The following is a 56,998-nucleotide window of genomic DNA, read 5'->3' as shown; positions in this document are numbered from 1 at the left end:
CCCGGCTCCTTCGCCGGCTCAACATCACCAACGCCGACGACGCCGTCGACCTCGCCTATAGGAAATACGGCGACCACTCCATCCCCCTCGCCGCAGGCCGGGCCAACTACCTCATCGTCGTCGACGACGCCCTCGACGCAGCCGCAGCCCTCAAACACGACGAATAATTTCCCAGACCAGCCCTCCAGAAAGTGCCTCAACCCGGCCCGCGTTTGGATAACCATCACAGACATCGAGAGGAGCAGTCGCCCGAGCCCGCTTAGCGGGCGGAAACCCTTTCTGCCAAGAAGACACCCGTGACGCAAGCCGTAAAGAGGGGCTGTACTGAGACCATCTCGGCCAGCATGATCTTCCCGCCTCCCGGATTATGTGCTTGTTGACCAGCACACAACATGTCTGCGAATACAGGCTGGCGAGTTCCGATCCCGGACAACCGTCGCCCATCCGCAAGTTCCACGAGTTGTTGCATCCTGCATTCACGAATCATGACCGGCCGGTTTCGTCCGGAGACGCTTATCGGGCACCCCTGTGGAGGGAGCTCCATCTCCGGCAGGCGTTCAATGCCTGCGACGTAGCACCGCTCACCTCAGCCGACACGAAGGGTAACCTCCTGCCATTGTCAGAAGAACCCGCAGGTTCCGGCGCATATTCTGAGATCAGCCGTATCCGCTCCTGAAGGAAGCCATGCCCGACACCTCACGTCCCTTACGCAAACTTGGATTCCTCACTATCGGCCTGTTCGATCCAGCGGATCCCGCCTCGGGCCACGAATCCACTTTGCAGATCATCGAACTTGGCGAAGGCCTCGGATTCGACAGCGCGTGGCTGCGGCACCGTCATCTGCAGTTCGGAATCTCCTCCCCCATCGCGATGATGGCCGCCGCCAGCCAGCGCACCTCACGGATCGAGCTTGGAACCGCTGTAACCCCGCTGGGCTGGGAAAACCCCTTGCGCCTTGCCGAAGACCTGGCCACCGTGGATCTGCTCGCCGGGGGACGCATCAATCCGGGGCTGAGCGTGGGTGAACCGATGCACTACGACACACTGAAGCACGAGCTGTACCCGGATTCCTCCGAGTTAGAGGATTTCAGCTACGGGCGTCTGAACCGATTTGCCCGGCTGATCGCGGGGGAAAAGGTTCGGGACTTTTCCGGCAGGCAGGGTGTAGTCGAGGAATTCTCCAACCGCGTCGAGCCGCACTCTGCCGGGCTCCGGGATCGCCTTTGGTATGGGGCGGCCAGCAGGAAATCGGCCGTCTGGGCCGGGGCAAACGGCTTCAATCTGCTCTCCAGCAGCGTCATCTTTCCGGAAGCGGATCAGGAACCGGACTTTGCCCGAATCCAGCAGTCGCAGATTCGCGCCTTCCGTGAAGCCGCTGAAACGTCAGCCCAGGCGCACGGACAGGCCCGTGTGTCGCAGGGCCTGGTGGTCATCCCAACTGATTCGGCATCGCCGGGTCAGCGGGAGAAATACCAGCGGTATGTTGACGAACGAACTCCCCGCACACGGGCGCCGCAGGGGGCAAGGGGCATGCTGTTCGCCGCGGATCTGATCGGTACCAGCGACGAGATCGCCGAGCAGCTATACGCACACGCAGGATTCCAGGAAGTCGACGAGGTGGCGTTTGCGCTGCCCTTCAGCTTCGACCACGAGGATTACATCCAGATCCTCACCGACATCGCCAGCAAACTCGGTCCAGCCCTGGGATGGACTCCCGCTGAAGTCCGGCGCGACCCGCAGTAGGCGTCACGGCCTTCGATCGACCACACGTTGGGCAATCCTGGGCGGCTGTGCGCTGCCGAGTCGCGGTGCTCCCAGTCGTCAGAGCAGTCCCACGAGCTCGCGGCCTGACTCCCGCTCATACTGTTCTCGGGGTTGTGGATTCCTTGGCTGACAAGCGACAGTTCCAGAAAGGATGCAAGCGAAAATGACCGCCGTTGCAGTCCCTCCGCGCAAGAAATCGCCATCTCCCACTGCCCAAGGACGAAGACGACGCACAGGGGCGCACCGCAGGGTGGATATGAAACCACCCCTGCCCGACACCTGATCCCAAACACCGGCACCCCGCGCCGGATTTTATGCACTACGGACCCGAGGCAAGGCCTTGGACTCCGTATTGCATAGAGCACGCATCCGGTCAAAGAGGGCTGAAGGCCGTTAGCAGGCAGCCGTCGCCTGGACCAGTTCACCGCTTCCGCAGCCTCGACAGATGACATCTCCTCGGCCATCATCTGCCGGCACTGCCGCACCTTCGTCCCGCCCAGACCAAGCTTTTGATCCATTGATTGCGAAGACGAAGCAGGGCAGGCCAGGCCGGATCAACGCATGGTGCCTGCCCGGGCTCGCTCAGGAGGTACCGGCCCGGCGCTTTGCATCACCGAGCACGGCCAGGCTTCGTCCGTGTGGTGATGCGGCCTGCTAGCCTCACTCCATGCGCAGAACATCGGCACGAGGCTCAGGCACTGCCAGAGGAGAGCGCGTACTGATCCTGTCCGCAGGGGTTGGATCAGGGCACAACAGCGCGGCGGCGGCGGTACACCAGGCATGTGCCGCGCGCACTGACATCGCCGAGGTGCAGGTGCTGGACGTGCTGCAGGTAAGTAGCGTGCTCTACCGCGCGCTGCTGGGGAAGGGATACTTCGTCCTGGTCGAGGGCTTGCCCTGGCTGGTCGAGTGGGGTTACGACATCAGCAACCCGCCCTTCCGGCGCCGCGGCCCAATCGACCCCTGGACACGAGTGAACGCCAGTCCGGTCATCAGTGCGATCAAGAGGTTCCGACCGACCGCGATCGTGTGCACGCACTTCCTGCCCGCCCAGCTGTTGGCGTCGTTACTCCTCCGGGGCGTGGTTGACGCAAAAACCGCTGTCGTGACGACGGACTATGACTTCCAGGGCCTGTGGCTCTCGGGCGCGTTCCACATGATCTTTGTGGCCAGGGAGGAAGGCAGGGTGGAGCTGACGGCGCTCGGCCTTCCTCCCGACCGAGTCGCGGCCGCGGGCATCCCGATCACCAAGCCGGTCGGTCCCGCGCCCGTGCGCGATCGCAACAAGCCACCGATGCTGCTGATCTCGGCGGGTGCGACCGGCGGGGACTATGCGTTCTCCGTGGTGCGTCAGACGATGCATATGCGCTCGGAATTCACGGCCACGGTCGTGTGCGGAAACAACGACGTGCTGCGGCAGCGCATCGAGAAGCTGGTGGCGACCGCCGGTGACCGCTACCGCGTGCTCGGCTTCACCACGGAGATGCCGCAGCTGCTGGGCCGCGCGGACCTGTTTGTCGGCAAGCCGGGCGGGCTCTCAGCGTCGGAGTGCATGGCTGCGGGGCTGCCCATGGTGCTTGTAAACCCCATCCCGGGGCAGGAGGTTCGCAACGGCGACTACCTGATGGAGCAAGGGGCGGCCGTCCGCTGCAACAGCCCCGCAACGATCGGCTGGAAGATCGACGAGGTGCTGCGCGAACCCGGCCGGCTGCAGCGGATGCAGGCCGCCGCGCGGAGAACCGGCCGCCCCGACGCCGCGGCGGACGTCCTGAGCGGCCTGCTGGGCGGGCCGTCACGTCCGCTGGTCGTGACCCGCGCTGCGCAAAGGACAGTTCTCGCCGCTAGCGAGCAGCGTTTCGTTGCCACCGATCTCACAGGGCCCTCGTCGCTGGTCCGCCTGGTTGACCGGGCGACGGACAGCACCGTAGCACTGCTGCAAGCCGAGGAACTTTCCGACCTGCAGAAACGGTACGCGACTCCGGACAGTGGGCTGGTGCTGCGGCGCGGCCAAGCGCCTCTTTTGCTCGGCTGGGAGGAACGGCGATTGCTTCGCGCCCTGCTGCGGGGCGACAACGCGCTGCCCGTCCGCGCCGTGGGGCCATCGGCGCCCTTTCGCCTCCCTCCCGGGTGACCGGTGGGACGCGCCCCATATCGACCTCAGATCGGCTGGCGGTCCGAGACGCCTTCCTGGTCAATCAGTGGCTCCGGGCGCCACAACGGTCCCGCGTCCGCCCAGCCGACCGGGCTATGTTGGCCGGCGACCAGGCCCCAGTCCCCCGCCCGCGGCGACCAGCGCCGCGTGGACGGATCGCGCTGCAGGACCGGCCCCGCATCCAGGACAACCCGCACCGTCCTCTCCGCGCCGGGCTGCAGCGTCACCTTTTGGAAGCCCAGGAGCTGAGCGACCGGTCTGCGGATGGACACATCGGCAGCGTAGACCTGAACGACGGTCGAGCCCTCACGGTCGCCCGTATTGGTTACAAGCACATCCGCATAGCCGCCTGTGTCGTCGAACCTGTGGTCTAGAAGCCGATGCTCGATCCTCGTGTAGCCCAGGCCGAATCCGAACGGGAAAGCGGGCGCTCGTCCCTCGCCGTCGAGCCGACGTTGACCCCACTTGTCGTCATAGACGACGGACTTCGCCGCGGGGTCGAACGATGGCAGATGCGCGGCGTCCGTGGGCAGCACAAACGGCAGCCGCCCGCCGGGTTCCTCACTGCCGGTCAGCACGCTCGCAAGGGCGCGGCCGCCTTCCATACCGCCATACCAGGCAAGAAGGAGCGCCGGCACCCGGCCTCGCCACGACTCCGTGAGGATCGCACTGCCGCTGATCAGCACGACGACGGTCCGGGGGTTTGCGGCCACGACCGCCTGGATGAGGCGCTCATCGCCGGGGCGCAGCTCAAGGGAGCTGCGGTCGCCGCCCCGGACGAAGCGCGACGCGAGGTGCGCGAGGCCGATGAGCACCCGACGGAGAGGGCCTGAGGCAAAGGCCCGACCGAGGACGCCCACGTCCACGCCGCCAGTAACGACGGACTCACCTTCATCGTGCTGGTCCAGGCCGACGACGACGATCGCCGTCTCCGCGGCGGCTGCCAACGCGGCCGCGGCGCGCTCGTTCCGACCGGAGCTGGTCGTGATCCGCACCCCGGGAAGCGCCTCACGCAGCCCCTGCAACGGCGAGACCGTAGAGGGAGGCCGAACGCGTGACGAGCCATGATCGCCGAGGTTCGCTCGTGCCGCGAGTCGTCCGATCACCGCAAGATGTCCGGTGGTGGGAGCCAAGGGCAGTAGCGGCGCCGCGCCCACGGTTTCGTTCTTCAGCAGCACGATCGACTCCGCGGCGACCCGGTGGGCGAGAGCCCGGTGCGCCGGGGAGGCGATGACGGCGCGGGTAGGGGCCTCCATCTCCCGGGCCGCGGCATGCTGCACGCACGTGCGCAGGATCCGGCGTGCAGACTGCAGCACTGTCGCCCGGGCCAGGTCACCGTTGCGCAGGGCGGCCGGCAGTTCACGGGCGCGCAGCAGTCGCAGCGGCATCTCTACGTCCATTCCTGCCTGGAGGCTGACGACCGCGTGATGGGTGCCGAACACCCAATCGCTCGTCACGAACCCGGAGAAGCCCCACTCCTGTCTCAACACATCCGTGAGCAGGGCGCGATTGACGTCCATGTACTCGCCTCGCACCCGGTTGTAGGAACTCATTACCGAGTCCGCGCCGGCTTCCACGACTGCCTTGAAGTGGGGCAAGTACACCTCGTGCAGGGCGTGTTCGTCGACCGACACGTCGACCTCGAAGCGCTCGTTCTCCATCGAGTTGAGCGCGAAGTGCTTTACGCACGCCATCGCGTTCACGCGCACGCCCCGGGTGATGGCAGCTCCCATCCGGGCGGTCAGCACCGGATCCTCCCCGTAGCACTCCTGAGCCCGGCCCCACGCGGGGTGGCGAAGCAGGTTTACGCACACGGACGCGGAGTAGTTTGCTCCCCGAGCCCTGGTCTCTAGACCGATCGCAAGCCCGACCCGTTCCTCCAGCGACGGATCCCAGGTCGCGGCCCGCGCAATTGTCACCGGGAAGGCGGTGGAGGCGCCGATCACGACGCCGCGGCCACCGTCGCTGAAACGGATGCCCGGTATGCCCAACCGCGAGACCGCCCCGGCCACGAACGGCACCCTATTGAGCAGTATCGGGATGAGCGGGAGCAGCAGCCCGGGAGAGTCGCCGTCGAGCAGGCCGAGGATCTCCCCATCCGTCATCAGATCGATCAGTAGCTCCGCTGCCTCATCCGCGTCCAGCTCGCCCGCCCGGACTGCCCTGACCGCCTCGCCGTAGGCGCTGCTCTCCGCCGACATCGTGTCCGTCAAAGCCAGCCCTTGTGTTCGCGCTGCCCGTCGTCCCGCAGCAATCTTCATACACTAAAGCCCGCAGTAATCTTCATGCCTAAAGTCTGCACCCCGTGAGTCCGCGTTTGCGAAGCCGCCGGGAATCCCCTCGCTGGAGTCGCTTCCGACTCGCGCGGGGTTCCTCATCGCACCCCCATTAGCGGCGGCCAGTCGGTCAGCCTTTCCGACACTCCCCCTGTTACCTGTCTTTCAGCGTTCGCCGGGCGTACGCTGAACACGTCCCCGGTACCGGACCGGCCCGGGTCCTTTGCCTCCGGATTCAACCAGTAAGGGATCACCATGGAGATAAACCTCAGGGACCACTGGGACAGCCTCAGCCCCGAAACCCGGCAATGGCTCACCGAGAACCCCGGGTGCGTGGTTCTACCGCGCACGATCACGGAGACGATCCATCAGGAAACCGGAATCACCGCGGACTCGGACCAGCACGACCAGGCGCCGCTCTCCCCCGAAGACCTCGACTTCCTCCGGGCCCGGGCCGAAGCAACGCCCGCCCCGCCGGAGCACCGGTTCTTCGACACAATACAGCCCGGAGAAGGCTGAAGCTGAGCGTCAAAGGACAAAGGGATCCCCCATGAATGCAGAACCACCGCCGGCACCGGAGCCTTCCCATCCGCCCGCACCGGGCGCGGCCCCGCCGGCAGGACGCCGGCCGATGGTCACACGCGCCGGAATGGCCTGGACCGCCACCATCGCCGCCCTCGTGCTCCTGATCCTGCTCATCGCGTTCATCGTGCAGAACCAGGACGCCGCCAGGGTCAGGTTCTTCGGCCTGGACGGGACGATCTCCCTGGGCATTGCCCTGCTCATCGCCGCGGTCGGAGGCGGGGCCCTGGTTGCCGTAGCCGGTGCAGTGCGCATCATCCAACTCAGATCACGCAGCCGCCGCACACCGACGACGCCAGGGCCCTGACTAACACCCCGGCCCTACCTCATCCAGGGAGCCTACATTCGGGAACCCCTTGCAGCCTGGCAGGTGTGCTCCAGAGGGGGCAAAGGTCGTGCTCAAGGCGCCGGCATCGTCGTCCATGCTCGGCCCAATCGGCCCAAACGGCCTGCGGCGCCACCTTCGGGCGCAGCTTTGGAACGTTCACATTCGGGGCTTGGCCGGGAATTGGCAGGGGTGACGGACGGAACAAGGCACCCCGCCGACTGCCCATCGGGAATTCCGAACATCAACCTGGGACATCTTCCATCGGACCTCTCGTCGAAGCAGATGTTTCTCGATAAGGATGGCGCTGCACTGCAAATCGGTGTCGCCGGTGGCCAGTCGCACGACAATGTCGAAGACATCGTCGTGCTGAAGCCGTGCCGGTAACCGTTGATCCGCAGCAGCAAGACCCTCAGAATCCACGCGATGCATTTGGTGCCGTCGATGATTAGGGGAAACCCGGTCAGGGACTCGAGCAGCGCCGCCTTCAGGGCCAGCTGGGAATAAGCTTCGGCGCCCATGACCGCCGTGGCGGGACGCACCAAGGCCAAGGCGAGCAGGTTGATGTCGCGCATCTGGAACCCATACTTCCTGTTTACCGTGCCGGACCTACTAAGACGGTGCATGAATGGCATCAGCACATCCGCGCCATCGATTCAAGGTAAGAGCGAGAACGATTTCATCCTGTTCGGTCGTGCCGCCCGATATCCCAAGCCCAACAAATTGCCCCCGGGCAGTTCAATCGGTCCGCCCTTCCCCGAACGACACAAGGTGGCCTCCCGAGCACGCTGTGAGGGTGTACAAGGCTTGTCCCGGTCGCATTCTCAGGGGAATATTATCTGAGCATACTCAGTTATGAGTGTAATCACTACCCCGTAGCCGCATCGGCAGGTCTTAGCGTCCACGGCGGCCGAACATCGGCTGGATGACGGTGATTGCTCTGAAACATCGAACGCAAAAGGACTAACCAATGACCCTTTCTTCACTGTGGCAACCGGGATCTACACCGCCGAGCATGTCGAGGGCTGGCGAAGCGTCACCGAAGCAGTTCACGCCCGGGGCGGGGCGGTGTTCATCCAGCTCATGCATGCGGGCCGCATGTCCCACCCGGACAACACTCCTCACCACCGTCAGCCCATGGCGCCCTCGGCGATCTCCGCAGATCAGAATATTTTCACGCCGACCGGACCCCAGAAGACGCCGTCACCGCGAGAGCTGAGCGCGGAGGATATCCAGGCCACCGTGGCTGACTTCCGCCTCGCGGCAGCTTCGGCCATCGCGGCCGGCGCCGACGGAGTTGAAATCCACGGCGCTAACGGGTATATGGCCGACGGCGGTGCTCGCGGTCCGCTACGGACGCAACCGTGAGCAGATAGCCGACGACGTCGCGGCCGGCCTTGCGGACGTTGCCCCACTGGGCCGTTTCGCACTGGCCAATCCCGACATCGTTGAGCGTCTGCGCTCAAACGCCCCCCTGAACGAGGTGGATCCCAGCACTCTCTACGGCGGCGGGGCAGACGGATACACCGACTACCCGGCCCTCGCCCACGCCTAATCCCGCACCATCCACGCCGACCGGCGCGGACGGAAAATCAACACAAGAAAGTTCGTGAAATGCACTCACTTAATGGAGCAGTCGTCCTCGTCACCGGCGCAAACGGCGGCATCGGAACCCACTTCGTCCACGGCGCCCTCGCACGCGGCGCCAGCAAGGTTTACGCCACCGCCCGCACCCCGCGCACCTGGGAGGACGAGCGCATCGTCCCCCTTACCCTCGACGTCACAGACCCGGACTCAATACGGGCCGCAGTCGAGGCTGCGGGCGATGTCACAGTGCTGATCAACAACGCCGGGGCCGGCGTTGCAACCCCGGGCATCCTTACCCACACCGACGCGGAAATCCGGACCAACGTCGAGACGAACTTCCTTGGCCCGCTATTCCTCGCCCGCGCCTTCGCACCGATCCTGTCAGCGAAGGCCGAATCCGCAATCATCGACATCCACTCCGCCATGAGCTGGTACGCCGTCGGCGGCATCTACAGTGCCACCAAGGCCGCCCTCTGGTCGGCCACCAACTCACTGCGCCTGGAGCTCGCCCCCGAAGGGGTACACGTGGTGGGCGTCCACGTCGGCTACGTAGACACGGCAATGGCTGCGCATGCCACCGACCCGAAAATGGACCCGGCCGATCTGGTCACCACGGTATTGGATGCCCTCGAAGCCGGCGAGTACGAGGTCCTCGCCGACGAGACGTCCATCCAGCTCAAGGCCGGACTCAGCGCCCCCATCGAGGCGCTCTACCCCCAACTTGCGCCCAGCAAGTCCTAGAAACAGCAGCAGCGCCGTGGTGACGAATCCAACTCATCACCACGGCGCTTTCCATTACCGCTTGACAATTAACTGAGTGCAGTCATAATTGATTGTAGTCACTTTAACCGGACGTCGCCCCACGGCGAAGGTACTGTCGCCACCGGCGCCGACTACAAGAACATCCACCCAGAAGGAGCATCGCGGCATGCGGGCATTCGTGATCAACAAGTACAAGGAACCGCTGCGCGAAGCCGAGGTTGCTGAACCCGCCGTCGGCGAACGGGACGTGCTCGTGCAGGTGCAGGCTGCCGGCCTGAACCAGCTGGACGAGAAGATCCGCCTGGGTGAGTTCAAACAGATCCTTCCCTACAAGCTCCAGCTGATCCTCGGCAACGACCTCGCCGGCACCGTCCTCCAGGTCGGGACAAAGGTGCGCGGGTTCAAGCCCGGCGATGAGGTCTACGCCCGCCCCAACCAGGACCGTATCGGCACATTTGCCGAACGTATTGCCGTCGCGGAGGAAGACCTTGCACTCAAGCCCGTCTCGGCCACCATGGAGGAGGCCGGATCACTGCCGCTGGTAGCCCTTACGGCGTGGCAGGCCCTCGTCGAGCAGGGCCAGGTGCAGCCAGGTCAGAAAGTCCTCATTCATGCCGGCGCCGGCGGAGTCGGTTCCATCGCTATCCAGCTCGCCAAACATCTCGGCGCGACCGTCGCAACCACCGCCAGCAGCTCCAACGCCGGGTTCCTGCGGGACCTCGGCGCCGACATCGTCATCGACTACCGCACCCAGGACTTCGAGCAGCTCCTGAGCGGATACGATCTGGTGCTGGACAGCCTCGGAGGCGAGAACCTGCAGAAATCACTGCGCATCCTCAAGCCCGGTGGGAAGGCGATTGGGATCGCCGGCCCGCCCGATCCGGCCTTCGCCCGTAAAGCAGGCCTGAACCCCATACTGCGCCTGGCGATCACCGGGCTCAGCAGCAAGATCCGGAGGCAAGCCAGGAAGCTCGGCGTCAGCTATGAGTTTCTCTTCATGCGTGCCAGCGGCGACCAACTACGTCAGATCAGCGCCCTGGTTGACGCCGGCGTGCTGCGCCCGATCGTAGGGAAGGTCTTCACCTTCGGCCAGGCTCCAGAGGCACTGCAATCCCTGGCCGCAGGGGCCTTCCGGGGCAAAGCAGTGCTCACCCTCACCAAGTGACCCGGAAGCCCCCAGCCACTCTTCACGCAGAGAATCCAGGAGAACAACCGTCATGGACAACACCGACGCCCCCAACGACCCAGTCATCACCTCGTACGCGAAGGCACCTGCCCGAACTGTCACCGCCGGAGGCGTCAGCTACGCCTACCGCGAGCTGGGGCCCAAGGGCGGCATCCCCGTCGTGTTCTTCGTGCACCTGGCAGCCACCCTTGATAACTGGGACCCCCGTATCATCGACCCCATTGCCAAGAACCGCCACGTCATCACCTTCGACCAGCCCGGCGTCGGCGCCTCCACCGGACGGGTTCCGGACAACATCGAGGCAATGGCCGACGACGCCTACACCTTCATCAAGGCCCTTGGGTTCGACAAGATAGACGTCTTCTCCTTCTCACTGGGCGGCATGATCGCCCAGGACCTTGCCCTCAAACATCCCGACCGTGTCCGCAAACTCGTCCTGACCGGAACCGGTCCGCGCGGGGGCAAAGACATCGACAAGGTCGTCGGCACCACCTACCGGGACATCCTCCGGGCAACCCTGACCCGGTCCGACCCCAAGGAATTCCTGTTCTTCAACCGCAACGCCACCGGCAAACCCGCTGCGAAAGCCTTCATCAAACGCCTGCAGGAGCGAACCATCGACCGCGACAAGCCGATCAGCCCCCGCGCATTCCGAATGCAGCTGAAGGCAATCCAGGCGTTCGGCCGCTCCGCCCCGTCGGACCTGTCCACCCTCACGCACCCCACTCTTATCGCCAATGGCGACAACGACCGCATGGTGCCCTCCGTCCTCTCCGAAGAACTGCACCGGCGCATCAAGGGATCCGAACTGATCATCTACCCCGACTCCGGCCACGGCGGCATCTTCCAGCACCACACTCGGTTCGCACCCGCCGTCGTCGAATTCCTCGCCCCCTGACCACCACCGCCCGCGACCAGAAGTCCTCAATGGGCACCTCACCACCAACCACCGGACCACACCTGGAAAAGCACTTCACTTCTTCAGCCATCAGCTGAAGCCGGGGGCCTATGCCATCCATGCCTATGACGTTGAAGCAGCACTGACGCATGTCAAGCGTGGCGGGATCCTCCCCCACTACGAAGAGCAGGGGCGCCGACCGGAGGGCCGGTTTACGCAGCGCCGGTATACTCATTATTGAGTCGAGTCAGTTTATCTCCGGAGGAACCCATGCCTGTCACGTCCCAGCCGCTCGGACGGCGCGAGCGGAACAAGCAAGAGAAGCTGGACCGCATTACCGCCGCAGCCAGTGAGCTGTTCGCCGAATACGGGGTCGAGGACGTCACCACCCAGCAGATCGCCGACAAGGCCGACATCGGCACCGGAACCCTATTCCTCTACGCCAAAACCAAGGGAGAACTCCTCCTCCTCGTTCAGAACGCCCACTACGCAGAAGCGCTCCAGCGGGGCCGGGCGGATGCTGAAACCACCCCGGATGCCCTGGGTGCGGTGATGGCCATCGTGCGGCCGATCGTGGAGTGCAACCGAACCCAGATCGACAACGGACGCTTCTACCTGCGGGAAATGGTCTTCGGCGACCCCACGGAGCCACAGCACAGCGCTGCTCTATCCATCGTTGCGCAAACCGAGGAAGCCATTGCCGCCATACTCGACAGGGAAAAGCCGGCCGGCGCGGGTGACGCCGCGACGGCGGCGCGCATTGTCTCGGCGATCATGTTTGTCAGCATGGCCGCAAGCGTAAACGCCGGATTGGAAACTGAAGCACTGGAGCGGGACATCAGGACACAAATCAGCCTGCTCATACCCCGCTGACGCGGCCGGCAAACTCGATCAGGACGGCAGCCACTCGTTACGTTTGCGGTCGGCGAGGCAAACCTCTGGCCTCTGGCCATAGCACCTTGGCACACGAATCGCCCTAAATCAGCAGCACTGGTCGGCGAAGCCCCTGCAGGAATATCGGCACCTTTGGGCGATGTCCACCTGCTCGGTGGTTAAGTTTCCGGCGGCAATGGCCGCCTGGACTTGCAAGGCCAGTGTGTCCGTGTACCAGCCTCGACTGGATGACGTTCAGTAGTCGCTGGTTCGTGCTTCAACGTGATCGTCGCTGAGTCCGGTGACCTGATTGATCCACGCTCCGAAGTCACGGCTCGGCGCGTAGCCTGTCTCGGTCCAGCCGAGTTTGCTTGGCTTTACGGGGGGTGCTGAGATGTCCAGGCCAAAGCGCTGGACTACGGTCCGGGCCCCGGGAAAAGGCGGTCTGCGGTGCCGATTGGGTCAAGTTTCCACTCGGCCAGGTCTGCGGCCGGGACTGCGTCCGGATGAAGGGCATCCAACACCAGCCCGCCGTCGTTTGCTGCCACATAGTCCGTCGACAACACGATTGCGTCGAGCACGTCATTGCGATCTACGCGCTCGTAGAGCAGGCCGCGACCATAGTCACGGGCCCAGTCCGTCCAGGGCACCAGCGAAGCAGGGCGGACCGCAACATATGATATGCCGTGACGCCTCCGGTGATAGTCCAAAAGCTGCTCGCCGATGACTTTCGTGAATCCGTAGACGTCGCTCGAGTCATGCCAAGCCTGCGAGGAAAGCCAGACCACTTTCCCCACGCCGGCGGCGACGGCCGCCTGCAGGGTGCGGAATGTGCCATTTACATTGAGGTCCCAGAATTCCGTTTCAGTGTGATCGGCGACGTGGATGCCGTGCAGGGCCGGCAGGTGCACGAGAATGTCGGCGTCGACCATCGCGGCCTGGAGGCCCTCTCCGGTCCGGACGTCCGCCGCGTCGAAGCGTGCTTCCGTAGCCAGGCCGTCGACGGGTTTAAGGTCGGACAGGGTCAACTGGTATCCAGCGGCTAGGAGTCGTGGGGCGAGGCCACGGCCGATGTTCCCGCCGGCACCGGTCATGACGACGCGCGTACCCCTTGGCGCGGTGGCGGCATGGTTTCCGTAATTCATTACGCTCCTTTCCGGAAGTCGGGACATGCTGGAGGGTTTCTCCAGCATGCCCTGATCCGGGTCTTCGGTAGGTTCGTTGCCCCGAGCACGCCTGGCTTGCCTCACGGGCGGCTAGATCGGGCCAGCACCGGCGTGTCTGGCGAGACCTCGGCCGGATGATCGACGAGGTGACATTTCTGCCTTGACGGCGGCGGCCGGCAGGGCAGATCAATGCGTGGGAGCGCGCCGCGAGGACGGAGACCCGGCTTCGGGACACGCTCCTGGCGCGTTGGTCTGTCAGGGGGTCGGCCGGATAGCAGTGTCTGAACTGTAGGAGGTGATCTGGGAGGCTGTCCCGCTGTCGAGCACTTTCGAGTGGGTAGTTGAGGCGTCGAGAACGACGTGCTGGGAAGCGACGTCGCTGACCACGTGGTTGAGCGCGACGACGTTGGCGTCCCCTCCGGCGATCAGGATCTGCGTCGGTTGGGCGCCGGCGGGGGCGATGTTGGCGGGCGGGACGTTGTAGGCGAAGAGGTTGTCCGAGATGAGGTTGTTGTCTCCCGCGATGTGGACTACGCCGTAGAGGTCGTCGAGGCCGTTGCCGCGGCCGATGAACGGCGGGTACCCCTCGTTGGTCCGGCGGATGTGGTTGGCCGTGATGAGGTTTTCCTTGCAGCCGTTCAGCAGGCGGAGCATGCCCGGGTAGAAGCCTTGGAGCCTGTTCGAAGTGACCGAGCACCGGTTGCAGCCCGTGAATTCGATGAGGCTGCGGCCTCGGGGGAAGAGGTTGTTGCCCGTGACGAGGAGGCCTTCGTGGTTCTCGGCCAGGAGCGTGACCCCGTCGGGACCGGCGCCCATGTGATTGCCGCTGACAATTGTCGCCTGCCCGGCCCCGGTGAGCTCGACGCAGTTGCCACATTCGGCGATCATGTTGTCGTTGACGCGGAGTGCGTCCGCGCCGCGCACGATCAGGGCGTGTTCGAGGTAGACGAATCCCATGCCGGTGATGTGGAAGGAGTCGTTATCGGAGGCGACTTCGATTCCGGTCTTGCCGTTGTGGTAGCTGTTCTTGCCGGGGGTGAAACCGACTCCGTCGAGGCAGAAGTCCCGGAACACGATTCCTGAAAGACGCGGATCCCCCGCCCGCTTGACGAGGAATGCCTGGGGCGCGCTCGGAGAGGTCAGGACGCGGATGTGGCTGGCTCCGGGCTGGAGGTTCTGCCATCCGGTCGGGTTCGAGTTGTCGAGGATGCTTCGGGAGAAGAAGCCATGCCCGAAGCCGGCGATGGTCAGGTAGCTCACATCGACGACGACCTGGGTGTGCAGGTCGTAGTCGCCCGGAGGGATGATGATCGCGGCTCCGGGACGCGCGTCCGGGGACGTCTGCCGCTGCTTGATGTCGGCGATGATGTCGTTGATGACCGCCCCGATGTCGGATTGCGCGGTGACCTCCGGGTGGGCCTTGATCCTCCAGGTGGTGACGTCGTACGTGTTGGGCGAATTGAGGGGTGCGCCTTGCTGGCCGTCGGCCGCATTAGCATTCTGTGTTGTTCCGAAAGTCAATGCGGCCGCAAGCGTTCCGGCTGCTCCGGCACCGATCAGCCGGCGGCGGCTTGGATTCGCATTTTCTAGATTCTTTCCAGTTACCACGGGTTTCTCCTCTGTATGAGATAAGACTGCTGCTCAGAATCGGGCGTTGCCGGGCCGGCCGCCGAAGGCTTGACTGTCCTTGTCATCCGCCTCGGCGGCATCACGCTCTTGTTCCCGGGAAACGGCTAATGTCCCACGTGGACTAATGTCACAACTCATGTGCCAAACCGTTTGGGCTAACCAGAGATGACACTAGGAGCCCGGCATGACGGCTGTCAACGCCAAAATTCGGACGGAAGTTTTTGGCACATCCGACGGCGTCTACCAATGATTTGTGACCCTTGACACCCGCCGCGCCCTGCGCGTAATCTGTTGCCAAGTCGTTTTGGCAAAACGGTTTTTCATCTTATCCCGTCTTCGTATTCCGTTCCCGAGAAAGGGAGTCGACAGCGATGTCCTCTCGAAAAACAATCTCCAGGCTTGCCGCCCTCGGCAGCCTTTCAGCCGCGGTAATCCTGGCCGCAACCGCATGCGGCGCAGGGGGCCCGGCGACGTCCGGGGGCGCCGCCGGAAGTTCCATCAACGTCCTCGTGGAGGCAGGCGGCCATGCAGAACTGCAGCCCATCGCCGACCAGTGCAAGAAGGACACCGGGGTCAACGTCAACTTCGTCGAACTCCCCTACGATGGCCTCTTCAACCGTCTCTCCAGCGAATTCTCCTCCGGCACTGTCTCCTTCGATGTTGCGGCTCTTGACTCCGTGTGGCTGCCCAGTTTCAAGGACGCCCTGCAGCCCATCGATGAGCTCTTCACTGACGAGGCAAAGAAGGACATCTTCCCTTCACTGGTCAAGGAAGCCAACGTCGATGGCCATTTCATTGGAATGCCGGCGTGGACCAACGCCGAGATAGTCCTCTACCGCAAGGACCTCTTTGAGGACGCCAAGAACAAGGCCGACTTCAAGGCCAAGTACGGCTACGATCTCGCCGCGCCGAAGACCTGGCAGCAGTACCAGGACATCTCCGCCTTCTTCACCAAGGACGGCATGTATGGCACGGACGTCAAGGGCGGCGTTGAAACCGAGTACCTCACCCACGTGCTGCAGGCCGGATCGCCCATGGTCCTGGACAGCAACAACAACGTCGTGATTGACAACGCGGCCCACAAACAAGCGCTGGATTTCTACACCAGCCTCGTCAAGGACGCCCCGGCCGGCGCGGCCCAGGTCGACTGGGCCGCCGCCCAGAACCTCTTCAACCAGGGCAAGACAGCCATGACCCAGTTCTGGGCCCACGCGTACCGGCAGATCCCCAAGGACTCTCCCGTCTACGGCAAGGTCGGAACAGCCCCGATGATCGGCGGGTCCGCCGGTGTTGCCGGTGTTCCGGGCCCCTGGTACCTCTCGGTACCCAAGGCCACCAAGAACACGGACGCCGCGAAGAAGTTCGTCAAGTGCGCCTTCGACCACAATGACCTGGCCATCCAGTCAAGCCTTGGCCTGGCAGCACGGGTCTCCGCCTTCCAGAAGTACCAGGACCAGCCCGGCTACGAGAGCTTCAAACCGCTGATCGAAACACTCAACGCTCCCGCGACGGCAACCCGTCCGGCAACAGCAAAGTGGCAGCAGATCGTCGACACCGTACTGGTTCCGATGCTCCAGAAGGCCGTCGCCGGCGGAGACAGCACGACCTTGCTCGCGGACGCCAAGTCCAAGATCCAGGCCCTCCTTAAATAAGACTCCGCGGCCGGCAGCAGCCCATGGCGTTGCCGGCCGCGGCCCCAACCAGCGGAAGAGAATCCCGTGCGCATCCCTGATCGCCGCTTCGCCCTCTACCTGATGACCCCGGCGGCGTTGTTCCTCGCAGTCTTTGTTGCCTACCCGTTGTTCCGGTTGGTCACGGACAGCTTCTTCAAAATCTCCCCGATCGTCGGGGGCCCCCGTGACTTCGTGGGCCTGGACAACTACGTCCGGGCCTTCACCTCAGAGGCCTTCATCGGTGCAGGATGGCGGACCCTCGCCTACACCCTGATGGTGGTGACCCTCGAGTTCACCCTGGGTCTGGGCATGGCCCTCCTGTTCACGACCCTGGGCCGGAAATCCCAGGTCTGGCGGACCATGTTCCTGTATCCGCTCATGATTGCCCCGATCGTGGCCGGCCTGCTGTGGAAGTTCCTCATGATCGACAACTTCGGCTTGCTCGGCACCCTGCTCAGCCAGGCCGGCATCCTGCAGAACCCAAACCAGATCGGCTGGCTGTCGAACCCGGACATCGTCCTGTTCTCCGTCGCCGTCCCGGACATCTGGCTCACGACATCGTTCATGTGCCTGGTGCTGTTCGCGGGCCTGCAGAACATCCCGGGAGACCTCATCGAGGCGGCCAGGCTCGACGGCGCCCGCGCACCGTCGCTGCTGTTCCGGATCATCCTTCCGCTGCTCCGGCCTGTCATCGCCGTGGCGCTGGTGGTCCGCGGCATCGACGCAGCCCGGGCCTTTGACACCATCCTCATCCAGACCAACGGCGGACCACAATCCGCCTCCGAAACCATGAGCCTGCTCATCTACCGCACGATGATCCGCTTCGGCGACCCAGGCCTCGCAAGCGCCATGGGCACCATCTACCTGCTGGCGATGCTCGCCATCGCCTTCGTAGCCGTAACCACCATCTGGCGGCCAGGAAAGGACACCTGATGAGCTCGGCCCAGACCCCCGACGACGGCGCCATGCTGGCCGCCGCCGTTCCCGAACGGCCACGCCACGCCGGCACCGCATACCGCAATGCGCCGGCACCGCACCAAACGGAGAGCATTATGCCAAGCCGAACAGCGACTGCGCCTCAGACCACCACGGAACCGGCGTCGGCCAGCGGAGGCCGCAAGCGCCGCGGCGTCAATCGCGAAGGACTCGAAGCCGGCAAGCGCAGCACCAGGACCATCCTGTGGATCCTCCTCGCCGCGGCGCTCGTCCTCTACGGCTTCCCGTTCCTGTACCTGCTGTTCACGTCCTTCAAGACGCCGATCGACACCATTGCCGTGCCGCCGACGATCCTCCCCAAGGAATGGACGCTCGATAACTACGTCAACGCCCTGGGCCGCAATGGAGTGCCGGCGTCGTTCATCAACAGCATCCAGACCGCCGTCATCAGCACCCTGCTCTCGCTCATCCTGGCCGTCCCGGCGGCCTACGGCATCACACGCTACAAAACAGCCAGTGGCAGGGTGTTCATCATGGCTGCGCTCGTCACCCGCATGGTCCCCCCGGTCGCCATCGGCATCCCGCTGGCGTCCATGATGGCCTCGGTCGGCCTGGCCGACACCCCGATCGCACTGTCCATCGCGCACACAACCATCTCGCTGCCGCTCTCCATCTGGCTCATGTCCAGCTTCTTCGAGGCCGTCCCACAGGACCTGGAAGAAGCAGCTACCGTGGATGGCTGCAGCCGGCTCGGAGCCCTGTGGCGGGTGGTCATCCCGGTGGTCTCCGGAGGCATCGCCGTGACAGCGATCTTCGCCTTCCTCGCCTCCTGGAACGAGTTCCTGTTCGCGCTACTCATGACCGCCGTCCGGTCCCAGACCACACCCGTGGTCATCGCAAACTTCCAGACCCAGTTCGGACTGGACTGGGGATCCATGACAGCCCTCGCCGCCGTCTACTCGATCCCCGTCATCCTCCTCACCCTTCTCCTGCAGCGCAAGATCGTCGCAGGCATGACCCTCGGCGCCGTCAAGGGCTGAGAAGCCACAGCAGAAAGGGAAGAACCAATGTCAAGCAACAACCACTACGACGTGACGACGTGGCCCGTCGGCAATCCGTCCGAGGACGTCGGTGAAGTAATCAACAGCATCATCGCCGATATCAAGGACCGGCAGACCGCCACCGATGCGAACAATGGAGGAAAGCCAGGCGCGGTGATCTACATTCCGCCCGGAGACTACCGCCTGCGTACGCAGGTGCTGATCGACGTCAGCTTCCTCAGGATCCACGGCTCCGGACACGGCTTTACGTCATCGAGCATCCGGTTCAACGTCCCCGAAGACGAATGGCCCGACCTGCATGAGCTATGGCCCGGGGGGAGCCGCATTCTCGTCGACCTTCCCTCCGGCGGAGACGGAGAGGAATCCAAGGGAGCCGCCTTCTACGTTGAACGAAGCGGAAGCCCACGGATCAGCTCGGTCGAGTTCTCCAACTTCTGCATCGACGGGTTGCACTTCGCCCCGGACGGCTCGGGAATGCACCCCGAGAACACCTACGTCAACGGCAAGACCGGCATCTACGTCGCAAACGCCAATGACTCATTCCGCGTAAACGGCATGGGGTTCGTCTACCTAGAGAACGCCCTCACCATCTACAACGCGGACGCGCTTTCCGTTCACGACAACTTCATCGCCGAATGCGGCAGCTGCATCGAGCTGCGCGGGTGGGGACAGGCATCGAAGATCACCGACAACCTGGTCGGAGCAGGGCCCAAAGGTCACTCGATCTACGCCGAGAACCATGGCGGGCTCCTGATAACCGCGAACAACGTCTTCCCCCGCGGTGCGAGCAGTGTCCATCTGGACGGGGTCACGCGTTCAAGCGTCACCAACAACCGTTTGCATTCGTTCTACCCTGGCATGGTGGTTCTCGCAGCGAACAGTTCGGAAAACCTCGTGGCCACGAATCACTTCCTGCGTGACCACGAGCCCTGGACACCCTTCCTGGGAGTCGACAACGGATTGGACGACCTCAACGGGCTTCTCTGTGTCAGCGGCAGCAACAACTCTGTCATCGGGAACCACTTCTCCGAGATCATCGACTCACAGAGCATCCGGCCCGCAGGTGCGACGCCCGTCATCATCCGGCTGATGGCGGGGGTTGGCAACTTCGTTTCCAACAACCACGTGGTGGCGATGGACGTTCACGCCACGTCCAGCGGATCGGCTTTCGAAGCTCAGGTGGACGCGCTGTTGACGACCCAGGCTTCGGACGCCCTTGCCGTGACGGCCGTCATGGTCGATCCCGCATCAGCCCGGAATACGATCCTTGATTCCGGAAGTGACGCCCAAGTTATCGCGGACAGGACTGTTAACGCCTTCAGGGCCACACCCGCGGTCGGTTTCCAGGCGGCACACGAACCACTTGTGGTTCAGTAGCCCGCTCAGGCCTGGCGAGTCCCTCGGGGATCGCCATCGGGCCTCTGGGACGAATAGAACGTACCCAGCAAGTACCCGGACATAGAATCAGCATCAACATAAGGACGTGGGAGAGCAATGAACAAGTCAGTTGGAATCAAGGACGTGGCAGCCGCAGCCGGCGTCTCGGTCACAACGGTCTCCCACGTCCTCAATGACGTTGCCTACGCCCGGGTGGGGGCGGAGACGAGGGAACGGGTCCACGAAGCGGCGCGGAGTCTCGGATACGGCCCGAACCGGCTGGCGCAGGCCCTGCGCACCCAACGTTCGGGCATGATCGGGTTCATCAGCGAGGAAATCGCCACCACCCCGCACGCCGGCCGGATCATTTTGGGGGCCGAGGAGACGGCACGTGCTCGCGGATACCGCATCATGATCATCAACTCCACCAGCACCAGCTCCCAGGATTCCAGGGAAAGTGATGTGGCGGATCTGCTGGACCGGCAGGTAGACGGCATCCTCTACGCCACCATGTATCACCGCAAACTGGCCGTCCCCAAGAACCTCATCGGACTCCCCGCTGTCCTGGTGGACTCCGAAGACATCAGCCACACCGTTTCCTCCGTCATCCCCGACGAAATCGCCGGTGCGAGGTCGGCCGTACAAACCCTGATCGACGCCGGACACACCCGCATCGGCATGCTCAACAACACCGACGACGTCCCGGCCACCCACTCCCGGCTCAAGGCCTTCAAAGACACACTCGCAGATGCCGGGCTGCCCTATCACGAAGAACTGGTCCAGTCCGAGCCTTCGGAGGTGCCCGGCGGCCACCAGGCGGCCCTGCGCCTGCTGAAAACCCCAAACCGGCCCACGGCCGTGTTCTGCTACAACGACCGCATGGCCATGGGCGCGTACCGGGCCGCCGGGGAACTTGGCCTCAGGATTCCGGACGACATTTCCATCGTCGGTTTCGACAACCAACAATTGATTGCCGAAAACATCTACCCCGCACTGACAACCGTCGCCCTTCCGCACTACGAAATGGGCGCCTGGGCCACCGAAAACCTGATCGACGCCATCGAGGGGAAAACCGACCTGCAGCTGTTCGCCGCTCACCCGACCCTTCTCCCCTGTCCCCTGGTCCTTCGCGATTCCGTCGCCTCCCCAAGACATCAGGACGCTTCGAGCAGAGCAGCACCGGATTCACCTACACGCCCCAACACCTGACCTCGAGCGCGTCCAGAAACAGACGCGCCCAAACCTCCAAGGACCTTGAATGCACAGCACCCCAGTTCCCCCATGCCCTGAAACGGATGTCGTCGTCGTCGGCGAGGCCATAATCGACATCATTGACACCGCTGCAGGGGCCGTCGAGTTCCCCGGTGGATCAGGGATGAACGTCGCGTTCGGACTCGGCCGGCTAGGCGTCAGCACCGCATTTCTCACCGCACTGGGCAGGGATGAACGCAGCAGGAGCATCCAACAACACCTGGACACCGCAGGAGTACGCCTGTTCCCGGGAGCCGAACACCTCAACCGCACGTCCACAGCCAGGGCGCTTCTGGACAGCAGCGGTTCCGCAGAGTACGAATTCGACTTCGAATGGAACCTCCCCCACATCAGCCCCACTTTCCTCCCGAAGGTGCTGCATACGGGGTCGCTGGCCTCCTTCACGGAGCCCGGAGCAACCCAAGTCCGGTCCTTGCTCGATCAGTTCTCCCGCCGCTGCTTGATCACGTACGACCCCAACATCCGCCCGACACTGCTCCACAGCCACACTGAAGCGCTCAGGACTTTCGAACACACAGTTGCCCTGGCTACCGTTGTGAAGCTCAGTTCGGACGATGCCCGGTGGCTTTACCCGCGCACGTCTCCTGACGACGTCGCGCGACGGCTGCTTGATCTCGGGACGGAACTTGCAATCATCACCGATGGCGCATCCGGATCCTATCTGCGCTCGAATGCTGCCGAGATCGAAGTGCCGGCACCACCAGTGCTCGTCAAAGATACTGTCGGCGCAGGCGACTCCTACATGTCATCGCTTATCGCCGGCCTCATCGAGGACCCCGAGGACGATTTCGGCTACGGCAAACTCACCCGGCTGGGAACCGCCGCCTCGCTCGCTGCGGCCATAACGGTCGGACGGCACGGAGCGAACCCGCCAACGCGGGCGGAACTGATCCGATCCCTGGAAATGGCCCAGACGTCCCGAAAGAACTCCGATGACTGAAACCACAGCGCACCTTGCCGGGGGCCGCGCCGAAGAAACCGCCCCCACCATGCGGCCAATACTTCACTACACAGCCAAGAACACGTGGCTGAACGACCCCAACGGACTCGTGTGGCACCAGGGCGTCTACCACCTCTTCTACCAAAACAACCCCTTCGACAACGTCTGGGGCAACATGTCCTGGGGACACGCCACCTCAACCGACCTTCTGCACTGGACCGAACACCCGGTTGCCATCGCCTGCAACGAGGAAGAAGACGTCTTTTCCGGCAGCATCGTGGTGGACCACGGCAATACGTCGGGATTCGGCACAGCAGAAGATCCGGCCTTGGTGGCCATCTACACGAGCGCCTTCAAGGAAGGCTCGGTGCACCAAGGGACACAAGCCCAGTCTCTCGCGTTCTCAACGGACGCCGGCATGACCTGGAGCAAATACGCAGGCAACCCCGTGCTTGGCCGCGGCTCGGCCCATTTCCGGGACCCCAAGGTGTTCCGCTACGAGGGACCGGCCGGTTCCCGCTGGATCATGGTGGCGGTGGAGGCCCAGCACCAGCAGGTTGTGCTTTACCGCTCGGCCGACCTCAAGGACTGGGAATACCTGAGCACCTTCGGCCCAGCCAACGCCAGCGACGGCGAATGGGAATGCCCCGACCTCTTCCCGCTCCCCGTCGACGGAGACCCGGACAACGTCAAATGGGTCCTGGTGGTCAATATCAACCCGGGCGCCGTGGCCGGCGGCTCCGGAGGGCAATACTTCGTCGGCGACTTCGACGGCGTGCAGTTCACCGCCGACCCTGATTCGCTCGTTCCAACCGATGCCGACGGGAACGTAGATCTCAGACACTGTCTGTGGCTCGACTGGGGACGTGACTACTACGCCGCCGTCTCCTTCAGCAACGCCCCGGAGAACCGCCGCATCATGATCGGCTGGATGAACAACTGGGACTACGCCAACTCCTTGCCCACGTCACCGTGGCGCTCCAGTATGTCGCTTGCCCGCGAGATCGAGCTCGCGACGGTGGACGGTTTCCCGCGCCTGGTGCAGCGCCCCGTGCTGCCATTGGACTCCGGGGAGCCTGCCCGCACCATCCAGAACATGGAACTTCACAACTCCCTGCTGCAACTGCCCGACGCGACGCCCGGATCAGCCCAGCTGATCGAGGCCGAGATCCTGCCCGGCACGGCACGGCACATTGCGTTCAGGCTTCTCGGCGCACCGGACGGGAGCGCCGCAACGGTCCTTAGCTTCGATGCCCTGACGAGCCGGCTCACACTGGACCGCCGCAACTCCGGAAACACCGCCTTCCACGATAAGTTCTCGTCGGCTGAGTCCGCACCAGTGAAGCTCGACGGCGGCGCGCTTCGGCTAAAAGTAATCATCGACCAGTGCTCGGTGGAGGTCTTCGCCCAAGACGGCAGGGTTGTGCTGAGCGATCTGGTGTTCCCCCGGTCCGGGAACCTGGGCACCGACGTGTACGTCGAAGGCGGCACAGCCACGGTGCGGAAACTGGGCGTCACGTCCTTGTCCTAATGGCGGCACCGTGCTGCAGTGCCCACCGGGTCCTGCGGGAAAGAGTGCCCCAAAGGCCATAAGAGGCCGAACGCTGCGAAGGAAGCCGTCAACAATTCAGCCGTACGCTGTCACTCCATTCGAGCGCGAATCGTCGGGATCCCCAGACCGGCAGGTCCCCACTGGACGGATTCTTGCACGACGTCCCGTTTTTCTCGATGAAATTGGAGGGTGAGATCAAGGCCTTCGAGCTCGCCTCACCAGCCGCTTGTTTCGGCGCTCACAAGCCGTGAATTCCGGCTGCGTGGCGTGGTGTGTTCGGCGGCGATCGGGCGGGCACCCCGCGTCCGATCGCTGGCCGGCTAGCAGGCCTCCTCCGGGTGGCGGACAGAGAGCTCTCCTGACTTGACAGGCCTTCCGCAAGCTTCGCAGCGCACCTCAGCCACAAACATTTCGCCGCACGCATCATGCACAAACTCGACTACCGGAACGTCCGCGTCCCGGTATGCGTCACCCCAGCGCTTCAGAACCAAGATGATCTGGCCCAAATCCCTTCCTTTTTGGGTGAGTTCATACCCGGAGCCCCCGCTGCTTTCCGACAACCGCTGTTGGACAATCCCGGACTCCGTGAGCTTTTTCAAACGCGATGCAAGGATGTCCCTTGGGGCTCCCACGGCACGCAATATTTCGGTGTACCGCGACGCGCCGAACGCCAGCGCGCGAACGATGTGGAGCGACCACCGGTCATCGATCGCGCCAAGAGCAACGGCGAGTGAGTCTTTCGATGGTTTGTTTTTCAAACCGCCTCCTGTACGATTGCCTCGGTTTGATATTCAAACCATTCTAGTCGAGGAAGCCCTGAAGATGTCATTTCCCCATCCAGCCCGGGCCGGGAATGCCGCTCCCGGAACTCAGCACAGCGCGTGGATAGCCCTGGTTCTTACCGGGCTCATCATTGGTACGGCCTTCATCGCCATCTACGTCGGCATTCAGCGCAGCCCCGCACCGTTGCACTTGCCGCTGGCTGTAGTGGGCGAACCGCTCGCCACGGCAACTCAAAAGGGACTGGGCGACGCCGTCACGGTGACCGAGGTCACCTCGCTCAGCGAAGGCACCCAGATGGTTCAAAATGGCGCCGCGGTTGCGGCGGTGGCCCTGACCGCGCCAACCACGTTGCAGTTCGACTACGCCGGCGCAAAGGGCCTCAGCGAGAGCGGAGCGGCCCGCGCTCTGGTCCATGGCGTAGCGGACCATGCCGGGCTTACCCTGCAGGAGAAAGACCTCGTGCCGCTGGCGCAGTACGACAGCCGAGGGCTATCTGCCTTCTACGTCGTATTCGGCGTCACACTCTCGTCATTTGTTCTGGCGCAAGGTCTCACCGGGGCCGCTGACAAGATCAGGCTGCGCCACCGCCTGTATGCCATGGGCGGATTCGCCGTACTGATCGGCGTCGTCGGGGCAACAATCGCCGGCCCCATCCTCGGAGCCCTGACGGCCCCGTGGCCGCTGCTCGCGGCAACTCTCGCGCTGCTCTCCGCGTCGGTCGCGTTCACGACCAAGGCGCTCGGCGCCTGGCTGGGACCTGCGGGGATCGCCCTAGCAGTCATCACGCTAACCATCGTCGGCAACGCCGTCAGCGGAGCGACCATCGGCTACGACATCCTGCCCTCGTGGGGGCAAGCGGTCTCAGCGATTCTTCCCCCCGGCGCAGCGGTCCGAGCCGTCAATGACTACGGCTACTTCAACGGAACGGCCGCATGGTCATCGCTTGGCGTCCTCGCGCTTTGGGCGGCAGCGGGCTTCGGCCTGGTGTTGCTCTGCTCGGTGGCCCGCGTAAACCGCACCAAGTCTGCCGAGTCACAGCCGAACCCGGAAATCCCAGAAGCGGATCTAACGCATCCGTAGGCGGTGAGCGGGCCTTTGCGCCCTCACGAGCCTCGCCGGTGTACACGCACGTACCCGTTCGGCCGCCGTCGGGTTCTGGACTAAGGGCTGAGATGCCCCAAGGCCTCCCCTGGGAAGTCGCGCGGTGGTTGTTCCATGGGCTCGAGCGAGGCGATTACGGGCTCACCAAAAATTAGGAGGAAACCTCATGTCAACCAACAACCCAGCGGAACGGTCGGAAACCTTCACCTGGATTGATCCGGCAATCGCGCTCGAACAGCTGCCACGGCTGTCGGGTCTGGACTACTTTTCCGGCCTCCGCGACGGCAGGATTGCGCCGCCGCCGATCGCTTCCCTCATGAATTTCGATCTCGTCGATGCGAAATACGGACACGTCGAGTTCCAGTGCTGGCCGGGAGAAGCGCACTACAACCCCCTCGGAATGGTGCACGGCGGCCTGGCCTGCACGCTCCTCGACACGGTGCTCGGCTGCGCAGCACACAGTACCTTGGAAGCAGGGATCGGCTACACCTCTATCGATCTGGCGGTCAAGTACCTGCGACCAATCACGCTCAACAAGGGTGAACTTCGTGCGGAGGGGTCAGTCGTAAAATCCGGCCCGCGGGTGATATTCACCGAAGGCCGCCTCAGCACCGCCAGCGGAGAACTCCTCGCAACCGCCACGAGCACGCTGCTTATCTTCCCCCACCAACCGGGCGCTCTGACAACATGACTGATACCGGCACCGCCGTTGCCCTGTGACGCCTGCCGCTCAGGATCGCGCGTTACCACCGGGCCCCCCTTTCGGTTGCGTACGCGAGTGGACTTGGGCCTCCTTCGCCGAAAGTAGCCAAGCGGACGGTAACCCCGAGTTGTCGGATATTGTTTTGCACGTCTAGTGGTAGTTGATCGTCAGTTACGACAGTGTCGAGCATTTGCAAAGGTGCAATGTTGAAAAGGGAGACGGTGCCGAACGTGGTGCTGTCCGCGAGTAGGAACCTCGAGGACGACGCTTTGAGGGCTGCCCTTTTTACCTCGATTTCGTCCATGGAAGGTGCCATGAGGCCCCTGGAAATGTTCCACGTCCGGCTGCTGAGGAAGGACAAATCAATGTTGACGAATTTGAGCATTTCGGTCGCGAGGGGCCCCTGACCGGAAGCGCTCGCTGGGTCCACTACTCCGCCAGTGTGGATGGTTTCTATGTTCGGGTAGGCGAACAAGCTTGTGACGATGTAGAAGTCGTTGGTTACTACGGTAAGGTGCCGGCGGGCGGCGAGGAAGGGCACGAGTGATCGACACGCGGTGCCGGCGTCGAAGAAGACAACCATGTCATCCTTTATTGATTGGGCTGCGAGCTTGGCAATCGCCTTTTCGCGCGGGGCTCCGGGTTGGGCCCGAAGTTTGGGTTCCCCTGCAGGTTCCTGGCCGTGCTGCTTTGTGAGCCGAACACCACCGCGGACTGAGCTCACTTGGCCAGTGGACTCTAGGGCAGTGATGTCACGACGGACCGTCATGTGAGAGACATTCATATAGGCCGTGAGGCCGCGGACACTCAGAATGCCCTCCTGCCGCAGGAGGCGGAGGATTTCTTGGTGCCTCTGCTCGGGAATCATGGATCGGGCTGCTGGACTCACGAGGTTCCCTTCAAAGGTTTGGACCGGCACCATGAGCGGGCGCCTAGAGGTTTGATGCGTGACGGCGGCTTTTCGTCTGAACCGTCAAGTAGCCCCTGTTTTCTTGCGTATGGTCTACGGCCCGATATCCTCACCTGGCGTCCGAGGATTCCGGGCATGTTCTTCTGGGTCCCGATGGCTCAAGACTTGTCGCTTCCCTGCCAGTCGGGCGCCTGAACGAGCTCCACCCGATATCCGTCTGGATCGAGGAGGTAGACCAGCCACCCGCCTGCAATGGGGCCTGAGGCCGGGGCAACGGGTTCGGATACCGCCTCGTAACCAAGAGCTGTCATCTTGGCGTAAACCTGCCGTACGTCGATGTCTGTGAAGGCAAGGTGTGCTGTGCCCGGCTGCGCCTCCGATGGGTCGACTGCGGGCAGTAGAGGCTCGGCATGGGCAAGTTCCAGCCGGAAGGCTCCGTCACTGGTAGCGAGAAGCATGGCTTTGACCTTTACGTTGGGACGGCCGTAAAGTTCGCCGATGTATGGTCCCGACGTCCACGCATCCAAGCGGGTCAGTCCAAGGCCATCCACGTAGAATCGCGCGCTGCGCTCCATATCCGTTACGTGCAGGGCAGTGTGATGATGTCGCATTAAGTGTCTCCTTGGTGGGTCAAGGACTTCCTACTCGTCTCCGATTGTTGAATTGCTTTGCAGGAGATGAGACCAGCCTTGAAGCGTTGATATTGGATGGGTTGGGGGCATGGGCATAGCAGCGCTGGGCGACGGCATGTGAGAAGCCCCGTGCCGGTTGGTTTCAGGTTCCGATTCCCAGGTGTGCTCCGCCTGCCACGTCGAGGGACACTCCTGTGATGTAGCGGTTGTCGGGATCGGCAAGGAAGAGGATGGCGCGGGCGACTTCGTCGGGTTCGGCGAACCGGCGCATCGGCAATTGCGCTGCCCGCTTCGCCCGGTTGGCAGCCGCGTCCGGTCCGGAATCTTTGGCAAATTGCGCCCACATGGGTGTGTTCACCGGGCCCGGTGCGATGGCATTGACGGAGATCCCCTGAGGTCCCAGCAATTCTGCAAATGACCACATGATGTGCAGTACGGCTAGCTTGCTCGCGTTGTACGGCAGGTAGTTGAGGCGTGCTTCCTTGGCCGCAACGGAGGACAGGACCACGATGGCGCCGGCGGTGCCGGACTCGAGCATCGATTTGGCTGTTTCCCGCACCATCGTGAAGGTCGCGGAGGCGTTGATCCTCAGAATGGAGTCGAACTCTTCGGTTGTTGTCTCCATAATGCCGGGGGTGGGGCCGAGCACTCCCGCTGCGTGGATCAGGACATCAATGCGGCCGTGTTTGGATGCGATGTCCTGGATTGCGGCTGCGCATTGCTGTTCCGAGGTGATGTCGAGGGGGTAGAACGCCTCCAAGGGCTGGTCCTCTTTGGGGGAACGGTCAGCGCCAACGACGATGGCGCCTGCAGCTTTGAGTGCGCTGACAGCGGCGTCGCCGATTCCGCCGCTGGATCCGGTTACCAGAACCACCTGGTCTTTGAGGCTCATTTGATATCGCTTCCATGAATGTGGGTGCACCGCGGTCCCCCCGCGGCTGGAGAGTGAGGTGATCGTTTCATGTTCATTTCCTTAGTTGAGATTGCTCGGTTCGGCCGGTCGCCATGCGGTCAGGTTTGATGATGCTACGGGGCGAGCTCGTCCTTAGCTCGGGAGGCTACCGCTGCCAGGAGGGCATCGGCGAATTCGGTGGCGCGGAGTGCCTGGGCGAATGTGACTGCAGGGGTTTCACCCGAGCAGAACCTCAGAGCCGACTCGGCCTGGCGAAGGAAGAGGTCCGAGGGATCGAAGGTCTTCTCGTACTGGCTGCCGTCCCGTTCCCACGCGTGGAGGGAATCGTTGGACCACAGCATCCGGCCGGTGCTTGCCAGGACATCGATGGTGAGGCTCCAGTCCCCTTGGTTGAGACCTTGAGACTCCTGCCAGGGAGACCAGTAGCTCTGAAGATTAAACACCGTGCCCTCAGGAAATTCGAGGGTGGCGACGACGTGTTCTGGTACCGGCGAGCCGTACAGGCTGCTGCTGGCGCTGGTGGCCAGTACTTTCGGGTCGCCGTCGAACCACGATGACACTAACTCGATGGCGTGGATGCCGTTGATGACGGCGACGCCGCCCTCTTTCGGGTCGGCGCGCCACGAGTCGACCTTCTGTTTATGGGCCACGGAGCGGACGGACACGGCGATCACGTCGTGGTCCCTGACCCATTGTGAGACAACCGGTGCGGCGGGGTGCTGGTGGAGCGTGTACCCGACCATGAGGCGTTCGTTGGCGCCGGATGAAGCGGCCAGGACGGCGGCGCCCTCTGCGTCTGCGGCGACCGGTTTTTCAGTCAGGACACGCAATCCCCTGTTGAGCAGGTCTGCGCAGACCTCCGGTTGCATCGTGGTTGGGAGGGCAACGACGACTAGGTCCAGGTGCTCGGGGCGGAGTGCCTCTGTGCTGGGCAGCAGCACTGCGCCCAGCTCCTGGGCGAGTGGGTAGGCGCGGTCGTCCTTGTCTACGAGAGCCGTGACGTGGGCACCGGCTGCGGCGAATGCTCGTGCGTGTCGTGATCCGGCCCAGCCGGCTGCTCCGACGACGGCGACCCGGGGAGCCTGTTCCGTTACGGTCATGATTTGACGCCTCCCGAGGTCAGGCCGGCGATGAACCAGCGTTGGAAGGCGGCGAAGATGGCCAGGACGGGTACGAAGGCGACGATGACGAAGGCGCCGAAGGCGGCCCAGAAGTTGCCGTAGCCGGTGGAGATGTAGCGGACGATGCCGTTTTGCACGGTCTTCATGTCCTCGGTTGTTGCCAGGACGGTCCCGACGAGGAAGTCGTTCCAGACGAACACGAAGATGAAGATCGCAACGGCGGCTATGCCAGGACGGATCAGGGGCAGCACGATCCGCAGGAGGATTTGGCGTCGGTTGCAGCCATCGATCGCCGCTGCTTCCTCGATCTCAACGGGGATGTTTTCGATGAAGTTGCGCAGGAACAGGATCGTTTGTCCGCAGATGATGCCCGTGTAGACCACGATCAGCAGGGGGTAGGTGTTGATGAGCGCGGTTTTTACAAACATGGAGTAGAGCGCAATGAAAACGACGACGCCTGGGACCATGGACAGCACGAGGATTGAGGTCATGAGGCTTTCCATGCGACGGCCCCGGTAGCGGGTCGCGACGTACGCTGCGGGGACGCAGACGGCCAGGGCAAGGATGATCGAACCGATGGCGTAGATCAGCGAGTTCAGGAAAAAGCGCATGTTGGTGGAAGTGAACAGTCCGCCGTAGCTGTCGAACGAGAACGGGTTCGGTATCCACACAGGTGGGAAAGCGACCGTGTTCGCATCGGTTTTCAGGGACGTCGATAAGATCCACAGGACGGGAGGCAGCACCAGGGCGGCGGTGACTGCGACGACTGCCCAGATGGGTAGCCGCCGCAGAATATGCCCGGGTCGGCGGCGTGCCGGAATGGTGGCAGTCACAGGGTTTCCTTCCGTCGGAAGCGGATCGCTACCAGGGTCAAGGCGATGTTGATAGCGAAGAGCAAAATAGCTGCGGCAGAGGCGCCGGAGAGATCGAAGTCCTGGAACGTCTTGTTGAATACCCGCATGGAAAGCGTTTCCGTTCCGCCCAGCGGGCCGCCGCGGGTGGTGACCAGGATGATGGTCACCATCTGCACATACAGCATCAGGAGGACGACGACGACGGAAACGATGGTGTTCCGAAGAAAGGGAAGTGTGATGTTCACGAATCCCTGCCAAACGTTTCCGCCATCCACCCGCAGGCTCTCGTAAAGTTCGGTTGGCACAGTCTGAAGCGCCCCGAGGAACAGGACCATCGCCTGGGGATAGGACCACCACGCAGTGATAAGCGTTAGCGCCAGCAGTGCAGAACCCGGCGTGGAGAACGCATCGGCGGGGCCGAAGCCAAGGGCTTTTGTGATGGATGTCCCGGGGCCGTAGGTGGGGTTGAGGAACCACAGCCAGAGGGTGCCAACTGTGGCTTGTGACATCAGCCACGGAAGCAGGAACAGACTCCGCACCGTCCGCTTGAAGCGGATGATTTTATTCAGGACCACCGCTGAGACAAAGCCCAGTGGCAATGCAATAGCCAGTGCGCCGAGTGAGAAGACAAGGGTGGTGCCGATCTGTTTGGGAAGGTCCTTGTCGGTGAAAAGTTTGGTGAACGACTTTAGTCCCGAGAAGTCCTTGATTTGGTAGTACGTGGTTTCGTGGAACGCCGTCCAGGCTGTGAAGAGCAGGGGCCCGACGAAGACGAAAAGGAAAACTGCAACGACCGGGATGACGTAGAGCCAGACCGCGCGGTCCTTCCGCGCAGGCCGTACACGGGGATCGGTACTCCGTGCTGCGCGTCGTTCTTGTGTCACTGACATGGGATTCGCTTTCCTGGGACCAGGTTTACGTGATTAGTCCTGTCCGGGCGGGGGCTCATTTGTTGGCCGCGTCCTGGGCAGACTTCATGAAATCGTCGGCCGACGAGTTGTTCAGGTACAGCTGCTGTCCGGCGTTGGCGAGGCCACCGGCAATCGCGATCCAGTTGTCCGGGTAGATGTGTGGCTCGCTGTGATCTTTGACGAAGTTACTGACGTCCAGCACGGTCTTGGCCGCAGGAGTGGTGAAGTAAGGGTCCTGGAACGTCGACGAGCGGGCGGGTACATCACCCCCGGTCGCCATGAGCGCCCCGGCCTTCGGGCTGGTCATGTATTGGATGAACTTCCAGGCCGCCTTGGCATGCTTGCTTCCGGCACCGATGCCAAGGGTCCAGCCGAACGTCGATCCCGTATCCGAGCCGTTTGAAGTTTTGGGCAGGGTGGCCGACTTGATGTCCGGGTTGGCCTTCTGCAGGGTCAAGAGGCGTTCCGTTCCGAGGGCAGACATGGCAACGGTGCCGTTTTGGAGGCCGTCAGCAACCGTCGAGTACTGGTCCCCCACAACGCTCGGTGGCATGCCTCCGGCCTTTTTGAGCTTCACGAGGAAATCCGCGAATTCTTTACCTTTTTCAGTGTTAAAGCTGGCTTTGCCGTCCTGATTGGAGATGGGCTGCCCCACCTCGCTCATGAAGCAATCGAAGAAGGTCGAGATGATCGCCGAGTTGTCGACCCCGGAGAACCCCGTCCCGAACCCGGTAAATCCCGCCTTCGCTGCCTTCCCAGCAACCTCGGCGACCTGGTCCCAGGTGGTGGGTACGGCAGCTCCGATCTGCTTGAGGATCTTGTCGTTGTAATAGAGCGTGCATGTGCGGTAGTCGTATGGGACGGCTACTTGCTTTCCGTCCTTGTCCGCCAGCTTGTCCACCGGGCGCAACCAGTCAGTGATCTGCTTGGCCTCCTCAGGAAGCGGCTGATAAACCTGCGCGGCAGCAATTTGGGGGACAACCGGGGCGAACATCTTCACGACATCCGGCGTCTGTCCCGCTGCTGCTGCCTGCGGAAGCCTGCTGATCATGTCTCCGAAGGACACGGTCGACAGCTGGACTGTGATGTTGGGATTTTCCTTGTGGAAGTTCTCGAGGTTTTGCTTCAGCGCCGCAGCCCTCGGGTTGTTCTGGCTGGGGTCCATGAAGTCCCAGTACGTCAACGTGACGGGACCGTCGTCGTTGTTTTTGCCGGAGTCGCCCGAACTGCCGGAGCAGCCGGTGAGCAGTGCCGCGGCAAGGGCAACAGCGGTCAAAGTACTTGCAGCTTTGATCATTTCGTCTCTCCTTTGAGATCGGTTGCATTTTCATCAGCGCGACTGAGATCGGTTGCTGAGATCGGTTGCACTAAACATAGGGTCGGGATCAGGGTCTGTCAAGGATTATTTAGCTCAGGTTTTGGAGTCCTTGGTTCCGGTCGCTGGCGAGGGGTCTATCGGTTTTGAGTTGCCGGCATCAGGGATCGCCGAAGTCCTTGTTGCTTTCAACGACGAGCTGTTTCAGCCGGGAAGGCATCCTCAAGCTCGCGCGGTCTGTTGATCATCAGGGCTCCCACGGTAAGCACGAGGAGCCAGGCTCCGAGCATGCCGAACGAGGGTAGCCAGTGGTCCCCTGGCTGATGCAGGAGACCAAAAAGGAATGGGCCGAGGCTTGCGAGGGTGTAGCCGACTCCCTGGGCGAACCCGGACAGTACCCCCGACCCGGTTTGTGTTCGTGCTCGCTTATTGATCATGGTAAACACGAAGGAGTATGCGCCCTGACCAAGCCCGGCGATGGCTACCCACACCGCGGCAGAAGTTATCGGAGCAAAGATGATGCCTCCATAGCCGACCGAGAACGTGACGACGAACAGGATTGCGATAGGTAGCGGGCGAGGCATCCTTGCCACAGCAAAAGGCACAACAAGGCCGACCGGCAGGCCGAGGATGGAATAGAGCGCCAACATGAACCCGGCGGTTCCCGGACTCATCCCTCTGTCTATAACAACCGGAAGCCATGTAAGGGCAGCAAACGTGTTGCTCGAGCAACCCGCGAAGATTAGTGCCGTACCCCAGCCAATCGATGATCTCCAGGGCTTGATCACGCTGGTGCGGGGCGGCGGTACTTCGCTGGTTGGCGGTTTCCTGACGCGGGCAGCCGTACGCCTGCCCGCAAGGACCGTCAGCCAGGGTACCGTTGCGGCGGCGCTGATTACCGCCCAGATACCGATGGAGAACCGCCAGCCATACATACCCGCCAAGGGTATGGCGGCTTGGGCGGCCACGGCGGTGCTGACGGCGAGGAGTGTCACGTGGAGGGCAGGGAGGATCCCGATTTTATCGGGGAAATACTTCATCAACAGCGGCGGAATCACCACATTTACCACCCCGATCCCCAGCATGGCGACACAGGTGAACACCAAAAAGGCGAGGGTAGTCGACCCCAGTGCGCGTCCGATCTGGCCGAGTGTTGTCAGCAGGATTGACACCAGCAGCAGGTGTTCGGGCTGGGTACGGCGGATCAGAGGGACAGCCAGGAAGCCCATCGCTGCGAAGCCGGCGGTCGGCAGCATACCAAGGATCCCGGTCGTCACGGCGTCGAGGGGTAGGTCACCGCTTATTGGACCAAGGAGTGGGGATACCGCCGAAACCGCCTGTCTGGCGCTGAACGCGACCAGCAGGATACCAACGAGAGGGGTGAGCCGGCCGCGCAGCGGTTGTCGTCCCGCTCCCCCGATTTTCGGGTTGCTCTGGTGGAGGCGGTTTGGAGCTATTTTGTGCCTCCCTATGCTCAGCGGCTTGTGGAGGCCGTGGTTTCAACAGTTCTCGGTGCAAGACCTAACCCGAGGGATGGGCGAGCTTGGTTGTTCAGCTTCCGTTCACTGCGTGGCTGGCCCATTCCCGGCCGGCTTGTTCCTCTGTCGGGAGCCCCGATGCGGCGAGGATCCGGTCGAGCAGGCGTTGGGTGTGGACAGCTTCACGGCCTGAGGTCAGCGGCTGCGCCCGGTCGGCGACCCGGTCGAGGAAATGGTGAACGGCGGCGGAAAATCCGAGAGTGTCCGTCGCAGTAGCCCAGCCATACGCCTCTGCGCTGAGTTCCCGGGATGTGGTGACGCCCTTGACTGTGGTCGAGACCGTTTCGGGCGCCCTGACCTCTACTGTCTTTCCGTCACCATAGGCATCCAACTTCTCGTTCCACGCTCCTGCTGTGCGGGCGGCCATCAGGACGCCCGTGTTCCCGGTGCTGAAGCGGATGGTTGCTGCGACGCCGTCTTCTTCCCAGGGGTCGTCACCAGCGGCGTGGGCGGCGACGTGCTCGGGTTCGCCGCCGCAGTACCAGCGGAGGAGATCGACCATATGGATGGCATTTTCGAATGTTGCACGGTATTCGGAGCCGGGGCGGTTTTTCTGGGCGACGCAGAAGGTGGCGCCTTTGGTACCGAAAACTTCCCGGCCGGCAGTGTAGACGGGAGCGTAGCGGCGGTTGAAGTCGACCATCAGTATGCGGCCGCGCTCGTCGGCGAGGTCTGCCAGACGTTCCGCCTCATCGGTTGCCGGAGCCAAGGGTTTTTCGCAGAACACGTCGACATCATGGCTCAGGCATAGCTGGACGGCGTGGGCGTGCTCGGAACGTGGCGTCAGCACGAAGACTGCATCCAGCTCCTGCGAATCCACCATGTCCTCCACGGTCTTGTAGGCGGCGCCGAATCCCCAGCGCCTGACCAGGCTGCTTGGGTCATCCCGGCGGGACACCAAGGCGGCCAATTCGACGTCGGCACGTTGCACGAGGGTGGGCAATTGGGCAATGGTGGCGATATTGCCCGCGCCGACAACTCCGACGCGTAGACGGTTGGTGTTCATCAGGCGTTCCTTACTTCAGTCAGGTCAGAGAGCATGGCGCGAAGGACGGCGGCGGATTCCCGGAATCCGTCCTCGGGCGCGGGGAGGTCTTGAGGATGCCAGCGGTACTCGAGCTCGATGCTCAGCACGTCGTCGTAGCCGTGCTGCAGCAACGCGGCGAGGATGTCGGACCATGGAACGACGCCGCCTCCGACCACGCGCGACCTGACAGCCCGTTCGGAAGCGTTGACCCGGGCCGTTTCCGTGGCGCGGAAGGCTGCGTTGGGATCCGTGAAGACCAGGTCCTTCACATGCACGTGACCGACCAGATCTCCTTGAACAGCAAAGGCCTGTTCGAACGTTTCGTCGTGCGTGAAGGTCAGGTTCGCCTGGTCATAGAGAACGCGGACCGCCGGATGGTCAATTTCCCGGACCAGGGCAGCGGTGGCCGCCGCGGTCTGGGTCATGGTGCCGAAGTGGTTTTCCACGCAGAGGCGAACGCCCGCCTGGCCAGCTTCGGGCGCCAGGGTCTCCAATGCTTCACGCAGTTTTGCCCAACGCGCCGTGTGGTCGTTGTCCCCAGGGTGCCAGGAACCGGCATAGACACGGACCCGGTCAGCGCCGAGCAGGTGTGCGGTTTCTATGGCGCCGCGAAATTCATCAACTGCTGTGCGCCATTCCGCGTCGTCCAGTGAGTTGATGGCGGTCGTGTAAGGCGTCAGACCTACGATGGGTATCCCTGCGGTATCGGCCGCCTTCATTGCCTCCACCGCAGCACGCCGGTCACCTAATGGCAACCCTGATTTGTAGTCATCCTGGTAGATGACTTCGGCTGCATCGAGCCCTGCGGCTCGGAAGAGATCAAGTGCTTGGGGAACCGTGTGGTCCGGGGTGCCTAGTGTGTGACCCGCTAGCCGCATTTGTTTATGTCCTTTCTGGAAGTGTTTGGAGGTGTTGCCCAGTCCGTGGGACCGACCAGCGGGGGCGGGGCTGCGACGCGGGATCGGTCCACGATTTCCATCAGCAATCCCCATGGGGTGATGAAGTAGGTCCAGCGGTTGCCGGCTACTCGGGGGCTGTCGCCGGCAACTTCCTTGCGTTCACCGAGCACCCGTACGCCAGGTGTTTCCTGCAGCACGGAGATGGCGTCGTCGACGTCGTCCACGACGAAGCACAGGTGGTGCCCACCGGCATCGCAATGTCTCGGTGGGGTCTCTCGCCGCTCAGCGCTGCTCCACTCGAAAAGTTCGATGTTGAGGTTCGGTGGCAGGCGGAGCATGGCAAGTGTCAGCTTGGCATCTGCAGGGACGTCGAAGTTTGTGGGCATGAATTCTTCGTCTGGCCCGCGTTCGGAGCGGTAGAGTTCCTCGGCTCCGAGAACTTCGACGAAGAACCGGATGCCTTCCTCAAGGTCCGGCACCGTCAGGCCGACGTGGTCTGTGTGCTGAAGGCCCGGCAGGCGCCGGAGCGTTGACTCCTGCGCCCTGGTCATTTGCGTGGTCCAGAGGTGGAGCGGCGGACCAGAAGCTCAGGTTCGAGGACGATGTGGTCCACGGAGCCATCCGCGTTCTGCTTCTCAGCCAGTTCAATGGCGATGTGTCCCATGTCGGCAATCGGCTGGCGAACCGTCGTCAAAGGAGGGTTAAACCGGGCGCCGAGAGCGAGACCGTCGAACCCGATAACCGACACGTCTTCCGGTACCCGTACTCCACGTTGGCCGAGCGCCGAAATGACCGCAAAGGCCACCATGTCATTGGCGGCGATGATTGCCGTTGGAGGATTGTCCATCTCCAGGTAATGTTCTGCCCCGCGCGTGCCCGCATCAAGATCCGACCCGCTGTCCAGCACGACAGGTGCGTTGCCGCTCTCGGCGGACAGCTCCAAATAGGCGTCCATCCGGTCCTGGGCGGTGTGCGTCCCGGCAATGCCGGATACGTAGCCAATCGAGGTGTGCCCTAACGCGTGCAGGTGGTCCAGTGCGAGCCTGATTCCCTGGCGACTGTCGACGGTGACTGTGGGAACGGAGTCGTCACCTTCCACGCGGTCGATCACCACGACTTTATGGCCGAAGTCGAAGCGTTTCATGGCCTCGGTATCGACCTTTGTCGATGGAGCCACAATTCCGAAGGGGGCGTACATGGCCTGCATGGCGGTGAAGTATCCATCGGTCTTGGCAGGGTCACCATTGGTGACGCAGAGCAGCAGCTGGTAGCCGCGCTCGTCCGCCGCCTGCGTCATCGTCTTGGCAAGTTCAGCGAAGAACGGGTTGGTGATGTCAGGGACGATCAGCGGGATGAACGTGCTGGTTTTCCGGCGAAGCGCCTGGGCGAGTGGACTCATCGTGTAGCCGAGTCCCTCGGCGACCCGAAGGATGTGCTCGCGTGTTTCGCTCTTCACCGCCTCGGGGCGTGAGAAAGCCCGGGAGACCGTTGACCTATGGACACCAGCAGCTTTTGCAACGACGTCGATACTCAAGTCAGACATGTTCTCTTCCTCCGTGCTGGTTGTCATAGGCCTGCCAAATGGGGCGCATGACGTCTTCGAGCTGGGCCAACGTAGTCAGGCCCAGGAATCCATCATCCAGCGTCCGGGCGACGCTCCGCACGAACGGAGCATAAAGTGGGTCGCTGTCCACATTGATCTTGTCGACCTCCGTGGTGCCGTCCAGTGCCGTGAACGTAGCTGTGCCGTCCGAATCAACGGATGCGAATCCTGCCTCACCGACCGAGGTAAAGCTGCAGTAGCGCTTAAGCGGCGACTCAGGGAATGCGTAGCCAACCTCAACGATGGCTTCGCGTCCCTCTGGCGTCGTGATGATCAGGCTGGCATGATCCTCAACACCCTCGTGGTGAAGAACCGATGAGAGCCGGGAGTCCACACCGGCCACGGTCTCACCCGTGCCCCTAAGGAACAGATCGACAAAATGTGGGCCCAGATTGGCCAGGCAACCCCCGCCAGCCTTGACAGGATCGAGCATCCAGGGATTGGCATTGTCGAGATACCGGGCTGGCGGGCCGGCAATGAACGAGGTTCGCTGGTAGGTGGGCCGGCCTGCCTTGGCAAGCCATTGCTCTGTGGGTCCACCGCGCTGGACCAGGGGGACGGTGGCAGGCACGCCGGCTGCCTCGGCGGCTTGACGCACGGCGGAAAGCTCGTCAAGGGAAGTGCCCAACGGCTTCTCCACAACGAACGGAATACCGCGCTCGATCAACGCAAGACACTTTTCGGCCATACCGTCATGGGGACCGAAGACATATGCGAGGCCGACGTCGGGGAGATCAACCAGCTTCCGCCAGTCGGCTTCAACCGGCGCCCCCCATCCTTCCGCCAGGTCCTGCACCTGGACGCGGGATACGTCGTCGTCACCGACTCCGATCACCTCGTGCTCTTCGGCAATGGCCGGCGCGCAAAGCGGAACATGCCAATGGGAAGCACCCAGAATGATTGTGCGTACGTGAGTCAACCGCAATACCCCCTTGTATGAGATCGGTTGCTGAGATCGGTTGCAATAACACTATGGATAGTGGGAAAGTTTGTCAACGACACTTCAACATTGCCCGGGCAATAGGAAACATCAACACGCCGGGGCGCAAGAAAGGCAAGCATGTACAAGAAACTTCGCACCCTGCAGACCATCGACGAATCCGGCGCCGTCCTGATCGTCCGCCTCCAGAACGCTGAAGTGGCAGAACGCGTGGCAGAAGCCGCCATCACCGGAGGCTTCCGAGCTCTTGAAATCACCCTCTCGATCCCAGGGGCGGTCGATGTGATCCGCAGGCTCGCCGCCAAGCACGGGCCCAACGGAGTAGCCATCGGCGCCGGAACGGTACTGGACGAGCACTCGGCCTACGAGTGCATCCGCGCCGGCGCTGACTTCCTGGTCAGCCCTCAACTGAACCCGGCAATGATCCGGACAGCGAACCGGTACCAGATACCCACCGTTAGCGGCGCCTACACGCCAACTGAGCTGGTCAACTCCGCCGAGGCGGGTGCCGACATCCTCAAGCTTTTCCCCACGGAAGCCGGAGGCATCCCCTACGTCAAATCCGTCCTCGCCCCACTCGCCCATCTGCCGATCATGCCGGCAGGCGGCGTGACCCTTGAGAACGTAGGCGAATGGTTTGCCGCCGGCGTCGCAGGTGTCGGCGTCGGCAGCTACGTGACTAAAGCATGGCTGCCGGATGGCGACTTCAACCGCGTCACCAAAGCCGCCAAGGAGTTCCTGTCAGCGGTGGCAGAGGCCCGCCGATGACCGCCCCCAGCGTCTTCATCGTCATTGGCCCGGCCGGCTCAGGTAAAACGACAGTTGCCCAGAAAACGGCAAGAGAGAACGATGCCGCTTACCTGGACAAGGACAGGGTATGCGGACGATTTGTCGAGTTCGCCCTGAAAGCAACAGGACACGACCCCACCGACCGGGAATCCAACGACTACTACCGCGACAACCTGCTGCCCCTCGAATACGACACTCTCATGGACGTGACTGGAGCGAACCTGCGCCTCGGCCGGTCGGTAGTGATCGATGCCCCATTCGGCGCCTACTTTCAGGTACCCGACTTCCTGACCCGCGCAGCAGAGAAATTTCACTGGCCACCTTCCCAGACCACAGTCGTGCGGGTAAGGGTTCCCCAGAATCTTCTGCGGGAACGGCTTACCCGCCGCGGCCTGGAACGAGACCAATGGAAACTCTCGCACTGGGACGAATACTGGTGCACCTACGGAAGCCTCGAATGCGCGTGGTCCGGGGTGGAGTACCTGGACTTCAACAACGAAACACCGCTCCCGGCAGATGCGTGACTGCCGGACCTGGCCATCTTTCACTTTGACCCGAGGTCCAAGAGCAGCCCTTCTCAGGTCTGATGCACTACTTTCTGTTCGGGAGGCCTGCTTCCAGAGCATAGATAGCGTCGCCGCCTGCTAGACGCCAGCGCGGCCCAGATTCGGAACGACCACTTCAACAAGACGTTGACAACCGACTTTCATCACTCGTAAGGTTATTGCAACCGATCTCAGCAACCGATCTCATTGGTCGTGCTGACGAGTTAGAGAGCCGCAGTAAAAGCAAATTTCGGGCAAGCATTAAGCGCCCTCACCCCATTACCCCTCCGCAGCAAATGTGAAAATATGGAGAGTTCAATGAAGACCTCAAAAGAAGCCGTCGGCAGGCCGGACCCTTCGGAGTATCCCGACGTGTCCAAGCGTCCTCGCCGCAACGTGAATATGGTGGCAGGAACGATTGGCCACTTCGTGGAGTGGTACGACTGGTACATTTACGGCCTGCTCGCGGCTGTGTTCTCGGGACAGATTTTTCCAGGCGATTCCCCGTTCGCATCCCTAGTCGCAGCACTGCTCACCTACGCAGTAGGTTTTGTTGTGCGCCCGCTCAGCGGAGTCATCGTCTCCCCACTGGCCGACCGTTTCGGCCGGCGGCGCATCCTGACGCTGTCCATCTCCGGAATGGCGGTCGGCGCCCTGATCATCGGCCTCACACCCTCGTTTGCGACCATCGGCTATGCCGCACCGATTCTTTTCCTGGTGGCACGCATCCTCCAGGGAATCTCGGCCGGCAGTGAGGCGCAGAGCGCCATCGCCTTCATGGTCGAACACGCCCCCGCGAACCGCAGGGGCCTGTTCGGTTCATTTTCCAATACGGCGAGCGGCCTGGCGACTCTCGCAGCTACCGGCGCCGCAGCAATGGTGACATCAGCCTTTGCCCCAGCGGACCTGGCCGCCTGGGGTTGGCGCGTCCCGTTCATCGCGGGCGGCATCCTCGGCGTCGTTGGCCTGATCTTGAGGGCACGGGCAGAAGAGACCCCCGAGTTTGAGGCAACGGCCCTTGTCGATCAAAAGTCCGCAGCGGCGCGCCTGATGGACCTGCTTCGCGAACATCCCAAGGCGCTGCTGCAGGCGGCTGCACTCTCTGCCCCGGCCGTGGCCTACTACACTTGGGCCACCTTCCTTCCCACCTACGCCAAACTGACCACCGGCCGGGACCTGGCATCCACGCTGACCGGGAATGTTATCGGGTTGGCCTTGCTCGTTGTCATCGTGCCGATCTGCGGTGCGCTGTCCGATCGGCTCGGCCGGCGCAAAATCTTCCCCATCGTCGGTGCCATCGGCATGATCGTTCTCTTCTACCCTCTCCTGCTCCTGCTCAACCAGCCCGGCTTTGGTGTCTACGTTCTGGTATCAGCCTCGGGATGGGTAGTTCTCGGTATCTGGCAGGCCGTCTACCCGACCATTCAGGCCGAGCTGTTTCCGGCGTCGGTACGTGTATCCGGGATCGGATTTGCACACCAGATCGTCATCGCCGTCTTCGGCGGCACAGCGCCACTGATCGCCGCTGCGTTCGTTGGCGCCGGACAGCCCATGCTTGTCGCGGTCTACATGATTGTCGTCGTCGCCCTGTGCCTCGTCGTTTACTTCACCCTGCCCGAGACCGGCAGCCGTACCGGCCGTGCCACTGTGGCGCTTGCTGACGCTGAGGTACTTGAAGGCGAGCACCTGCTGGTGGCTCCTTCGCATGCCACCGACGAGGCTAGGCGTTCCTAGTAGGCACGCTGGTACCAAGCCGCCGTAGCGGCTCGACCAGGCAAAAGGGGGGGCATGTCCCCCGGGTCTCGTCGAGCCGCCTGGCTCGCGCTTCCGATCGCTCGGCAGGGACCAAAATTCGTAGCGCGTCTATAAATAGGCGAAGAACAGAAGAGAGGATGCCTTCACTTGAACCAAATGATCGTTAACACATTTTCCTATCTATGGTCATCTACGGCGATTGATGCCATAGCTGAATTGGTCGACAGTGGGTACAGAACTTTTGAAGTTCCGATCAGCTCGCCACATTGCTGGCCGGATGAAATAACCGCCCCTGAGCGTTCGGCAACTCGCGCGAGGCTCGTTGAGTACGGCGCGACAATCAGGTCACTGAACGCCGGTGGATATGACATCAACTTGGCCAGCCCGGGCGCCAACATGCGTCGCAAAAGCATCGAGCACATCAAATCGGTGATTGACCTGGCTGCGGCCTGGGATGTCCCCGAAGTCGTGATATCCCCCGGCACAAGACGCCCCATGATTTCACCTTCACTCGAAAAGACCTACGGGTGGATGTACGAGAGTCTGGAGAATCTGATTCCACTGGCCAAGCAGGCCGGCACACGACTGCTCTTTGAAAACACTCCCTACTGCTTCACGCCTACCATCCAGGATCTGGCAGGCGTTGTAAGCACTATCAACGACGAAGCAGTGAAGATTGTGTACGACGTCGCCAACGCTGCCTACATAGGAGAAGACCCCGTAAACGGCTTGCTCTCCTACCACGAAGCAATTGGACTTGTGCATATTTCTGATACGGGCACCGGAACCTGGGGCCATGATCCAATCGGCACCGGAGTGATCGACTGGAATGGATTGGGCACAGCCGTATGGGAAACCTGCGGGCTCAATAACGTCGTCCTTGAAATCATTCGCGAAGAGAACCCCGTGCAGGAATTCAATAAGGCAATGCAGGATCTTAAGAATCAAGGCTGGGATCTGGGGTCTTAGCCCCTGGGTCGAGGTTGCGACGGGCTAGTCGACGTGTGTCTAAAGATAGTGAAATCAGTTTCCACTGCCACTTTTATGGGGTAGACGGATGGCTCTACAGCCCGTGGGCCCTCTTCAGTTAAGAATGACTTCATATGAAACCCAGGTAAAAGGAAATGTGTGCAATGAGAGCTTTGGTAAGTGGCGGAAGCACCGGCATAGGCGCGTCTACCTGCGTGAGAATCGCGGAGGCCGCTCTGGCCCGGGGTGTGCACCCGATGATTGCCGTATGTGGACACGAATCGAACAGCAGCCAAGAGCAGGTTGTTCGTTCAATCCAGTCCATGGGTGGTACCGCCATCGCACTGGCAGGTGATCTCGGGGATCCCGACGTGCCAAGTCAACTGGTAGAGGCTGCGGTAGCGGAGTTCGGTGGCCTGGATGCGTTGGTAGCAAACGCCGGAATCGCCAGCCCTGCTGCCATCTGTGACTTGTCCCTTGAGGACTGGGACAGCATGTTCTCCGTCAATCTCCGCGGCCCGTGGCTTCTTGCCAAAGCAAGTTACCCGCACTTGAAGGACAGCAACGGCGCCGCCTGTTTCACCTCCTCCATGTCCGGCCAACAACCCCATGCTGGATCAGGTGCTTACAGCCCCAGCAAGGCTGCGTTGACGATGTTGGCGCAGACACTCGCGTTGGAATGGGCCCCTGACGGAATCCGCGTCAATGTGGTCTCCCCGGGCATGACTCACACCCGGATGACCGAAAAAATGTATGAAGATCCCCAAATCAAGAAGGCAAGGGAAGATATTATCCCGCTGGGAAGAATAGGCGATCCCATGGACATTGCGAACGTGATCGAATTTCTTGTGAGCCCGCTATCTGGTTATGTCACCGGCCAAGACATTTGTGTCGACGGTGGCTTCTCCAAATCTATCCTCAGCCATATTCCTGGACGACCCAGTTCCAAATCCTGAAGCCGAACTGTGCCGGCACCCCCGAAAGTGGCCCAGGGCGTGTCTCCTAAAGCGGCTAGCCAGATGCTGACTGCTCGGAGAACCGCTCCTCCGCGATACGTGAGTGCGAGTTTGTCGTAGCGAGTGGCCAAGCCCTGCCATTGCTTGAAGGTATTACTGCCTGGGTCGAAGAAGTTATGGTGGCCGGGCAGGTGCGACGACAGGGGGTAGGGCAGGCCTTGATGACTGAGGCCGAGTTGTGGGGGCGGGAGCAAGGCGCTGCCTATGTCTCTCTAGCGAGCCGGCGTGCGCTGGCTTATGAGGACGCCGCGACCTTCTTCAAGAAGCCCCTTTGATTCCGGCATCATCGAATAGTCGGCACAACTCGGTCATCGATAGACCCTGACACTCGTGTGGCCGAGGCGTGAGTACTTCACCGAAGTTCCTCGTATCTTCCGGTCAGGACCGGGTCCCGGCAGTTAGCGCCGAGACCGCATTGAGCTGTTCTTGGGTGAGCTCGACATCTGCTGCGGCGGCGTTGGCGCGGAGCTCGTCGGCGGTCTCGGCTCCAACGATCACCGATGCCACGGCCGGGCGCGACAACAGCCAGGCCAGCGAGACCTGCTGCATCCCCAGTCCCCACCCGCGGGCCAGTTGGTCGAGTTGGCGGGCGATGGCGATCTCGGCGTCGGGGTATCCGGGCCCGCCGTAGCGCTTGCCTCCGGCGATCGGCCGGTCCAGGACCGACAGGTCGGCAAGGAGACCGCCGTGCAGCGGCGCATAGGGAATGATCGACAGACCGAACCTCACGCACGCGGCGGCGAGCTCCTTTTCGGCGCTGCGGTCCAGGAGGCTGTACATCACCTGCGCAGCCACGGGGGCGGAGACCAGCCGGCGGTCATCGGCGATCCACAGGGCCTCGGTCATCAGCCAGGCCGGGTGGTTGGACAAAGCGACATACCGCAGCTTCCCCTGCCGGATCAGATCGTCGTAGACGGCAAGGGTCTGCTCCAGGGGCGTGTTCGGATCAGGGAAATGCGCGTAATAGAGGTCGATGCGGTCAGTGCGCAGCCGGCGCAGGCTTTGCTCGACCTGCTGGATGATGTACCGGCGCGAGAGACCGGCATCCGGATCGAACCTCCGCTCCCCCGACTTCGTCGCCAGCACCACCTCATCCCGCCGGCCGGCCAGGGAGCGGCCGAGGATCTCCTCGGCGGACGCCCGCTCTGCCGCCGGCGGAGCGCCGGGCCGGTCGAACGTCGAGGTCGAGCCGTAGACATCAGCGGTGTCAAAGAAGTTGATGCCCAGATCCAGAGCCGCTCCCACGACGCTATCGGCTTCGTGTGCGCTCGGTGCCACACCGAAAGTCGCCGTGCCCACGCAGATGCGGGACACGCGCACGCCGGTCGGTCCGAGAACGGAGTACTTCATCTAAAGGATTCCCATCTGCGAGTCTCGGGACTGGGCTGGCGCGTGCGGCGTTCCGTCAGGAGGTCCCGTGCGCTACGAGCCGTGTCGAACTTAAACCATAACCGACTGGTTATATTTCGGCAATGGTCGTGAGAAAGTAGTGACATGCCAGAAGCCGCAGAGACCAGAACACGGGGCCCCTACCGCACAGGCGTCCGCCGACGCGAGCAGCTCATCGGCATCGCGATGGACGTCTTCGGCGAACACGGCTTCGCCGGCGGATCCCTCCGCACGATTGCCGAGCAGGCCGGCGTCAACCACGCAACCCTGATCCAGCATTTCGGCAGCAAGGAAGGCCTGCTCACGGCCGTGCTGGAGGAATGGGACCGACGGACCGTGGAGAACGGCCTCATCGATGTCAGTGGATTGGACTACTTCCGGCGGTTGCCAGAGGTCATGGCCGCCCACCGGGACAACCGCGGCCTGCTCGAACTGTTCACCACTATCGCGGCCGAAGCCTCCAGTCCGGCCCACCCGGGCCACGCGTTCATCACCCAGCGCTACACCTCGAACCTGGCAACCCTCGCCGGGCATTTGCAGGAAGCGGTCGAAGCTGGCGACATTGTTCACCTCTCCCCCGCGCAGATTGAGATTGAAGTGCGGTTATTCACTGCCGTGATGGACGGCATGGGCCTGCAATGGCTCCTCGACCCCGAAACCGACATACACGCCAGCGTCACAACCTATGTCGAACGCGCCGTTGCCGCCTGGGGAGGCCGGTAGCGCCCCTCTGTCCGATTCGGAGGGCACAACCAGAGGATCGAAGATTGAGAGGAAGACACTCCCGGCAATCCGCGCCGTCCTTTTTCCGAACGGTCCCTCGCGGCCAGTCCGAGGACTCGGTGCACCGGTCCCGTTGCAGGGGTGGGCCCTCGTTGCGCGGAGCGAACGCTGCGATTTAGCCCTTGCGGCCCATCGCCTCGTATAAGGCCTCCTACGTCGGTTGTTCAAACATGCCGGAGCGGGTTGCCGGGTCAGGCGATCTGGATCCGTTCGTCGCCGAGTTCAACCTCGACACGAAGCCGCCCACCGAGAGCTTCGACGTATTTCCGCAGCATATCGACCTGGGCCCGGTCAATGTCACCGTGCTCGATGCGGGACACCCTGTTCTGGCTCACGCGCAGACGCGCAGCCACCTCGACCTGCGTCAGGTCCGATGCCTCACGGAGCTCCCGAAGCCAGAAGGCCCGGACTTCATCGAACAGGTGCTTCTTGTGCCCTTCCACGGCAACGCGGTCAACAGGTCGCTTGGCCAAAATCTCTTCGACTGTCTTTGCCATTACGATCCTCCTTTCGGAATCCTCAGATGATCGGACCCATCGGCCCAGCCGCTGTCCGGATATCAGACCGACACCCAAACTTGACGGAGGTCCGGTACCAGACAGTCAAAATGGAAGGGTCCGCAACCACGACACCGCGACCCACGCGTTACCGATGATCTTCTCCTCGAATCTCGCCGCACAACAGATCTTGGGCGCAAAAATTGAAGGACTACAACTTTTGAAGTGCCAATGCGATGGCAATTTCGATGGTCTCAACCTAATCGAAGAAACATCTTGTAGCTTCTTCAGAATTCACGTAACGTGGGTCACATGGAACAGGCCACCAAGACACGAGGGCGTTACGCCAAGACCGCGGAGCGGCGCGCGGCCGTCGCCCGGGCCGCGCTGGAGATCATCCGCAGGAAGGGGCACAAGGCCCTCACCACCGCGGAGGTCGCGTCGGCGGCGGGCATGAGCGAGACCGCGCTGATGTACCACTTCCCGACCCGCGACCACGTCCTGGTCGCGGCCATGGAGCTCGCCGACGAGGAGATCGGCTCGCGCATGACGGCCGAGTCCGTGGCGGCCGAGCTGGTCTCCGGTGACTGGGATCCCGCGGGAACGGCGCGCCTGGTGCTCACGGAGGGGAACACCGTCCGCCTCCTCCTCGCGCTAGGGGCAGATGCCCCGGACCCGGAGCACCCGGCGCACCAGTACATGAAGAAGCACAACGAGAGCGCCATCCTCGCCTTCGCTGCGGCCGTGAAGCGGCGCCAGGCCGAAGGGCGCGCACGTCCTGGGCTCGACGCGATGGGTACGGGACGGCAGATGATGGCGCTCTGGAGCGGCCTGCGGGCGCAGTGGCTTGTGGACCCCTCGTTCGATTTCGCCAACGAAGTCGCAGCGACCTTCCGCGCCCTCACGGGCGAAGCAGCCATGGACACGAAGAAGAAAATCGAAGATCTCATCGCGACGATCTGAACAACGCACCGCACCACCTGTTCCCCGTGTCGCGGAAATGGACCCGCGATCAACTGCAACGACGCAAAGGAATCACTATGACCGCTGAAGACCGGTTCGCCGGAAAGACCATCATCGTCACCGGGGCCGGCTCCGGCATCGGACGGGCCACCGCCGTCCGGCTCGCCGAAGAGGGTGCCCGGCTCATCGTTTCCGATGTGGTCTCCGGTCGGCTCGAAGACCTCAAGACATCAGTCGCCGGAGCGGACGTCAGGACCGTAGTCGGCGACGTCTCCGACAGCCGAACGGTCGACGCGATCGCCGATGCCTGCGAAGGCCGTCTCGACGGGCTGGCGAACATCGCGGGGATCATGGATGGCTTCCTTCCTGTCGGCGAGCTTGACGACGAGACGTGGGAGCGCGTGATGCGCGTCAACGTCACGGCCCCGATGCGCCTGACGCGGGCCGCCCTGCCGCTCCTCATCGAGTCAGGAAGCGGTTCGATTGTGAACGTCGCCTCTGAAGCCGCCCTCCGCGGTTCCGCCGCAGGTGCCGCTTACACGGCATCGAAGCATGCGGTCATCGGACTGACCAAGAGCACGGCGTTCATGTACGGCCCCCAGGGCGTGCGGGCCAATGCCGTGGCGCCGGGTGCGGTTGCCACGAACATCGAAGCGGCGGTCCGCAGCGAATTCGCAGCCGGCCGGATCTTCCCTGTGATGCAGGCCATCGGCTCCCCCGTCGCGGAGGCGGAGAGGCTCGCCGCAGCAATCACCTGGCTGTTGAGCGAGGACTCACTCAACATCAATGGAGCCATCCTGCCCAGCGACGGCGGTTGGTCAGCCGCCTAGCCGGGCAATCAGCCCGGACTTAGTTTGAAACGATCCAAAGTGCGTCCGCCCGCGGCTGCACCCTATCCACAGCTTCCGAAACCACGAATCCAGAACCACGAATCCACGGCCGCGCCGCGGAGAAAGAGATGACAATGAACAACTTCCCGCCCGGCTTCCTTTGGGGCGCCTCGACCGCACCTCACCAGATCGAGGGCAATAACATCAACAGCGACTGGTGGCTCCAGGAGCAGACCGTCCCCGGCATGGAGCCCAGCGGCGACGCCATCGACAGTTACCACCGGTACGCCGAGGACATGGAGCTGCTCGCCGATGCGGGCCTGACCGCGTACCGTTTCGGCATCGAATGGGCCCGGATCGAGCCGCTCCCTGGCCGTTTCTCCCGCGCCGAGCTCGCCCACTACCGCCGGATGATCGACACCGCCCTCGGACTCGGGCTCACCCCGGTCGTGACCCTGAACCATTTCACCACCCCGCAGTGGTTCGCCGACGAGGGAGGATGGCTCGGCGAGAGGGCGATCGAACGGTTCGCCTCCTATGTCACCGAGGCCACCACGATCCTGGACGGCGTCCCCTGGGTCGTGACGATGAACGAACCGAACATGCTCGCCATGATGGCGACCATGCGCCGGATGATGACGGCCGCCCCCGACGCCCAGCAGGATTGGCAGAGTCCTACGGTGGATCAGGATCCCCGGCCCCAGCTTTCCCCGCCGGATACGCAGATCGGCGCCCGCCTGGTCGAGGCGCACCGGGCCGCCCGCGACATCGTCCGCGCCCGCACGGACGCCAAGGTCGGTTGGACGATCGCGAACCGGGCGTTCGTCGCACGCCCCGGAGCCGAAGAGAAGAAACGGGAACTTGAATACGTCTGGGAGGACCTCTACCTCCACGGATCAGCCGGCGATGACTTCGTGGGCGTCCAGTCGTACTCCAGCCAATGGGTCAACGAAGACGGCATCGAACCGCACCCGGCCAGCCCGGAAAACACCCTGGTCGGTACCGCGTACCGTCCGGACGCGATCGGCATCGCGATCCGCCACACCGCCGAAGTCACCGGCGGGATCCCGATACTCATCACCGAGAACGGCATCGCCACGGCCGATGATGAACGCCGCATCGCCTACACCGGCGAAGCGCTCCAGCACGTGTCCGAGGCCATCGCGGACGGCATCGATGTCCGCGGATACCTGCACTGGACGCTTCTGGACAACTACGAGTGGGGCCACTGGGAGCCCACCTTCGGACTCGTGAGCGTCGACCGGCAGACGTTCGTCCGCACCCCCAAGCCGAGCCTCGCCTGGCTCGGATCCGTCGCCCGGGCCGGCGCGCTCAGCGCCCTCGCCCACTGACCCTCAAGGAGTTCTTCGATGCTGAAGCCCCTGGCAACCGCCACCCGTGAACTCGTCAACCTCGACGGCCTGTGGCTGTTCGGCCTCGACGGCACGCTCGGCCCGGAGCCGTGGAAGTCACGGCTCGAAACCCGATTGGAAGCGGCCGTCCCCGCCAGCTACAACGACCTGTTCGCCGAGCAGAAGATCCGCGACCATGTCGGCCTGGTCTGGTACCAACGCACGGTCCGCGTCCCCCGCGGCTGGTCGGACCAGCGCATTGTGCTCCGTTTCGACGCCGCAACCCACGCCGCTGCCGTCTACGTCGATGACACCCTGGTTGCGGAGCACGTCGGCGGATACACGCCCTTCGAAGCGGACCTGACCGGGCTCATTGCCCCCGGGACGGAATTCCGCCTCACCGTCGCCGTCGACAACCGGCTCACCAACATCACCATCCCGCCCGGGAAGCTGACCGTCGGCGCCGACGGGCAGGAAAGGCAGACGTACTTCCACGACTTCTACAACTACGCCGGCCTTGCCCGCTCCGTCTGGCTCTACAGCACCCCCCGGTCGCACCTCACCGATATAACGGTGACCACGGACGTCGTCGACGGCGGCACCGGGCTGGTGAGCTACCGACTGGCTACCAGCGAACCGGCCCCCGCGAGTATGCGGCTCATCGACGAGACAGGGAACACGGTCGCCACAGGCGAAGGACACTCCGGCACGCTCCGGGTCGAGGACGCCGTGCTGTGGAGGCCGGGAGCAGCATACCTCTACCGCCTGGAGGTCGAGATCCATGACGGGTGGCACGTCGTCGACGCCTACGAACTCCCCGTCGGGATCCGCACGGTCGCCGTCCAGGGCGAACAGTTCCTCATCAACGGCGAGCCGTTCTACTTCACCGGCTTCGGCAAGCACGAGGACACCGCCATCCGCGGCAAGGGACACGACAACGCCTACCTCGTCCACGACTTCCGCCTCCTTGACTGGACCGGCGCAAACTCTTTCCGCACCTCCCACTACCCCTACGCCGAGGAAGTCATCGAGTTCGCGGACCGGCACGGGATCGTGGTCATCGACGAGACCGCCGCCGTCGGACTCAACCTCGCCGTGGAGGCCGGACTGACGGGACAGCCGCCCCGGCCCACGTTCTCCCCGGAGACAATCAACGACCAGACCCAGGCCGCGCACGCCCAGCATCTACGTGAGCTCATCGACCGGGACAAGAACCACCCCAGCGTCGTCATGTGGTGCGTCGCCAACGAACCCTCCTCCAACGAGGACGGGGCAAGGGAATACTTCGAACCGCTCATCAAGCTCACCCGGGAGCTCGACCCGACGCGGCCGGTGACCACGACGGCGGTCATCTTCGCCACGAGCGAGAACGACCGCCTCGCGGACCTCGTCGACGTCATCTCCCTCAACCGCTACTACGGCTGGTATGTCGCCACCGGCGATCTCGAGACCGCCGAGAAGCTCCTCGAGGCCGATCTGCGCGGCTGGGCCGCGAAGCACGGCAAGCCCATCATGATGAGCGAATACGGCGCCGACACCATCGCCGGCCTCCACTCCGTCCTGGACACCCCGTGGACCGAGGAATTCCAAGCAGGCTTCCTCGCCATGAACCACCGCGTCTTTGACCGGATCCCCTCATTCGTCGGAGAACACGTCTGGAACTTCGCCGACTTCGGCACCGGCCCCGCGATCCACCGTGTGGACGGGAACAAGAAGGGCATCTTCACCCGGGACCGCAGGCCCAAGACCGCCGCGTTCGCACTCCGCGAGCGATGGACGGGACTCCACGGCCGCAAGCCAGGGACAATCACCGCACAAAACGGGCAGCACCAAACCGCGGCACCTGATTTCACCCAGGAACCGGCGCTGTACATGCCCGCAGGCGCCCAGCGCTCATAGCAGCCACAAGCTCACCGTGGGGGCGGCATCGCCGCCGCCCCCACCCCACCAGTCACCAATCCCTGCCGCAGCAAAAAAATACGTCGCGCACATCGTACCCAGACAAAGGAGTCATCATGGTCAAGCCCAGCTACGGGGACCTACCACCCAAAGAAGCGGAATCCGCGGTCCTCACGGACGCAGGTTCCAGGCAAGGACCCCCCGCCGGTATCCCCGACATCGAGGCGCCGGCGCTGAAGAAGGCCAGTGCCAGCTACCTGACGCTGATATCGTTGGCGAATTTCGGCGTCGCGATGGCGTTCATCGTCCCGATGTCCTACTCACTTGCCGTCCGCATCTCCCAGCTCGCCCCAGGCCACGAAGAGCTGCTCGGCTACGTCACCGGAACGGCACAGTTCATCTCCATCGCCGCCAGTCCCCTCGTCGGCGTCTGGAGCGACCGTTTTCGCTCCCGCCTCGGCCGCCGCACCCCTTTCATGATCGGCGGAGCCCTCCTCGGCATCCTCGGACTCCTCGGCATCTCCCTGGCACCCAGCGTGCTCCTCATCGGCCTCGGCTGGGTCTTCGGACTCTTCGGCTGGGCGGCCGCGGGCCAGGCCATCTTGAACCTGCAGGCCGACCGGATTCCCGAGGAACAGCGAGGCAAGATTTCGGCATTCAGCGGGCTGTCGGCCCAAATCGCCCCCGTCCTCGGAATCGGCATCGCCTACGCCGTCTCCTCCAGCACCCTGCTCGTCTTCCTTGTCCCCGGCCTCGTGGGTCTTGCACTGGTGGCTCTCTTCTCGCTCGTCAAACGCGAAGGCAGCTCCGTGGGCCTCGTCCACAACAGCACCGTCACCGTCAAGGCCCTCCTGACCAGCTACACCTTCAGCCCCCGCAAGCACCCGGACTTCGGCTGGAACTGGCTGGGCCGCTTCATCTTCTTCATGGGCCTTTACTTCAACACCACCTTCGGCAGCTTCTTCTACGCCCAGCGCCTGGGCCTTCCCATCAAGGAAGTTGCCGGAACCGTCGCCCTGATCGGCATGCTCGGCATCGTCGCCGCCACCGCAGGCGCCCTCACCGGCGGGTTCCTCTCCGACAAGCTCCGTCGACGCAGGCTGTTCGCTTTTCTCGGCGGCCTGCTCTTCCTCGCCGGCGGCATCACCGAAGCCTACGCCCATTCCTTCGTCACCCTGCTCGTCGGCGCACTCATCATGCAGTGCGCGATCGCCCTCTTCAGCGCGGTGGACCAAGCCATCATCTTCGCCGTACTACCGGACCGGGCACAGGCCGGACGCTACCTCGCCGTCGTCGGATTCGCACAACGGATCCCCAGCGCAATAGCACCCCTCCTGGCGCCCTTCATCATCGTCCTGGGGGCGGCCGGGGCCGAGAAGAACTACACCGCCCTCTACCTCACCGGCGCCGCGCTGGCTCTCTTGGGAAGCCTCATCATCTTCCTGAAGATCAAATCCGTGCGCTGAGCAACGACCTGCCACCCCAAAATGCCAACCGACAAGAGAGCTGAAACACCCATGGGCAACACGCTCATCACCCCGCCGGACCTGGCGCCGGCCCCCGCCGGAACAGCGCTCGTCAAATGGACGGCCGCCTGGATCTCGCCGGCCGAGTCCGAAGAAGCCGCCGGCCAGGACGAGCGCGGGGCCTACATCCTCCGCAGGTCATTCGACCTTCCCGCCCGCCCCGCCGCAGCCACGCTCTACGCAACCGCCCTTGGCGTCTACGAGGTGTTCCTCAACGGCATCCGGGTGGGAGACATCGAACTGGCACCCGGTTCCACCAGCTACGACGAAACCCTGTACGCCCAGAAATATGACGTCGCGGACCTCCTCATCCCCGGCGGCAACCGGATCGACGTCGTCCTCTCCGACGGCTGGTTCCGCGGCAGGAACAGCGGCGCCCAGCGCCGGAACGTCTGGGGCAACACCACCGCCGCCCTCGCCCAACTCGAAATCGACCTCGGATCCGGTGCGGGAATGACCCTGGGGACCGACCGGGACTGGATCACCCTGCCCAGCCCCATCGTGCGGGCGGACCTCATGACGGGTCAGACCACTGACTTCCGCATCGATCCGGACCGCGCCGAACCCGGCCCGGTCCGGGTCGGCGTCGTCACGCCACCTACCCCTTCCCGGTCACCGGCCCCGCCCGTGCGCCGCGTCGAGGAACGCAGGCCGGCGGCCCTGACCCGGCTTCGGGACGGGGTCTCGATCCTCGACGCCGGCCAAAACCTCTCCGGATGGGTCAGGCTCACCAGCTTGGGGCCCGAAGGAACGGAGACGGTGCTCGAGTTCGGCGAGCACCTCGACGCCGGCGGCGACCTGACGACCACCCACCTGGACATGAAAACACCACAAGGCGGGCTGCTCGAATTCCGCCAGACCGACCGCGTCATCGCCGGAAACAGTCCCGGCGTCTTCGAACCTCGGCACACAGTCCACGGCTTCCGCTATGTCCGAGTGTCGCACCCTGGACGCGAGCTCTCCAGCGATGACTTCACGGTCGTCGTCGTCCACTCGGACCTAGAACGCCGCGGGTGGTTCACGTGCAGCGACCCGGACCTGGAACGACTCCACGAAGCCGCACTTTGGAGCTTCCGCGGCAACATCGTGGACGTCCCCACCGACTGCCCCACCCGCGAACGCTCAGGATGGACCGGCGACTACCAGGTCTTCGCTCCTACTGCCGCCATGCTTTATGACGTCCACGGCTTCTCCCGCAAATGGCTCCAGTCCGTGCGCGATGACCAGTGCGAGGACGGGCTCCCCGCAGCCTTCTCCCCCGACTCGGCACGGATCAGGCACCATCCCGGCAACCCCTCGCGCGTCATGGGCGGATCCGCCGGCTGGGGCGATGCCACAGTGCTCGTCCCCTGGGCCATCTACGAAGCGTATGGGGATACGGAGCTTCTGGTGGAGAGTTGGGACTCAATGCGCCGCTGGGTCGACTACGCGCTCCACCTCGCCAAGACGGCCCGCCACCCGTCCCGGATCGCCCGCTCGGAGACACCGCTCCCCCACGAGCAATACATCTGGGATGCCCCCTTCCACTACGGAGAATGGCTCGAGCCCAAACGCCGCCGGGCAGACGGGTCCCTCATCGACCCCATGGCCGAAAATCCCTACGCCTACATGAGCGCGGACCGTGGCGAGGTCGGCACCGCCTTCCTGTACCGCACCACCAAGACACTCAGCCGGATCGCCGGAATTCTTGGCCGGGATGAAGCAGCAGACGACTATGGCAGCATCGCGGACGCGGTGAGGGAGGCGTGGCAGAACGAGTTCCTCACCGACGCCGGGCACACCCGGGAGGACACCCAGGCAGGCTACGTCCGGGCCCTGGCCTTCGGCCTCATCCCCGAACCCCTCAGGGAAGCGGCCACCGAACGCCTGGTCCAGCTCATCCACGACGCCGACGACAGACTCGGCACCGGATTCCTCTCCAGCGGCCTGCTGCTCCCCGTCCTCGCAGCGAACGGGCACGCCGACCTCGCCTACCGACTTCTGCTCCGGCGCGGGACACCCTCCTGGCTCGGCATGCTCGAACGCGGCGCCACCACCGTCTGGGAAGACTGGGAAGGCGTCGACGAGCATGGTGTCGCGCACGAATCGCTCAACCACTACAGCAAGGGAGCCGTCATCCGCTTCCTCCACGAATACCTTGTAGGCCTCAGGCAAGCCCCCGGCTCAGCCGGGTGGGAACGCTTCGACATCGAACCCCACCCCGGCGGAGGCATCACCTCGGCCAGCTTCCGCTTCATCTCCCCCCAAGGCCGCATCCAGGTCGCGTGGGAGATCGCAAACGAGGAGTTCCGCATCGATTTCACCGTACCCGAGAGAACCTCAGCGCAGCTCACCCTGCCAGACGGCAGAAGCACGCCCTACCCTCCCGGAACACACTTCGCATTCTGCCCCGCTCCGATTCTCCAAAGGAGCCATTCCTGAAGACGAGGGCAGGGAGATGATCAAGAGATTTCTCGAACGGTGCGTACCGATTCCGTGCACTAAGCCTGTCTCCCTACTGCTTCAATGCTCTTATCTCGAGGCTCGGATTTATCACCTCCCGGCGGAGTTTGGACAACAGGCACTATCGCAATGGAGCTGTTCAAGGGGAGGCCGGTCAAAATGGGGGGTCATCAAGCGGCATCACACGGTTCCGAAGTTAGAGCCCGCCCGCGCATTGAGGCTCACGAAGCCCCGTTCGCTGGTCGAGGCGTCAAAGCTTGATCGGATACGCGTCGCCCTGTGCACCTGCAGCAGGGCCTCGTTCACCACTGGCACCAAGGCCCGGGCGAAAGGTGTCAGCTCAAAGACCCGGCCTCTGCGGACCAACAACTCATCGTCGAAGCGCGGCGCAGCCTGGCCATTGCAGCGTTACCGGCGCCAACCTCATGGTGGACGGCGGCTGGTCCGCTGTCCTGCCCGGTTGACGCCTGCACAGGCGGCCGATCATGCGTTCGCCATAGTCCCTCCGCAGGCTCGCCCCGAGCCCGGGGGACCGCATCCTCTCGATCGGGATGGGGTCCCTGGTGCCGATACGGCTGCGCGGGTAGCCCGGAGGTTTCATCACCTAACGTGCCTTTGACGGAGTGGCCGGGGCTAAGGGGCAAGCAAGACGCCACCTACGCGGGGGATCTGCCGTCCTGAAGCAATTAGAACTCCTCTTTGGTACGTGGAATCCAGCCAGGCATTATGTTCGGGGAGGGCCTCGACAATGTCGTCGAAATCGGTGACATAGCTAACGATGACTATAAAAATGTTCAAACCTCCTTTATCGGACTCTTATTGGCAAAAGCGCATCTCGTCAGCCGGCAGCAGGGTCTATGCCCCGTCCCACCCGCATCCTAGGAATTGGCTGGTTCGAAGCGGTGTAGTTTTTCCACAGACTGGTGCTCCTCGCCCGCTTCCATGAGCAGCTGATGAAAGCCACTTCGAAGGCGCTGAATGC

The 56,998-nt window shown here is 63.1% G+C and carries 54 protein-coding genes (1 of these 54 cut by a window edge); 33 read left to right on the top strand and 21 right to left on the bottom strand.

The features are described 5' to 3' along the window. The 3 genes from VLA65_RS19155 to VLA65_RS19145 form a co-directional block, all read left to right on the top strand. Positions 1–167: the 3' end of a DUF6036 family nucleotidyltransferase gene (locus VLA65_RS19155; RefSeq protein ID WP_332603411.1), read on the top strand. The gene continues 388 nt to the left of window position 1, outside the view; only the last 167 of its 555 coding nucleotides appear in the window; its start codon lies off the left edge, out of view; its stop codon occupies positions 165–167. A 517-nt stretch (positions 168–684) separates the two neighbouring features. After that, positions 685–1,743, top strand: coding sequence for an LLM class flavin-dependent oxidoreductase (locus VLA65_RS19150; RefSeq protein WP_284991705.1), 1,059 nt, complete (start codon positions 685–687; stop codon positions 1,741–1,743). 688 nt (positions 1,744–2,431) lie between these two features. Next, positions 2,432–3,895 (top strand): MGDG synthase family glycosyltransferase, encoded by a 1,464-nt coding sequence (locus tag VLA65_RS19145; protein ID WP_332603410.1) that lies wholly within the window; start codon positions 2,432–2,434, stop codon positions 3,893–3,895. A 26-nt stretch (positions 3,896–3,921) separates the two neighbouring features. On the opposite strand, the gene VLA65_RS19140 is transcribed toward VLA65_RS19145, so the two are convergent. Then, positions 3,922–6,129 (bottom strand): beta-glucosidase family protein, encoded by a 2,208-nt coding sequence (locus VLA65_RS19140; RefSeq protein ID WP_332603409.1) that lies wholly within the window; start codon positions 6,127–6,129, stop codon positions 3,922–3,924. 318 nt (positions 6,130–6,447) lie between these two features. Here VLA65_RS19140 and VLA65_RS19135 point away from each other — a divergent pair, with 318 nt between their 5' ends. Together VLA65_RS19135 and VLA65_RS19130 are read left to right on the top strand one after the other, a co-directional pair. Next, on the top strand, positions 6,448–6,711 hold the full coding sequence (locus VLA65_RS19135) for a hypothetical protein (RefSeq protein WP_235835396.1): 264 nt from the start codon (positions 6,448–6,450) through the stop codon (positions 6,709–6,711). A 31-nt stretch (positions 6,712–6,742) separates the two neighbouring features. Beyond that, the gene (locus VLA65_RS19130; RefSeq protein WP_332603408.1) at positions 6,743–7,081 is read left to right on the top strand and encodes a LapA family protein; all 339 of its coding nucleotides are present in this window, start codon (positions 6,743–6,745) and stop codon (positions 7,079–7,081) included. 92 nt (positions 7,082–7,173) lie between these two features. Here VLA65_RS19130 and VLA65_RS19125 read toward each other — a convergent pair whose 3' ends face one another. Further along, a complete protein-coding gene (locus VLA65_RS19125) occupies positions 7,174–7,674 on the bottom strand; it encodes a hypothetical protein (RefSeq protein WP_332603407.1) in 501 nt (166 codons plus the stop codon). A 412-nt stretch (positions 7,675–8,086) separates the two neighbouring features. Between VLA65_RS19125 and VLA65_RS19120 the strand changes: the two genes are divergently transcribed. From VLA65_RS19120 to VLA65_RS19095, 6 genes are all read left to right on the top strand, one after another. Further along, complete coding sequence (locus VLA65_RS19120; RefSeq protein WP_332603406.1) at positions 8,087–8,467, top strand: oxidoreductase; 381 nt, start codon at positions 8,087–8,089, stop codon at positions 8,465–8,467. After that, the gene (locus tag VLA65_RS19115; RefSeq protein ID WP_332603405.1) at positions 8,436–8,654 is read left to right on the top strand and encodes a hypothetical protein; all 219 of its coding nucleotides are present in this window, start codon (positions 8,436–8,438) and stop codon (positions 8,652–8,654) included. The genes VLA65_RS19120 and VLA65_RS19115 overlap by 32 nt, the downstream gene beginning before the upstream one ends. A 59-nt stretch (positions 8,655–8,713) precedes the next feature. Next, a complete protein-coding gene (locus VLA65_RS19110; protein ID WP_332603404.1) occupies positions 8,714–9,427 on the top strand; it encodes an SDR family oxidoreductase in 714 nt (237 codons plus the stop codon). 187 nt (positions 9,428–9,614) lie between these two features. Beyond that, on the top strand, positions 9,615–10,613 hold the full coding sequence (locus tag VLA65_RS19105) for an NADP-dependent oxidoreductase (RefSeq protein WP_332603403.1): 999 nt from the start codon (positions 9,615–9,617) through the stop codon (positions 10,611–10,613). A gap of 52 nt (positions 10,614–10,665) precedes the next feature. Next, on the top strand, positions 10,666–11,532 hold the full coding sequence (locus tag VLA65_RS19100; protein ID WP_332603402.1) for an alpha/beta fold hydrolase: 867 nt from the start codon (positions 10,666–10,668) through the stop codon (positions 11,530–11,532). Positions 11,533–11,802: 270 nt separating this feature from the next. Then, on the top strand, positions 11,803–12,405 hold the full coding sequence (locus VLA65_RS19095; protein ID WP_332603401.1) for a TetR/AcrR family transcriptional regulator: 603 nt from the start codon (positions 11,803–11,805) through the stop codon (positions 12,403–12,405). Between the two features lie 416 nt (positions 12,406–12,821). On the opposite strand, the gene VLA65_RS19090 is transcribed toward VLA65_RS19095, so the two are convergent. Continuing rightward, complete coding sequence (locus VLA65_RS19090; protein WP_332603400.1) at positions 12,822–13,550, bottom strand: NAD-dependent epimerase/dehydratase family protein; 729 nt, start codon at positions 13,548–13,550, stop codon at positions 12,822–12,824. Between the two features lie 276 nt (positions 13,551–13,826). Next, positions 13,827–15,179: a NosD domain-containing protein gene (locus VLA65_RS19085; RefSeq protein ID WP_284991696.1), complete on the bottom strand. Its 1,353-nt coding sequence runs from the start codon at positions 15,177–15,179 to the stop codon at positions 13,827–13,829. 392 nt (positions 15,180–15,571) lie between these two features. Here VLA65_RS19085 and VLA65_RS19080 point away from each other — a divergent pair, with 392 nt between their 5' ends. The 7 genes from VLA65_RS19080 (at position 15,572) to VLA65_RS19050 (ending at position 23,990) form a co-directional block, all read left to right on the top strand. Next, positions 15,572–16,852, top strand: coding sequence for an ABC transporter substrate-binding protein (locus VLA65_RS19080; RefSeq protein ID WP_059389039.1), 1,281 nt, complete (start codon positions 15,572–15,574; stop codon positions 16,850–16,852). Between the two features lie 66 nt (positions 16,853–16,918). Further along, positions 16,919–17,806, top strand: a complete 888-nt coding sequence (locus tag VLA65_RS19075; protein WP_284991694.1) for a carbohydrate ABC transporter permease — start codon at positions 16,919–16,921, stop codon at positions 17,804–17,806. Between the two features lie 119 nt (positions 17,807–17,925). Next, positions 17,926–18,849 (top strand): carbohydrate ABC transporter permease, encoded by a 924-nt coding sequence (locus VLA65_RS19070; RefSeq protein ID WP_332603432.1) that lies wholly within the window; start codon positions 17,926–17,928, stop codon positions 18,847–18,849. 27 nt (positions 18,850–18,876) lie between these two features. After that, positions 18,877–20,247, top strand: a complete 1,371-nt coding sequence (locus VLA65_RS19065) for a NosD domain-containing protein (RefSeq protein ID WP_332603399.1) — start codon at positions 18,877–18,879, stop codon at positions 20,245–20,247. 117 nt (positions 20,248–20,364) lie between these two features. Then, positions 20,365–21,456: a LacI family DNA-binding transcriptional regulator gene (locus VLA65_RS19060; protein ID WP_332603398.1), complete on the top strand. Its 1,092-nt coding sequence runs from the start codon at positions 20,365–20,367 to the stop codon at positions 21,454–21,456. Between the two features lie 49 nt (positions 21,457–21,505). After that, positions 21,506–22,459: a carbohydrate kinase family protein gene (locus VLA65_RS19055; RefSeq protein WP_332603397.1), complete on the top strand. Its 954-nt coding sequence runs from the start codon at positions 21,506–21,508 to the stop codon at positions 22,457–22,459. Next, positions 22,452–23,990, top strand: a complete 1,539-nt coding sequence (locus VLA65_RS19050; RefSeq protein ID WP_332603396.1) for a glycoside hydrolase family 32 protein — start codon at positions 22,452–22,454, stop codon at positions 23,988–23,990. The genes VLA65_RS19055 and VLA65_RS19050 overlap by 8 nt, the downstream gene beginning before the upstream one ends. 341 nt (positions 23,991–24,331) lie before the next feature. Here the strand turns inward: VLA65_RS19050 and VLA65_RS19045 are convergent, their stop codons facing one another. Beyond that, the gene (locus VLA65_RS19045; RefSeq protein WP_332603395.1) at positions 24,332–24,769 is read right to left on the bottom strand and encodes a winged helix-turn-helix transcriptional regulator; all 438 of its coding nucleotides are present in this window, start codon (positions 24,767–24,769) and stop codon (positions 24,332–24,334) included. Positions 24,770–24,833: 64 nt separating this feature from the next. On the opposite strand from VLA65_RS19045, the gene VLA65_RS19040 reads away from it, so the two are divergent. Further along, positions 24,834–25,874, top strand: a complete 1,041-nt coding sequence (locus VLA65_RS19040) for a hypothetical protein (RefSeq protein WP_332603394.1) — start codon at positions 24,834–24,836, stop codon at positions 25,872–25,874. Between the two features lie 187 nt (positions 25,875–26,061). After that, a complete protein-coding gene (locus tag VLA65_RS19035; RefSeq protein WP_332603393.1) occupies positions 26,062–26,586 on the top strand; it encodes a PaaI family thioesterase in 525 nt (174 codons plus the stop codon). Positions 26,587–26,638: 52 nt separating this feature from the next. Here the strand turns inward: VLA65_RS19035 and VLA65_RS19030 are convergent, their stop codons facing one another. The 13 genes from VLA65_RS19030 to VLA65_RS18970 form a co-directional block, all read right to left on the bottom strand. Beyond that, the gene (locus VLA65_RS19030) at positions 26,639–27,466 is read right to left on the bottom strand and encodes a DeoR/GlpR family DNA-binding transcription regulator (protein ID WP_332603431.1); all 828 of its coding nucleotides are present in this window, start codon (positions 27,464–27,466) and stop codon (positions 26,639–26,641) included. A 200-nt stretch (positions 27,467–27,666) separates the two neighbouring features. Then, positions 27,667–28,119: a VOC family protein gene (locus VLA65_RS19025; RefSeq protein WP_332603392.1), complete on the bottom strand. Its 453-nt coding sequence runs from the start codon at positions 28,117–28,119 to the stop codon at positions 27,667–27,669. A gap of 163 nt (positions 28,120–28,282) precedes the next feature. Beyond that, a complete protein-coding gene (locus VLA65_RS19020) occupies positions 28,283–29,032 on the bottom strand; it encodes an SDR family NAD(P)-dependent oxidoreductase (RefSeq protein WP_332603391.1) in 750 nt (249 codons plus the stop codon). Positions 29,033–29,166: 134 nt separating this feature from the next. After that, entirely contained in the window at positions 29,167–30,153 is a 987-nt protein-coding gene (locus VLA65_RS19015; RefSeq protein ID WP_332603390.1) for a Gfo/Idh/MocA family protein, read from the bottom strand. Then, positions 30,150–31,007 (bottom strand): carbohydrate ABC transporter permease, encoded by an 858-nt coding sequence (locus tag VLA65_RS19010; protein WP_332603389.1) that lies wholly within the window; start codon positions 31,005–31,007, stop codon positions 30,150–30,152. Before VLA65_RS19010 ends, VLA65_RS19015 begins: the two co-directional genes overlap by 4 nt. After that, complete coding sequence (locus VLA65_RS19005) at positions 31,004–31,918, bottom strand: carbohydrate ABC transporter permease (RefSeq protein WP_332603388.1); 915 nt, start codon at positions 31,916–31,918, stop codon at positions 31,004–31,006. Before VLA65_RS19005 ends, VLA65_RS19010 begins: the two co-directional genes overlap by 4 nt. Before the next feature lie 55 nt (positions 31,919–31,973). Then, positions 31,974–33,236: an ABC transporter substrate-binding protein gene (locus tag VLA65_RS19000; RefSeq protein ID WP_332603387.1), complete on the bottom strand. Its 1,263-nt coding sequence runs from the start codon at positions 33,234–33,236 to the stop codon at positions 31,974–31,976. Positions 33,237–33,442: 206 nt separating this feature from the next. Beyond that, positions 33,443–34,615, bottom strand: coding sequence for an MFS transporter (locus tag VLA65_RS18995; protein WP_332603430.1), 1,173 nt, complete (start codon positions 34,613–34,615; stop codon positions 33,443–33,445). 190 nt (positions 34,616–34,805) lie between these two features. Beyond that, positions 34,806–35,798: a Gfo/Idh/MocA family protein gene (locus tag VLA65_RS18990; protein WP_332603386.1), complete on the bottom strand. Its 993-nt coding sequence runs from the start codon at positions 35,796–35,798 to the stop codon at positions 34,806–34,808. Then, on the bottom strand, positions 35,798–36,697 hold the full coding sequence (locus VLA65_RS18985) for a sugar phosphate isomerase/epimerase family protein (protein ID WP_332603385.1): 900 nt from the start codon (positions 36,695–36,697) through the stop codon (positions 35,798–35,800). Before VLA65_RS18985 ends, VLA65_RS18990 begins: the two co-directional genes overlap by 1 nt. After that, complete coding sequence (locus tag VLA65_RS18980) at positions 36,688–37,269, bottom strand: VOC family protein (RefSeq protein ID WP_332603384.1); 582 nt, start codon at positions 37,267–37,269, stop codon at positions 36,688–36,690. Before VLA65_RS18980 ends, VLA65_RS18985 begins: the two co-directional genes overlap by 10 nt. Continuing rightward, on the bottom strand, positions 37,266–38,261 hold the full coding sequence (locus VLA65_RS18975) for a LacI family DNA-binding transcriptional regulator (protein ID WP_059389053.1): 996 nt from the start codon (positions 38,259–38,261) through the stop codon (positions 37,266–37,268). Before VLA65_RS18975 ends, VLA65_RS18980 begins: the two co-directional genes overlap by 4 nt. Continuing rightward, the gene (locus VLA65_RS18970; RefSeq protein WP_332603383.1) at positions 38,254–39,240 is read right to left on the bottom strand and encodes a Gfo/Idh/MocA family protein; all 987 of its coding nucleotides are present in this window, start codon (positions 39,238–39,240) and stop codon (positions 38,254–38,256) included. The genes VLA65_RS18975 and VLA65_RS18970 overlap by 8 nt, the downstream gene beginning before the upstream one ends. Before the next feature lie 141 nt (positions 39,241–39,381). Between VLA65_RS18970 and VLA65_RS18965 the strand changes: the two genes are divergently transcribed. The 6 genes from VLA65_RS18965 to VLA65_RS18935 all read left to right on the top strand — a co-directional run bounded on the left by VLA65_RS18965 (position 39,382) and on the right by VLA65_RS18935 (position 44,610). After that, entirely contained in the window at positions 39,382–40,029 is a 648-nt protein-coding gene (locus tag VLA65_RS18965) for a bifunctional 4-hydroxy-2-oxoglutarate aldolase/2-dehydro-3-deoxy-phosphogluconate aldolase (RefSeq protein WP_284991681.1), read from the top strand. After that, a complete protein-coding gene (locus VLA65_RS18960) occupies positions 40,026–40,574 on the top strand; it encodes an AAA family ATPase (RefSeq protein WP_284991680.1) in 549 nt (182 codons plus the stop codon). The genes VLA65_RS18965 and VLA65_RS18960 overlap by 4 nt, the downstream gene beginning before the upstream one ends. A 339-nt stretch (positions 40,575–40,913) precedes the next feature. Beyond that, positions 40,914–42,329 carry an MFS transporter gene (locus tag VLA65_RS18955; protein WP_284991679.1) on the top strand — a complete coding sequence of 472 codons (1,416 nt, stop codon included), beginning with the start codon at positions 40,914–40,916 and terminating at the stop codon, positions 42,327–42,329. A gap of 177 nt (positions 42,330–42,506) precedes the next feature. Further along, positions 42,507–43,319: a sugar phosphate isomerase/epimerase family protein gene (locus tag VLA65_RS18950; RefSeq protein WP_332603429.1), complete on the top strand. Its 813-nt coding sequence runs from the start codon at positions 42,507–42,509 to the stop codon at positions 43,317–43,319. 164 nt (positions 43,320–43,483) lie between these two features. Further along, positions 43,484–44,275: an SDR family NAD(P)-dependent oxidoreductase gene (locus tag VLA65_RS18945; RefSeq protein ID WP_332603382.1), complete on the top strand. Its 792-nt coding sequence runs from the start codon at positions 43,484–43,486 to the stop codon at positions 44,273–44,275. Between the two features lie 95 nt (positions 44,276–44,370). Continuing rightward, positions 44,371–44,610 (top strand): GNAT family N-acetyltransferase, encoded by a 240-nt coding sequence (locus VLA65_RS18935; RefSeq protein ID WP_442880336.1) that lies wholly within the window; start codon positions 44,371–44,373, stop codon positions 44,608–44,610. A 103-nt stretch (positions 44,611–44,713) separates the two neighbouring features. On the opposite strand, the gene VLA65_RS18930 is transcribed toward VLA65_RS18935, so the two are convergent. Further along, positions 44,714–45,685 (bottom strand): aldo/keto reductase, encoded by a 972-nt coding sequence (locus tag VLA65_RS18930; RefSeq protein ID WP_307053346.1) that lies wholly within the window; start codon positions 45,683–45,685, stop codon positions 44,714–44,716. 144 nt (positions 45,686–45,829) lie between these two features. On the opposite strand from VLA65_RS18930, the gene VLA65_RS18925 reads away from it, so the two are divergent. Further along, a complete protein-coding gene (locus tag VLA65_RS18925; RefSeq protein WP_332603380.1) occupies positions 45,830–46,447 on the top strand; it encodes a TetR/AcrR family transcriptional regulator in 618 nt (205 codons plus the stop codon). Positions 46,448–46,698: 251 nt separating this feature from the next. Here VLA65_RS18925 and VLA65_RS18920 read toward each other — a convergent pair whose 3' ends face one another. Continuing rightward, positions 46,699–47,004 (bottom strand): helix-turn-helix domain-containing protein, encoded by a 306-nt coding sequence (locus VLA65_RS18920; RefSeq protein ID WP_332603379.1) that lies wholly within the window; start codon positions 47,002–47,004, stop codon positions 46,699–46,701. A 312-nt stretch (positions 47,005–47,316) separates the two neighbouring features. On the opposite strand from VLA65_RS18920, the gene VLA65_RS18915 reads away from it, so the two are divergent. The 6 genes from VLA65_RS18915 to VLA65_RS18890 all read left to right on the top strand — a co-directional run bounded on the left by VLA65_RS18915 (position 47,317) and on the right by VLA65_RS18890 (position 55,995). Beyond that, on the top strand, positions 47,317–47,967 hold the full coding sequence (locus VLA65_RS18915) for a TetR/AcrR family transcriptional regulator (RefSeq protein ID WP_332603428.1): 651 nt from the start codon (positions 47,317–47,319) through the stop codon (positions 47,965–47,967). A 77-nt stretch (positions 47,968–48,044) separates the two neighbouring features. Next, positions 48,045–48,797: an SDR family NAD(P)-dependent oxidoreductase gene (locus tag VLA65_RS18910; protein ID WP_332603378.1), complete on the top strand. Its 753-nt coding sequence runs from the start codon at positions 48,045–48,047 to the stop codon at positions 48,795–48,797. 134 nt (positions 48,798–48,931) lie between these two features. Continuing rightward, positions 48,932–50,149, top strand: coding sequence for a glycoside hydrolase family 1 protein (locus VLA65_RS18905; protein WP_332603377.1), 1,218 nt, complete (start codon positions 48,932–48,934; stop codon positions 50,147–50,149). A gap of 18 nt (positions 50,150–50,167) precedes the next feature. Continuing rightward, the gene (gene uidA / locus VLA65_RS18900; protein WP_332603376.1) at positions 50,168–52,048 is read left to right on the top strand and encodes a beta-glucuronidase; all 1,881 of its coding nucleotides are present in this window, start codon (positions 50,168–50,170) and stop codon (positions 52,046–52,048) included. A gap of 116 nt (positions 52,049–52,164) precedes the next feature. After that, positions 52,165–53,514: an MFS transporter gene (locus tag VLA65_RS18895; RefSeq protein WP_332603375.1), complete on the top strand. Its 1,350-nt coding sequence runs from the start codon at positions 52,165–52,167 to the stop codon at positions 53,512–53,514. 51 nt (positions 53,515–53,565) lie between these two features. Next, positions 53,566–55,995: an alpha-L-rhamnosidase gene (locus VLA65_RS18890; RefSeq protein ID WP_332603374.1), complete on the top strand. Its 2,430-nt coding sequence runs from the start codon at positions 53,566–53,568 to the stop codon at positions 55,993–55,995. Between the two features lie 654 nt (positions 55,996–56,649). Here VLA65_RS18890 and VLA65_RS18885 read toward each other — a convergent pair. After that, the gene (locus VLA65_RS18885) at positions 56,650–56,814 is read right to left on the bottom strand and encodes a YciI family protein (RefSeq protein WP_332603373.1); all 165 of its coding nucleotides are present in this window, start codon (positions 56,812–56,814) and stop codon (positions 56,650–56,652) included. Positions 56,815–56,998: the final 184 nt, after the last annotated feature.

The sequence above is a fragment of the Arthrobacter sp. S2(2024) genome, assembly GCF_036662515.1.
In the GTDB taxonomy this organism is placed as follows: domain Bacteria; phylum Actinomycetota; class Actinomycetes; order Actinomycetales; family Micrococcaceae; genus Arthrobacter.
Note: the sequence above shows the minus strand (reverse complement) of the source record. Positions and strands in the feature narration are given on the sequence as shown.

Excerpts from the sequence above, each read along its gene's own strand:
- VLA65_RS19150 (WP_284991705.1), top strand. The coding sequence starts at position 685 with ATGCCCGACACCTCACGTCCCTTACGCAAACTTGGATTCCTCACTATC.
- VLA65_RS19145 (WP_332603410.1), top strand. The coding sequence starts at position 2,432 with ATGCGCAGAACATCGGCACGAGGCTCAGGCACTGCCAGAGGAGAGCGC.
- VLA65_RS19135 (WP_235835396.1), top strand. The coding sequence starts at position 6,448 with ATGGAGATAAACCTCAGGGACCACTGGGACAGCCTCAGCCCCGAAACC.
- VLA65_RS19130 (WP_332603408.1), top strand. The coding sequence starts at position 6,743 with ATGAATGCAGAACCACCGCCGGCACCGGAGCCTTCCCATCCGCCCGCA.
- VLA65_RS19125 (WP_332603407.1), bottom strand. The coding sequence starts at position 7,674 with ATGCGCGACATCAACCTGCTCGCCTTGGCCTTGGTGCGTCCCGCCACG.
- VLA65_RS19110 (WP_332603404.1), top strand. The coding sequence starts at position 8,714 with ATGCACTCACTTAATGGAGCAGTCGTCCTCGTCACCGGCGCAAACGGC.
- VLA65_RS19105 (WP_332603403.1), top strand. The coding sequence starts at position 9,615 with ATGCGGGCATTCGTGATCAACAAGTACAAGGAACCGCTGCGCGAAGCC.
- VLA65_RS19100 (WP_332603402.1), top strand. The coding sequence starts at position 10,666 with ATGGACAACACCGACGCCCCCAACGACCCAGTCATCACCTCGTACGCG.
- VLA65_RS19095 (WP_332603401.1), top strand. The coding sequence starts at position 11,803 with ATGCCTGTCACGTCCCAGCCGCTCGGACGGCGCGAGCGGAACAAGCAA.
- VLA65_RS19090 (WP_332603400.1), bottom strand. The coding sequence starts at position 13,550 with ATGAATTACGGAAACCATGCCGCCACCGCGCCAAGGGGTACGCGCGTC.
- VLA65_RS19080 (WP_059389039.1), top strand. The coding sequence starts at position 15,572 with ATGTCCTCTCGAAAAACAATCTCCAGGCTTGCCGCCCTCGGCAGCCTT.
- VLA65_RS19070 (WP_332603432.1), top strand. The coding sequence starts at position 17,926 with ATGCCAAGCCGAACAGCGACTGCGCCTCAGACCACCACGGAACCGGCG.
- VLA65_RS19065 (WP_332603399.1), top strand. The coding sequence starts at position 18,877 with ATGTCAAGCAACAACCACTACGACGTGACGACGTGGCCCGTCGGCAAT.
- VLA65_RS19060 (WP_332603398.1), top strand. The coding sequence starts at position 20,365 with ATGAACAAGTCAGTTGGAATCAAGGACGTGGCAGCCGCAGCCGGCGTC.
- VLA65_RS19055 (WP_332603397.1), top strand. The coding sequence starts at position 21,506 with ATGCACAGCACCCCAGTTCCCCCATGCCCTGAAACGGATGTCGTCGTC.
- VLA65_RS19050 (WP_332603396.1), top strand. The coding sequence starts at position 22,452 with ATGACTGAAACCACAGCGCACCTTGCCGGGGGCCGCGCCGAAGAAACC.
- VLA65_RS19040 (WP_332603394.1), top strand. The coding sequence starts at position 24,834 with ATGTCATTTCCCCATCCAGCCCGGGCCGGGAATGCCGCTCCCGGAACT.
- VLA65_RS19035 (WP_332603393.1), top strand. The coding sequence starts at position 26,062 with ATGTCAACCAACAACCCAGCGGAACGGTCGGAAACCTTCACCTGGATT.
- VLA65_RS19030 (WP_332603431.1), bottom strand. The coding sequence starts at position 27,466 with ATGATTCCCGAGCAGAGGCACCAAGAAATCCTCCGCCTCCTGCGGCAG.
- VLA65_RS19025 (WP_332603392.1), bottom strand. The coding sequence starts at position 28,119 with ATGCGACATCATCACACTGCCCTGCACGTAACGGATATGGAGCGCAGC.
- VLA65_RS19020 (WP_332603391.1), bottom strand. The coding sequence starts at position 29,032 with ATGAGCCTCAAAGACCAGGTGGTTCTGGTAACCGGATCCAGCGGCGGA.
- VLA65_RS19015 (WP_332603390.1), bottom strand. The coding sequence starts at position 30,153 with ATGACCGTAACGGAACAGGCTCCCCGGGTCGCCGTCGTCGGAGCAGCC.
- VLA65_RS19005 (WP_332603388.1), bottom strand. The coding sequence starts at position 31,918 with ATGTCAGTGACACAAGAACGACGCGCAGCACGGAGTACCGATCCCCGT.
- VLA65_RS19000 (WP_332603387.1), bottom strand. The coding sequence starts at position 33,236 with ATGATCAAAGCTGCAAGTACTTTGACCGCTGTTGCCCTTGCCGCGGCA.
- VLA65_RS18990 (WP_332603386.1), bottom strand. The coding sequence starts at position 35,798 with ATGAACACCAACCGTCTACGCGTCGGAGTTGTCGGCGCGGGCAATATC.
- VLA65_RS18985 (WP_332603385.1), bottom strand. The coding sequence starts at position 36,697 with ATGCGGCTAGCGGGTCACACACTAGGCACCCCGGACCACACGGTTCCC.
- VLA65_RS18980 (WP_332603384.1), bottom strand. The coding sequence starts at position 37,269 with ATGACCAGGGCGCAGGAGTCAACGCTCCGGCGCCTGCCGGGCCTTCAG.
- VLA65_RS18975 (WP_059389053.1), bottom strand. The coding sequence starts at position 38,261 with ATGTCTGACTTGAGTATCGACGTCGTTGCAAAAGCTGCTGGTGTCCAT.
- VLA65_RS18965 (WP_284991681.1), top strand. The coding sequence starts at position 39,382 with ATGTACAAGAAACTTCGCACCCTGCAGACCATCGACGAATCCGGCGCC.
- VLA65_RS18960 (WP_284991680.1), top strand. The coding sequence starts at position 40,026 with ATGACCGCCCCCAGCGTCTTCATCGTCATTGGCCCGGCCGGCTCAGGT.
- VLA65_RS18955 (WP_284991679.1), top strand. The coding sequence starts at position 40,914 with ATGAAGACCTCAAAAGAAGCCGTCGGCAGGCCGGACCCTTCGGAGTAT.
- VLA65_RS18950 (WP_332603429.1), top strand. The coding sequence starts at position 42,507 with ATGATCGTTAACACATTTTCCTATCTATGGTCATCTACGGCGATTGAT.
- VLA65_RS18945 (WP_332603382.1), top strand. The coding sequence starts at position 43,484 with ATGAGAGCTTTGGTAAGTGGCGGAAGCACCGGCATAGGCGCGTCTACC.
- VLA65_RS18930 (WP_307053346.1), bottom strand. The coding sequence starts at position 45,685 with ATGAAGTACTCCGTTCTCGGACCGACCGGCGTGCGCGTGTCCCGCATC.
- VLA65_RS18925 (WP_332603380.1), top strand. The coding sequence starts at position 45,830 with ATGCCAGAAGCCGCAGAGACCAGAACACGGGGCCCCTACCGCACAGGC.
- VLA65_RS18920 (WP_332603379.1), bottom strand. The coding sequence starts at position 47,004 with ATGGCAAAGACAGTCGAAGAGATTTTGGCCAAGCGACCTGTTGACCGC.
- VLA65_RS18915 (WP_332603428.1), top strand. The coding sequence starts at position 47,317 with ATGGAACAGGCCACCAAGACACGAGGGCGTTACGCCAAGACCGCGGAG.
- VLA65_RS18910 (WP_332603378.1), top strand. The coding sequence starts at position 48,045 with ATGACCGCTGAAGACCGGTTCGCCGGAAAGACCATCATCGTCACCGGG.
- VLA65_RS18905 (WP_332603377.1), top strand. The coding sequence starts at position 48,932 with ATGAACAACTTCCCGCCCGGCTTCCTTTGGGGCGCCTCGACCGCACCT.
- uidA (WP_332603376.1), top strand. The coding sequence starts at position 50,168 with ATGCTGAAGCCCCTGGCAACCGCCACCCGTGAACTCGTCAACCTCGAC.
- VLA65_RS18895 (WP_332603375.1), top strand. The coding sequence starts at position 52,165 with ATGGTCAAGCCCAGCTACGGGGACCTACCACCCAAAGAAGCGGAATCC.
- VLA65_RS18890 (WP_332603374.1), top strand. The coding sequence starts at position 53,566 with ATGGGCAACACGCTCATCACCCCGCCGGACCTGGCGCCGGCCCCCGCC.